This is a genomic window from Nitrospirota bacterium, assembly GCA_016214855.1.
GTDB lineage: Bacteria > Nitrospirota > Thermodesulfovibrionia > Thermodesulfovibrionales > UBA6898 > UBA6898.
This window is the reverse complement of sequence record JACRMT010000002.1, coordinates 171,805-213,825: the sequence shown is the minus strand read 5'-3', so window position 1 is coordinate 213,825 and position 42,021 is coordinate 171,805. Positions and strand designations below refer to the sequence as shown.

At 50.1% G+C, this 42,021-nt stretch carries 48 protein-coding genes, 2 tRNA genes and 1 other annotated feature; of the genes, 32 read left to right on the top strand and 18 right to left on the bottom strand.

Annotated features, from left to right (window positions below; genetic code table 11):
• Positions 1 to 13 precede the first annotated feature (13 nt).
• Positions 14 to 113, bottom strand: a sequence feature (possible 16S ribosomal RNA but 16S or 23S rRNA prediction is too short).
• A 213-nt stretch (positions 114 to 326) separates the two neighbouring features.
• Positions 327 to 1,481, top strand: coding sequence for a tRNA guanosine(34) transglycosylase Tgt (gene tgt, locus HZB62_01135; GenBank protein MBI5073768.1), 1,155 nt, complete (start codon positions 327 to 329; stop codon positions 1,479 to 1,481).
• Positions 1,482 to 1,494: 13 nt separating this feature from the next.
• On the opposite strand, the gene HZB62_01130 is transcribed toward tgt, so the two are convergent.
• Complete coding sequence (locus tag HZB62_01130) at positions 1,495 to 2,166, bottom strand: PilZ domain-containing protein (GenBank protein MBI5073767.1); 672 nt, start codon at positions 2,164 to 2,166, stop codon at positions 1,495 to 1,497.
• A gap of 82 nt (positions 2,167 to 2,248) precedes the next feature.
• Here HZB62_01130 and HZB62_01125 point away from each other — a divergent pair, with 82 nt between their 5' ends.
• Together HZB62_01125 and HZB62_01120 are read left to right on the top strand one after the other, a co-directional pair.
• Positions 2,249 to 2,563, top strand: a complete 315-nt coding sequence (locus HZB62_01125) for a cupin domain-containing protein (protein ID MBI5073766.1) — start codon at positions 2,249 to 2,251, stop codon at positions 2,561 to 2,563.
• A gap of 23 nt (positions 2,564 to 2,586) precedes the next feature.
• Positions 2,587 to 2,775 (top strand): 4Fe-4S dicluster domain-containing protein, encoded by a 189-nt coding sequence (locus tag HZB62_01120; GenBank protein ID MBI5073765.1) that lies wholly within the window; start codon positions 2,587 to 2,589, stop codon positions 2,773 to 2,775.
• A 119-nt stretch (positions 2,776 to 2,894) separates the two neighbouring features.
• Here HZB62_01120 and HZB62_01115 read toward each other — a convergent pair whose 3' ends face one another.
• The gene (locus HZB62_01115) at positions 2,895 to 3,488 is read right to left on the bottom strand and encodes a class I SAM-dependent methyltransferase (GenBank protein ID MBI5073764.1); all 594 of its coding nucleotides are present in this window, start codon (positions 3,486 to 3,488) and stop codon (positions 2,895 to 2,897) included.
• Between the two features lie 57 nt (positions 3,489 to 3,545).
• Complete coding sequence (locus tag HZB62_01110; protein MBI5073763.1) at positions 3,546 to 4,217, bottom strand: response regulator; 672 nt, start codon at positions 4,215 to 4,217, stop codon at positions 3,546 to 3,548.
• 168 nt (positions 4,218 to 4,385) lie between these two features.
• Here HZB62_01110 and HZB62_01105 point away from each other — a divergent pair, with 168 nt between their 5' ends.
• Complete coding sequence (locus HZB62_01105) at positions 4,386 to 6,545, top strand: ATP-dependent RecD-like DNA helicase (GenBank protein MBI5073762.1); 2,160 nt, start codon at positions 4,386 to 4,388, stop codon at positions 6,543 to 6,545.
• A gap of 77 nt (positions 6,546 to 6,622) precedes the next feature.
• Positions 6,623 to 7,084, top strand: coding sequence for a YhcH/YjgK/YiaL family protein (locus HZB62_01100; GenBank protein MBI5073761.1), 462 nt, complete (start codon positions 6,623 to 6,625; stop codon positions 7,082 to 7,084).
• Positions 7,085 to 7,095: 11 nt separating this feature from the next.
• Here the strand turns inward: HZB62_01100 and HZB62_01095 are convergent, their stop codons facing one another.
• Complete coding sequence (locus tag HZB62_01095; GenBank protein MBI5073760.1) at positions 7,096 to 7,656, bottom strand: hypothetical protein; 561 nt, start codon at positions 7,654 to 7,656, stop codon at positions 7,096 to 7,098.
• A 175-nt stretch (positions 7,657 to 7,831) separates the two neighbouring features.
• Between HZB62_01095 and HZB62_01090 the strand changes: the two genes are divergently transcribed.
• Entirely contained in the window at positions 7,832 to 8,110 is a 279-nt protein-coding gene (locus tag HZB62_01090) for a hypothetical protein (GenBank protein MBI5073759.1), read from the top strand.
• 76 nt (positions 8,111 to 8,186) lie between these two features.
• Here the strand turns inward: HZB62_01090 and glnA are convergent, their stop codons facing one another.
• The 4 genes from glnA to HZB62_01070 form a co-directional block, all read right to left on the bottom strand.
• The gene (glnA, locus tag HZB62_01085) at positions 8,187 to 9,599 is read right to left on the bottom strand and encodes a type I glutamate--ammonia ligase (GenBank protein ID MBI5073758.1); all 1,413 of its coding nucleotides are present in this window, start codon (positions 9,597 to 9,599) and stop codon (positions 8,187 to 8,189) included.
• Between the two features lie 97 nt (positions 9,600 to 9,696).
• Positions 9,697 to 10,035: a P-II family nitrogen regulator gene (locus HZB62_01080; protein ID MBI5073757.1), complete on the bottom strand. Its 339-nt coding sequence runs from the start codon at positions 10,033 to 10,035 to the stop codon at positions 9,697 to 9,699.
• A gap of 46 nt (positions 10,036 to 10,081) precedes the next feature.
• Positions 10,082 to 10,759: a type 1 glutamine amidotransferase gene (locus HZB62_01075; protein MBI5073756.1), complete on the bottom strand. Its 678-nt coding sequence runs from the start codon at positions 10,757 to 10,759 to the stop codon at positions 10,082 to 10,084.
• 143 nt (positions 10,760 to 10,902) lie between these two features.
• Positions 10,903 to 12,153, bottom strand: coding sequence for an Nramp family divalent metal transporter (locus HZB62_01070; protein MBI5073755.1), 1,251 nt, complete (start codon positions 12,151 to 12,153; stop codon positions 10,903 to 10,905).
• 90 nt (positions 12,154 to 12,243) lie between these two features.
• Here HZB62_01070 and nifA point away from each other — a divergent pair, with 90 nt between their 5' ends.
• From nifA to HZB62_01045, 5 genes are all read left to right on the top strand, one after another.
• The gene (nifA, locus tag HZB62_01065; protein ID MBI5073754.1) at positions 12,244 to 13,767 is read left to right on the top strand and encodes a nif-specific transcriptional activator NifA; all 1,524 of its coding nucleotides are present in this window, start codon (positions 12,244 to 12,246) and stop codon (positions 13,765 to 13,767) included.
• 662 nt (positions 13,768 to 14,429) lie between these two features.
• Entirely contained in the window at positions 14,430 to 14,969 is a 540-nt protein-coding gene (locus HZB62_01060) for a class IV adenylate cyclase (GenBank protein ID MBI5073753.1), read from the top strand.
• Positions 14,970 to 15,041: 72 nt separating this feature from the next.
• Positions 15,042 to 15,785: a tetratricopeptide repeat protein gene (locus HZB62_01055; GenBank protein MBI5073752.1), complete on the top strand. Its 744-nt coding sequence runs from the start codon at positions 15,042 to 15,044 to the stop codon at positions 15,783 to 15,785.
• Positions 15,786 to 15,858: 73 nt separating this feature from the next.
• Positions 15,859 to 15,936 (top strand) — tRNA-Pro (locus HZB62_01050).
• 158 nt (positions 15,937 to 16,094) lie between these two features.
• Positions 16,095 to 18,077, top strand: a complete 1,983-nt coding sequence (locus tag HZB62_01045) for a PAS domain S-box protein (GenBank protein MBI5073751.1) — start codon at positions 16,095 to 16,097, stop codon at positions 18,075 to 18,077.
• A gap of 39 nt (positions 18,078 to 18,116) precedes the next feature.
• Here HZB62_01045 and nusB read toward each other — a convergent pair whose 3' ends face one another.
• The 8 genes from nusB to HZB62_01005 all read right to left on the bottom strand — a co-directional run bounded on the left by nusB (position 18,117) and on the right by HZB62_01005 (position 24,808).
• The gene (nusB, locus tag HZB62_01040; GenBank protein ID MBI5073750.1) at positions 18,117 to 18,530 is read right to left on the bottom strand and encodes a transcription antitermination factor NusB; all 414 of its coding nucleotides are present in this window, start codon (positions 18,528 to 18,530) and stop codon (positions 18,117 to 18,119) included.
• Between the two features lie 127 nt (positions 18,531 to 18,657).
• A complete protein-coding gene (locus tag HZB62_01035) occupies positions 18,658 to 19,119 on the bottom strand; it encodes a 6,7-dimethyl-8-ribityllumazine synthase (GenBank protein ID MBI5073749.1) in 462 nt (153 codons plus the stop codon).
• 18 nt (positions 19,120 to 19,137) lie between these two features.
• The gene (locus HZB62_01030) at positions 19,138 to 20,352 is read right to left on the bottom strand and encodes a bifunctional 3,4-dihydroxy-2-butanone-4-phosphate synthase/GTP cyclohydrolase II (protein ID MBI5073748.1); all 1,215 of its coding nucleotides are present in this window, start codon (positions 20,350 to 20,352) and stop codon (positions 19,138 to 19,140) included.
• A 42-nt stretch (positions 20,353 to 20,394) separates the two neighbouring features.
• Positions 20,395 to 21,030, bottom strand: coding sequence for a riboflavin synthase (locus HZB62_01025; GenBank protein MBI5073747.1), 636 nt, complete (start codon positions 21,028 to 21,030; stop codon positions 20,395 to 20,397).
• Positions 21,031 to 21,378, bottom strand: a complete 348-nt coding sequence (locus tag HZB62_01020; GenBank protein ID MBI5073746.1) for a hypothetical protein — start codon at positions 21,376 to 21,378, stop codon at positions 21,031 to 21,033. It lies immediately after the preceding gene.
• A complete protein-coding gene (lepB, locus tag HZB62_01015) occupies positions 21,375 to 22,076 on the bottom strand; it encodes a signal peptidase I (protein ID MBI5073745.1) in 702 nt (233 codons plus the stop codon). Before lepB ends, HZB62_01020 begins: the two co-directional genes overlap by 4 nt.
• Positions 22,073 to 23,860, bottom strand: a complete 1,788-nt coding sequence (gene lepA / locus HZB62_01010) for an elongation factor 4 (protein ID MBI5073744.1) — start codon at positions 23,858 to 23,860, stop codon at positions 22,073 to 22,075. Before lepA ends, lepB begins: the two co-directional genes overlap by 4 nt.
• Positions 23,861 to 23,866: 6 nt before the next feature.
• The gene (locus HZB62_01005; protein MBI5073743.1) at positions 23,867 to 24,808 is read right to left on the bottom strand and encodes an ROK family protein; all 942 of its coding nucleotides are present in this window, start codon (positions 24,806 to 24,808) and stop codon (positions 23,867 to 23,869) included.
• A 133-nt stretch (positions 24,809 to 24,941) separates the two neighbouring features.
• Here HZB62_01005 and HZB62_01000 point away from each other — a divergent pair, with 133 nt between their 5' ends.
• The 18 genes from HZB62_01000 (at position 24,942) to HZB62_00915 (ending at position 39,212) form a co-directional block, all read left to right on the top strand.
• On the top strand, positions 24,942 to 25,274 hold the full coding sequence (locus HZB62_01000; protein MBI5073742.1) for a winged helix-turn-helix transcriptional regulator: 333 nt from the start codon (positions 24,942 to 24,944) through the stop codon (positions 25,272 to 25,274).
• 83 nt (positions 25,275 to 25,357) lie between these two features.
• Positions 25,358 to 25,687, top strand: a complete 330-nt coding sequence (locus tag HZB62_00995) for a winged helix-turn-helix transcriptional regulator (protein MBI5073741.1) — start codon at positions 25,358 to 25,360, stop codon at positions 25,685 to 25,687.
• Between the two features lie 735 nt (positions 25,688 to 26,422).
• Positions 26,423 to 26,653 (top strand): DsrE family protein, encoded by a 231-nt coding sequence (locus HZB62_00990; protein MBI5073740.1) that lies wholly within the window; start codon positions 26,423 to 26,425, stop codon positions 26,651 to 26,653.
• 135 nt (positions 26,654 to 26,788) lie between these two features.
• Entirely contained in the window at positions 26,789 to 27,142 is a 354-nt protein-coding gene (locus HZB62_00985) for a DsrE family protein (protein MBI5073739.1), read from the top strand.
• A 32-nt stretch (positions 27,143 to 27,174) separates the two neighbouring features.
• Complete coding sequence (locus HZB62_00980) at positions 27,175 to 27,462, top strand: hypothetical protein (protein MBI5073738.1); 288 nt, start codon at positions 27,175 to 27,177, stop codon at positions 27,460 to 27,462.
• A gap of 22 nt (positions 27,463 to 27,484) precedes the next feature.
• Positions 27,485 to 28,672, top strand: a complete 1,188-nt coding sequence (locus HZB62_00975; GenBank protein ID MBI5073737.1) for an FAD-dependent oxidoreductase — start codon at positions 27,485 to 27,487, stop codon at positions 28,670 to 28,672.
• On the top strand, positions 28,669 to 28,989 hold the full coding sequence (locus HZB62_00970) for a winged helix-turn-helix transcriptional regulator (GenBank protein ID MBI5073736.1): 321 nt from the start codon (positions 28,669 to 28,671) through the stop codon (positions 28,987 to 28,989). Before HZB62_00975 ends, HZB62_00970 begins: the two co-directional genes overlap by 4 nt.
• Positions 28,990 to 29,010: 21 nt before the next feature.
• Complete coding sequence (locus HZB62_00965) at positions 29,011 to 29,433, top strand: DsrE/DsrF/DrsH-like family protein (protein ID MBI5073735.1); 423 nt, start codon at positions 29,011 to 29,013, stop codon at positions 29,431 to 29,433.
• Between the two features lie 51 nt (positions 29,434 to 29,484).
• Positions 29,485 to 31,782, top strand: a complete 2,298-nt coding sequence (locus HZB62_00960) for an MMPL family transporter (GenBank protein ID MBI5073734.1) — start codon at positions 29,485 to 29,487, stop codon at positions 31,780 to 31,782.
• Entirely contained in the window at positions 31,779 to 32,504 is a 726-nt protein-coding gene (locus tag HZB62_00955) for a (Fe-S)-binding protein (protein ID MBI5073733.1), read from the top strand. The genes HZB62_00960 and HZB62_00955 overlap by 4 nt, the downstream gene beginning before the upstream one ends.
• A gap of 12 nt (positions 32,505 to 32,516) precedes the next feature.
• Entirely contained in the window at positions 32,517 to 32,984 is a 468-nt protein-coding gene (locus HZB62_00950) for a (Fe-S)-binding protein (GenBank protein MBI5073732.1), read from the top strand.
• A 22-nt stretch (positions 32,985 to 33,006) separates the two neighbouring features.
• Positions 33,007 to 33,795 carry an outer membrane lipoprotein-sorting protein gene (locus tag HZB62_00945; GenBank protein MBI5073731.1) on the top strand — a complete coding sequence of 263 codons (789 nt, stop codon included), beginning with the start codon at positions 33,007 to 33,009 and terminating at the stop codon, positions 33,793 to 33,795.
• On the top strand, positions 33,783 to 34,454 hold the full coding sequence (locus tag HZB62_00940) for a class I SAM-dependent methyltransferase (protein MBI5073730.1): 672 nt from the start codon (positions 33,783 to 33,785) through the stop codon (positions 34,452 to 34,454). Before HZB62_00945 ends, HZB62_00940 begins: the two co-directional genes overlap by 13 nt.
• A 12-nt stretch (positions 34,455 to 34,466) precedes the next feature.
• Positions 34,467 to 35,720: a hypothetical protein gene (locus HZB62_00935; protein MBI5073729.1), complete on the top strand. Its 1,254-nt coding sequence runs from the start codon at positions 34,467 to 34,469 to the stop codon at positions 35,718 to 35,720.
• 1 nt (position 35,721) lies between these two features.
• The gene (locus HZB62_00930) at positions 35,722 to 36,849 is read left to right on the top strand and encodes a cysteine desulfurase (GenBank protein MBI5073728.1); all 1,128 of its coding nucleotides are present in this window, start codon (positions 35,722 to 35,724) and stop codon (positions 36,847 to 36,849) included.
• Between the two features lie 156 nt (positions 36,850 to 37,005).
• A complete protein-coding gene (gene selD, locus HZB62_00925) occupies positions 37,006 to 37,986 on the top strand; it encodes a selenide, water dikinase SelD (protein ID MBI5073727.1) in 981 nt (326 codons plus the stop codon).
• A 7-nt stretch (positions 37,987 to 37,993) separates the two neighbouring features.
• Positions 37,994 to 38,776 carry a sulfite exporter TauE/SafE family protein gene (locus tag HZB62_00920; GenBank protein MBI5073726.1) on the top strand — a complete coding sequence of 261 codons (783 nt, stop codon included), beginning with the start codon at positions 37,994 to 37,996 and terminating at the stop codon, positions 38,774 to 38,776.
• 94 nt (positions 38,777 to 38,870) lie between these two features.
• Positions 38,871 to 39,212, top strand: coding sequence for a hypothetical protein (locus tag HZB62_00915; GenBank protein ID MBI5073725.1), 342 nt, complete (start codon positions 38,871 to 38,873; stop codon positions 39,210 to 39,212).
• Here HZB62_00915 and HZB62_00910 read toward each other — a convergent pair.
• Positions 39,182 to 39,580, bottom strand: coding sequence for a hypothetical protein (locus HZB62_00910; protein ID MBI5073724.1), 399 nt, complete (start codon positions 39,578 to 39,580; stop codon positions 39,182 to 39,184). The genes HZB62_00915 and HZB62_00910 overlap by 31 nt on opposite strands.
• A 9-nt stretch (positions 39,581 to 39,589) precedes the next feature.
• On the opposite strand from HZB62_00910, the gene HZB62_00905 reads away from it, so the two are divergent.
• Both HZB62_00905 and HZB62_00900 read left to right on the top strand, forming a co-directional pair.
• The gene (locus HZB62_00905; protein MBI5073723.1) at positions 39,590 to 40,267 is read left to right on the top strand and encodes a hypothetical protein; all 678 of its coding nucleotides are present in this window, start codon (positions 39,590 to 39,592) and stop codon (positions 40,265 to 40,267) included.
• 60 nt (positions 40,268 to 40,327) lie between these two features.
• Positions 40,328 to 40,846, top strand: a complete 519-nt coding sequence (locus HZB62_00900) for a DUF3617 family protein (GenBank protein ID MBI5073722.1) — start codon at positions 40,328 to 40,330, stop codon at positions 40,844 to 40,846.
• A gap of 154 nt (positions 40,847 to 41,000) precedes the next feature.
• Here the strand turns inward: HZB62_00900 and HZB62_00895 are convergent, their stop codons facing one another.
• Positions 41,001 to 41,486 carry a ferritin family protein gene (locus tag HZB62_00895; protein MBI5073721.1) on the bottom strand — a complete coding sequence of 162 codons (486 nt, stop codon included), beginning with the start codon at positions 41,484 to 41,486 and terminating at the stop codon, positions 41,001 to 41,003.
• A gap of 136 nt (positions 41,487 to 41,622) precedes the next feature.
• Between HZB62_00895 and HZB62_00890 the strand changes: the two genes are divergently transcribed.
• Positions 41,623 to 41,698, top strand: a tRNA-Ala gene (locus HZB62_00890).
• Positions 41,699 to 42,021 lie beyond the last annotated feature (323 nt).

The following is a 42,021-nucleotide window of genomic DNA, read 5'->3' as shown; positions in this document are numbered from 1 at the left end:
GGCTGATAGCTAATAGCTGACTGCTGAGTGCTGCTTGTTAACTCCGTTCGACTTGCATGTGTTAGGCACGCCGCCAGCGTTCGTTCTGAGCCAGGATCAAACTCTCATTTGATACTGGTTTCTCTTAAACTCATTTTTCAATCAACGGTACGCTACGCACCTTTTTCAGTTCTCAAAGAGCGAGTGAGTATCTTAGACAAATCATTTTAATTTTGTCAAGAGACCTGATGAGGAAATCTTAAAAGCAGTTCTTCGCTATCGTTGTTACTGCGTTTCCCGTATAATACGTGCCTATTAAAACAGATTACCGGGAGAAAAGTAAAGGCATGGAATTCAGGATCATTGCAAAGGACGGAGAAAGGCGCAGAGCTGAGGTCAGAACAGCAAGAGGGGTCATCAATACACCCTCATTTATGCCTGTCGGCACGCTCGGCACAGTAAAAGCAATGTCTTCTGATGAACTGAAGGACATAGGCGCTGAGATCATTCTCGGGAATACCTATCACCTCTATCTGAGGCCAGGCCTTGATGTAATTTCCACTCTGGGAGGCCTGCACAGGTTTATGAACTGGGACCGCCCTATCCTCACGGACAGCGGAGGCTTTCAGGTCTTCAGCCTCGCATCATTCAGGAAAATTGAAGAGCATGGAGTACAGTTCAGATCGCATCTGGACGGATCTCTCCATTTCATCGGCCCCGCTGAGGCGATGAAGATCCAGGGAGTGCTCGGCTCTGACATTGCCATGGCCTTTGACGAATGCATCCCCTATCCGGCAACGCATGACTATGCAGCAAAGTCGGTCGAGGTTACCACCAGATGGGCACAGGAATGCAAGGAAGCACATAAAGCAATATGGACAGAAAATCCCCCCATCCCCCCTTTGACAAAGGGGAGCGAGGGGGGATTTGGTCAGGCCCTTTTCGGCATCATACAGGGCGGCATGTATAAAGATCTGAGAAGAAAAAGTACTGAAGATATGATCAATATAGGATTTGACGGGTATGCAGTCGGCGGGGTCAGTGTCGGGGAACCCAAAGAAGAGATGCATGAGATCATTCATTTCAATGCCCCCCTGCTCCCGCAAGACAAACCTCGTTACCTTATGGGAATAGGCGACTTTGTTGACATGCTTGCAGCAGTCGATGCCGGCTTTGACATGTTCGACTGCATAATGCCTACGCGGAATGCCAGGAACGGAACGCTTTTTACCAGCAGGGGCAGGATTAGCATTAAGCGCCAGGAGTTCAAATTCGATCAAGGCCCCCTTGACCCGGACTGCAGCTGCTACACCTGCAGGAACTATTCAAAGGCATATCTTCGGCATCTGTTCCTTGCGCGGGAGATCCTCTCGATGCGGCTGAACACGCTTCACAATCTCTACTTTTACCAGGACTTTTTCAGGAAAATGCGGACCTCGATTGAAGCAGGCACGTTCGACCAGTTCAAAACAATATGGAACAATATCTTCTGTCGCGAATAAAGGACAGGCAGAACTAATCTTTCTTGCCCGCAATAAACCTTCGCAGTTCCTCGGCCTCCTGCTTCTGCATATCCACGAAGCGGATGCCGTACAGAAATCTGTCTGCCGATGTCGTGGGCACCTTTCTTGCCACCTCTCCCTGCAGCAAGAGCCTGATCTTTGTTCCGGGATTCACGAAGGATGTCTTGATACCCTGTCCGATCGAAAAATCAGCCCTGCTTTCAAATCCCATACCTGTTTCACTGAAATCCATCGATATGCCGGAGTACTGAAGATTGCTGGCAGAGGCCACGATCGTAATAATGATCTGGCAGATCCTGCGTTGCGAAATATTAAGACACGCTGCAATTGCGGAGAGGAATTTCTCTTTATCTACAGGCAGCGGAAACTCAGCCTCGCCTTCAATTACAGCCGCGGTCTTCCGTTTCATCGAAAGACTTATGGGTAAAACAGCTACTCTCGGAACTTTCCCATAACTGCTATTCAATGAAAGCATGCGGACATCTTTCCTATAACCCTCCTCTTCCCTTTGGGCAAGAAGAATTACCATATCAGGCATTTTGCCGGAACCAAGCGCGTCCTCAACTGAATTAAACACCCTGCAGTCAGCATTCATAGCTTCAAATAAGGTCTTCACAGTCTTGAGCCCGTTCGGGGTCGTCTCTATGAGGTGAAAATATTTCATTTGCTGAGTATATGTTCCCGTATGATATGAGTCATAGCCTTCCGGCAGATCCTGTGCAATAATACCAGAAAAGGAGGCTACCATGGAAATACTTGATCTCAAAAAACTCATTACGTTCTATCCTGACAAGATCGGCAGGGAAATGCTTTCCGACAAACCGGAAATGAGGGTTGCGCTCATGTGCCTGGAGTCAGGGCAGGAACTAAAACCGCACAAGGCTCCAATGAGGCTGCTTATGTATTGCGTTGAAGGCAAAGGAACGTTTATTATAGGAGAAGAAGAAGTTGAGGCCGACGAAAAGACCTGCCTTCTCTGTGATCCTATGGTGCAACACGGATTTAGGGCTGACAAGAACAGCAAACTTGTAGTTATGGCAGTGGTAACACCTGTCGATTAATACACTATTATGAGGAGGTTGCAATGTATTTAGTCAATGTCAACATGGATTGCTGCACCGGCTGTGGAGAATGTGTGAACATCTGTCCGGTTCAGGTTTACCAGATGGGTTCCAACGGCAAGACTGATCCCTTTCAGGCAGGAGAGTGCGTTGGCTGCATGAGCTGCGTTGAAGTCTGTCCTGACAAGTGCATCGAAATCAAAGAAATGTAATTTGTTCAACATGAGGGGGGGCATCCCCCCCTCAGATTTCCCGGGCCGTTATTCTTCTTTTATGCAAAATCCGGTATTCAGGTCCCATGCCGCACTGTCCACCCCTTGAGTCACCGAGATCATTCCCCCTGCTGCGGATCCTTATAGATGAACAGCGTAAAATCGTAGAACATTCTATCATGCCTCAGGGCAACATAAGGAGAAAGGGTCTTAACCGCAAAACTGAAAAGTTCCTCTGGTGACGTATAATGAAGTTCAAAGTCCTTGCGTGGATTCAGCGCTGATAAAGCATTAAAGGCGAGGCCCAGACGGCAATGCCTGAAGAGACTTGCTAGTGTCTTCGCAATGATCTCATCAAGCCCTGATATTTTCAGATTAAAGACACCGCAGAGAAAAATGTAGTCAAAATCTTCATCGAGAGAGTCCTTGCCTATATCAAAAACCCTGAATTTCCCAAGAGCGTACTTTTTCTGCGCAAGGGAAATGAGGTTTTCGTTAATGTCGTAGCCGGTATAATCGACATGAATACCGCAGTCCGTGAAAAACTGAAGAAGATCTCCCTTGCCGCAGCCGAAATCAAGGATCTTCCTGCCGCTAATCTGTCCGATATCGAGAAGACTTTGAAAGTGCAGCCGCTGTCCTTTAGCGTTCCATTTGACCGCTTCAGGCCTGTCCCCGTGGAGCTGAAGATTCTTGTCAAAGAATGAGATCATATATTCTTTTGAAAGCTCGTCCATACAAATTGCCAGATCAACAAACAAGGGTAACTATCATCTGCAGCTGAAGCCCGTCAGGTAAAGTCCTTCATCCGTCATCTTCGACCAACGGACATGTCCTGTTGAGCAGGAATTTGGCAGTGATGCAACAATCCTGATACGCTGTTCCCTGAGAAAGTCATGGTTCGTCTTCAGGCAAAATCCGGATGGGCTGAAGTCCACCGCAATACCGGTCATCGTCTGTTCCGATGCATTCACCTGGTAGTGAATAGCCATGGTTAAGCGCGTTCGCTTTTCTTTTCTCCTGATCCCGACAGGCAGAGAAAGATCAATGCGTCTTTCGCAATCATCAAGCCAGAGAGAAAGCTCAGATAAGCGAAATGGTTTGCTGAGATATGAGCAACCAAGCTGTTCTAAAGCCTTCTGGGACTCGTCGTCAAGGCACGCAGAGATCAGTGCCTTATTCCTGTTAGATAGTCTGCATCCACACTCCATCTGCTTCTTAAGGAGTTCAATACCGGTCATGTTCGGCATATTGAAGTCAGTAATTAGCACATCGGCGCAGGGATAATCACTGGCACAGACGGTCGAGTTGTTCTCAAAAATCGGGCAGACCACAGGCTCACTGAAGGACATGACCTCATATCCCCTTCTACTCAGAACAGCATCAAGCAGCTCAATTACAGAAGGTTCATCGTCGAAAATGATGGCCCTGCGTCTTCTCATAATGTTACCCCCCAATCAGACCGAACTTGCCTTTAGTTTCAATTAACAGACAATCTTCTAATTTAGACATGCTATACAAATTGCCGGCAAGAATCAAGTCATGTTGCCATGTGGAATATTTTGATTATCGACTTTTATGTTACATCGTATTTTTATGTAGAATAGACCATGCAGATCGAACTTCAGGGCCAGCTTGAGCGCATCACCTTCCATAGCGAAGAAAACCACTTCACCATCGCAAAGATAAAGGTCAAAGGCCAAAAGGACCTGGTCACGATCGTCGGCAGCCTCTTTTCTGTCTCTCCGGGCGAGGTCGTCAAGGTCACAGGCACATGGGACCGGCATCCGAAGTTCGGGGAGCAGTTCAAGTTCACCTCCTGCGAGGTCGTTGCCCCTGCAACCCTGCACGGCATTGAAAAATACTTAGGTTCAGGCCTGATCAAAGGCGTAGGGCCGGTCATGGCGAAACGGCTGATCGAAAAGTTCGGCATTGAAACGCTCGACATTATCGAGCACCAGCCGCAGAGGCTGAGAGAGGTCGAAGGCATAGGAGAAAAGAAGCTTGCTATGATCAGGGCAGCATGGCAGGAGCAGAGAGAGGTCCGCGATGTGATGCTCTTTCTCCAGAGCCATGATGTGAGTTCAGCATATGCATCAAAGATATACCGCCAGTACGGCAAGACCTCCATAGCAATCGTAAAGGAGAACCCTTACCGGCTTGCTACCGATATCTTTGGCATCGGCTTCAGGACGGCAGATATCATTGCGACAAAGCTGGGCATTCCGAAAGACTCGCCCATGCGCGCAGAGGCAGGCATCCTGTATGTACTCCAGCAGTTTGCGCTGAACGGTCATGTCTATTATCCTCATGACGGTCTTGTAGAAGAATGCCGTGAGATCCTGGACATCAACACGGAGATCATTAAACAGGCGCTCGCTTCCATTGCCGCAGAGAAAAGGATCGTCATCGAAGACGGGGCAGTGTATCTTGCGGAGTTCCATGTTGCTGAAAAAGGCATAGCCGCAAATCTCCTGGAACTGAACCGGACGCAGCGCAGGCTTTTCATGGCAGACCGGGACATGGCGATAGAGACCGTGCAGAAGAACCTGAATATCACGCTTGCCGAGAACCAGGCAAAGGCTATCAGCGAATCCCTTGATGCCAAGGTGATGGTGATCACCGGCGGGCCTGGCACAGGAAAGACGACGATCATCAAGGCGATCATCACATTGCATGCGCTCTCTGGCATGAGCATTCTCCTTGCAGCCCCGACCGGAAGGGCAGCCAAGAGGATGGCAGAGGCGACCGGTCATGAGGCAAAGACCATTCACCGGTTGCTTGAGTACAGCCCGAAGAACGAGGGCGGGTTCAAGAGGACCGAACAGAACCCGCTTAGTGCTGATCTGATCGTGATCGATGAGACCTCCATGGTCGACACTGTGCTGATGTATCATTTGCTGAAGGCAGTGCCGAAGGAGGCGACTCTCATCCTTGTGGGCGATATTGACCAGCTGCCGTCTGTCGGCGCGGGCAATGTACTGCGGGATATCATTGATTCAAGACAGGTGCCCTGCATCAGACTGAACCAGATCTTCAGACAGGCGCAGAAGAGTCTTATCATCGTGAACGCCCATCAGATCAATAGAGGCGACATGCCGATCACCCAGGCTGACCAGGACGCAGATCAGGACTTCTATTTCATACAGATGGAGGAGCCTGAAAAGGTGCTCGAAAAGATCCTCGAACTTTGTTCCAAAAAGGTCCCTGAGAAGTTCGGTTTTGATGCGGTCAACGACATACAGGTGCTCACGCCAATGCATCGGGGCGTTGTAGGCGCATCGAACCTGAATGCAGAGCTTCAGAAGCATCTCAATAATTCGACCGACGAGCTTCACCGCGGCGGAAGGGTCTTCAAGGTCAGGGACAAGGTGATGCAGATCCGGAACAACTATGACAAGGATGTGTTTAACGGCGATATCGGCAGGATCGCATCCATAAACAGAGAGGACCAGGAGGTCATGGTCAATTATGAGGGAAAGGCAGTGGCATATGACTTCTCTGAACTTGACGAACTCATCCTTGCATACGCCATCTCTGTGCACAAATCACAGGGCAGCGAATATCCTGTGGTGATCATGCCGGTCCTGACCCAGCACTACATGCTGCTCCAGAGGAACCTTCTCTATACTGCGGTAACCCGCGGCAAAAAACTCGTTATCCTGATCGGCACAAAAAAGGCAGTCGGCATCGCGATCAGGAACAACAGACCCTCAGAGAGATATACGAAGCTGAAAGAACGGCTGATGGAAAGGAAGAGGGGAGGATAGGAACATAGTTCCCTATCTGACTGATCTGCGGCCGGGCCTGCTGGGCATATTAATTTCAAGACAGGAGAAAATTCTTAATGATCCATGATTCTCTGATTAACTTAGGCATGTATCTTTCCCTCCATCCTCACTTTGCAGACGTTCTCGCTTTTCTGAAAAAACATGAAAACAACCTGTCTGATCTGATTCCAGGATCATATGGCATCAACAACAACGGCGCCTATGCTTCAGTCAGTGAGTATGAATCAAAGCCTGTGAGCGAGGGATTTCTAGAGTATCACAGGAAGTTCATAGATATCCAGATCATGATAGAAGGCAGGGAAAAGATCGGCATAGCCAGAAAGGAAAGGTGTAGAGATCAGGGATATGAGGAAGAAAAAGATATGGGAAAACTGGAAGGAAACTCAGATTTTATAACAATGGACAGAACCTGTTTTGCCATATTCTTTCCGCAGGATGCTCATATGCCGCAGATCTCCTGTTCTGATCAGCGGAAAAAAGTGAAAAAGGTGGTTTTCAAGGTCCCGGTATTGGATTAAAACATGCTAATTCAAGGTTTCACCTGGAATACAAAGTCATCTGCATGCATTGCGTTTCCCGTGCAACCGTACGCCTGACCTCCTGAATACTGGTCTCCCGATGACATCATCCAGGTCAGAACGCCATCCCCCTCTTTTGGCGTTGTCCATTCTATCACCCATCGCTGCCCCGCCTGCACGGAGACCTCATGCAACAGTTGAAAGGTCACGTCCAACAGCTTGCCTGTTGCAACAGGCCCAGCCACAATGGCGCTGGTTTCAGAGATGACTTTCCCCTGGGGACTCCCCTGCCGCAGCTTTACCGTGGTTGTGAATCCTTTCGTTGGAAACCGCCCCCCAGCCCTAAGCTGCAATACAATTGCTGATATACGTGGCTGCGAAGCGAGAAAGCTCTGGTACAGGCTGCCACCTCCAACGCCGCACCCCATGCTTGTACCCGTGACAACAGTATTCTGGGCCTTGCCTGATGGGTGAGTGGTAGCGCATCCGCAGAGCAATGCGACAATACAAAGAAATGCAGGGACTATTTCTTTCTGCCGGTTAAGGGATGTCGTCAATTTATATTCATTCATAAAATCCTCCGGATTATCACATGCGTCTTTTTCGTGATTATAGGTGCTAATGAGGGCATCGTCAAGGAAAAGATACCATAGCAACATCTTGGCTCTCTGTTCAGGCGTCCATCCCGGCCTCTGTTGTGGTAAATTACCAAATAAGGCCTGATGTTCTTAAATAAGGAGATATGTGATGATGCGGATATTGATTGTTGCCCTGCTGGTTATCGGTATTCCTGCGTATTCTGCAATGGCTGCTCAGACAGAAAAACCGGCAATGACTCAGGAGCAATGCCGAAATGGATCTGAATATATGATCAGCATGGGAGAGAGGGCGATACAAGATGCCAGAAATAACGAAGAGCGTCAGCGCAGGACCCAACTGGTAACCGACTGGAAGACCCGACTGAGCAGGGGAGAAGACCCCTGTGCCATATATCTGGACATCTTCAAGGCCGCCACGTCATTCTGAACCGTCTAAAACAAAAAAGAAGAGGGAAGGCAGCAATGCCTTCCCTCTTCTCGTTGGACTGTCTTCTGTATACGGCTTAGATGTCGTAGTACAGGAAAAACTCGTAGGGGTGAGGGCGAAGCCTGAGAGCATCCACTTCATTTTTCCTCTTGTAAGCGATCCAGGTATCGATAGCATCCTGGGTAAAGACATTGCCCTTAAGAAGGTATTCGTGATCTGCTTCAAGCGCATCGAGCGCCTCGTCAAGGCTGCCCGGCATGGTCGGCACTGACGCCAGCTCTTCCGGTCCAAGATCGTAGATGTCCTTATCAAGCGGCTCCCCTGGGTGGATCTTGTTCTCGATGCCGTCAAGGCCTGCCATCATCATTGCAGAGAATGCAAGGTATGTGTTGCAGGACGGATCAGGGAATCTGACCTCGACCCTCTTGGCCTTCGGGTTTGCAGAGTAGGTAGGTATTCTTATCGATGCTGAACGGTTTCTTGCAGAGTATGCAAGGTTGACCGGGGCTTCGAAGCCGGGGGTGAGTCTCTTGTATGAATTTGTGGTCGGATTGGTCAGTGCTGCAAGCGAATGTGCATGCTTCAGCACGCCGCCGATGTAATAAAGCGCCATCTCGCTCAGGCCTGCGTAACCGTTGCCTGCGAAGAGGGGCTTGCCCTTCTTCCAGATCGACTGATGACAGTGCATGCCTGAACCGTTGTCTCCGAAGAGCGGCTTCGGCATGAAAGTTGCCGTCTTGTTGTGCCTGCGTGCTACGTTCTTGATGATATATTTGAAGAGCATGTTTTTGTCAGCCATCTTCACGAGTGAGTCAAAGCGCATGTCGATCTCTGCCTGACCTGCGGTTGCAACCTCATGATGCTCACGCTCTACATAGATGCCGACCTTCTGCATCTCCATGCACATCTCTGTCCTGATATTCACCTGGCTGTCTGTCGGCGGGACCGGGAAGTAGCCCTCCTTGTGCCTTGGCTTGTACCCGAGGTTCGGACCCTCGTCGCGGCCTGAGTTCCAGATGCCTTCCATTGACTCGATGAAATAATATCCGCTGTGTGCGTTCTGATCGAACTGGATGCCGTCGAAGATGAAGAACTCTGCCTCAGGACCGAAATAGCAGGTGTCGCCAATGCCGGTCGACTTGAGGTATGCCTCTGCCTTCTGGGCTATGTAACGGGGGTCTCTGGTATACTGCTCCTTGGTGATTGGGTCAACGATATTGCAGATAAGGCTGATGGTCGGGTATTCCATGAACGGATCCATGAATGCGGTCTCTGCATCAGGAACGATCAGCATATCCGAGGTGTTGATAGCCTGCCATCCCCTGATGGATGAACCGTCAAAACCGAGGCCCTCTTCGAATACTTCTTCCTTCAGCTCTGCAATGGGCACTGCGAAGTGCTGCCATATTCCGGGAAAATCAAGAAACTTGAAGTTCGCCATTACTGCCTTGTTTTCCTGCGCTAACTTGATTACGTCTTTTGCTGTCATTGCTCCTCCTTGAAATAAAAATTAGGTTAAGGCTGAGGTTTAGGTTAGGCAAAAAATATCTTCATTCTTGGCCTTGACCTTAACCTTGACCTGGTGTTCACACTGCCGTTTCACCCTGCTCTCCTGTCCTGATCCTGATCACCTCTTCTACAGCAGAGACAAATATCTTGCCGTCGCCGATCTTGCCGGTCTTGGCCACCTTCTCTATGGTCTCAACCACCTTGACTGCAAGGCTGTCTGACGTCACGATCTCGAGCTTGATCTTGGGGATGAAATCAACGATGTACTCAGCCCCGCGATACAGCTCTGTGTGACCCTTCTGCCTGCCAAATCCTTTTACTTCGGTCACGGTCATGCCCTGAATGCCAATCTCGTTCAGGGCGTCCTTCACCTCATCCAGCTTGAAGGGTTTAATGATCGCCTCTATCTTCTTCATATCTCACCTCCTTAGTAGCTTGTAAGCTTGCAAGCCGTTCCGCTTGTCAGCCCGCAAGAAAAAATACCTTATAGAAATTCTGCGCCCGTGCAGCATAGCCAGCATAATATGCCGCAGTCTCCTGCTCGATCTTCTTCATATCAACAGGCTCATGTTTCAGCCAGTCAAATATCATCTGCTTTGACACCTCGATATGGAACTGAAATGCATAGGCACTATTGCCATACCTGAATGCCTGGTTCGGGTAAAGACCTGACATTGCAAGCCGCTCTGCCCCTTGCGGGATATCAAAGGTCTCTCCATGCCACTGAAAGACCTTGCAGTTCCTGCCATCTGTCGCAAGGTGTGCCATCCGCGGATCTGTCGATCCAGCATCCCTGAGTTCGATATCATACCAGCCGATCTCCTTCTCCGGCCCCGGATAGACCTTTGCACCGAGCGCCTTTGCCATAAGCTGCGCACCAAGGCAGATGCCGAATACTCTCTTGCCTGCCTTCATGAACTGCTCGGCAAGCTTCATTTCATCGGTCAGATAGGGATACTTGTCCTCGTCGTTCACGCTCATCGGCCCGCCGAGCATGATCAGGGTATCAAACCCGTCTCCGGAATCGACAGCATGCCGCGCGATATCCACGACAGTATAGTGCATATTGTTCTGCACAAGAAAATCCTCTATAGTGCCCGGCCCCTCAGTCGCAAAATTCTTCAGTATCAGGATCGACATACCATTATTCTTAAGGCAATATGCCTGCCATAGCATGTTTTGTTTTAAAACAACATGTTACAGCTTATCGCCGCACAATGATTGCCTGATTTTAAGGCAGGCATGCTCAAAAAAAAGGCATGGAATATGCGATGAAACCGCTGCTACAGCATCTGAATCAGGAGCATGATATTCAGGAGAGAAACGATCGCTGCCGACAGCCACAGCACGATCTTGTCGGGGCCGGAGTTCGAGAACTTGCCCATCACGTCCCGGGACGAAGTCAGGGAGATCAGAGAGAAGATGGTCCATGGAAGCTGCAGGCTTAAAGCGATCTGGCTCCAGATGATGCCCTGAAAAGGATCTTTCAGAAAAAAAACTATAGTAAGCGCGCCGGCGAAGGTGATGATAATACCGATGCGAGAATGGGAATCTGCCATATCAAAGGGCTCCCGGAATATACCGGCAAAGATGCTGCCGCCTGCCATGGCCGCGGTGATGGATGAAGAGAAGCCTGCCATCAGCAGAGCCAGCGCAAAGACCGCTCCGGCTGCATTGCCCAGAAGCGGCCTGAGTGTTGCCTCGGCCTGGGGCAGATCCGTAACCACAGTGCTGTTCGCATGAAAGACCGCTGCAGCCACCAGTATGATGGCACTGTTGATGGCCCAGCCCACAAGCATGGCAGCAAGGGTATCTATAAACTCATACTTGAGCTGCTTCTTGATCACGTCTTCGCCCTCAATGTTCCATTGTCTGGACTGAATGATCTCTGAGTGAAGAAAAATGTTATGCGGCATCACAACCGCACCCAGCACGCTCATGATCACCGGCAGTGAGCCAGCAGGCAGCGCAGGAACGACCCAGCCCTTTGCAGCGTCGGCCCAGTGTACCGGCACCAGGCTCAGTTCGAAGATAAAGGCAAGACCGATCAGAGAGACAAAACCGATGATCCATACCTCAAGCTTCTTGTAACTGTTCGTGATCAGCATGATGCAGGCCAGTACCGCTGTGATCGTTGCGCCGACCGTAAGCGGCAGTCCGAGGAGCATGTTCAGGCCGATAGCGGCGCCAAGGATCTCGGCAAGGGCGGTCGAAACTGAGGCAAGCATGGCGCTGAAGAGGAATATCCTGCTCACAGGCTTCGGAAAATGTTTTGTCGCCGACTCGGAAAGACAGAGGCCGGTGGCGATGCCGAGATGCGCTGCGTTGTGCTGAAGCAGAATGAGCATAACGGTCGAGAGCGTAACCATCCAGAGCAGAGAATACCCGTATTGCGAGCCTGCTGCCACATTGGATGCCCAGTTGCCGGGATCGATAAACCCGACGGTCACCAGAAATCCAGGGCCTATATATTTGAGGATCTCCAATGCCCCGAGTTTTGGGCTGTGTTTGCCGAATATGGTCTTCAGGCTCATAATGATTATTCTACCGCCTTTACGTGCGGAGTGTGCAGCGGTTCCTTAAATAGTGTATTATTTCTTAAACGGACTTTGCAGAATACCGACATGAAAAACGACAAGACCCTTGAACTGACAGCACTCTACGAGATCAGCAAACTTCTCGGTTCATCGCTCAATCTGAAGCAGAACCTCAGGGGCGTCATGCGCGTCCTTTCCGAATATCTTGATATGAAGCGCGGCACCGTATCGCTCAGAAATAACAACGAGGTCTCGATCCTTTCTGCGCACGGCATGTCAGAAGAGGAGATCAAACGCGGCAGGTACAAGCTTGGTGAAGGCATCATCGGCCGCGTTGCAAAGCTGGGATCTCCCATCGTTATCCCGAACATCGGCGACGAACCGCTTTTCCTGAACAAGACAGGCGCCCGTCAGATGATCAGGAAAGAGAATATCGCCTTCCTCTGCGTTCCGATCAAGTTCAAGAACGAGGTCCTCGGCGTGCTGAGCGTTGACAGGCTCTTCGGCGCAAAAGGCGTTTCCTTTGAAGAAGACCTGAGGCTCCTGAAGATCATTGCCTCGCTCGTGGCACAATCCGTCAAGCTCCATCTGGAAGTGGAGCGCGAGCGCGAGGCCATGCAGGAAGAGAAAGAGCGGCTTAAGCAGCAGCTCAAGTCACGATATAATGTTGAGAATATCATAGGCCAGTCAGACAGCATGCAGGAGGTCTTTGAAGCGGTCCACCGGGTCGCGCCCTCTAAAGCGAACGTGCTGCTGCGCGGTGAGAGCGGCACCGGCAAGGAACTCGTTGCCAAAGCGATCCATTTTATGAGCCCGCGCGCCAAAGGCCCATTCATCAAGTTCAACTGTGCATCCATCCCCGAGGGGCTGCTTGAATCAGAGCTTTTCGGCCATGAGAAGGGATCGTTCACCGGCGCTGCGGCACTGCGCAAAGGAAGGTTCGAGCTTGCTGACAGCGGCACGATCTTCCTTGATGAGATCGGCGATCTGCCTCTGACGCTCCAGCCCAAGATCCTGCGGGTGCTTCAGGAAAAAGAGTTTGAGCGAGTCGGCGGAGAAAAGACGATCAAGGTCGATGTCCGTCTCGTTGCGGCAACGAGCAGGAACCTCGAAGACCTGGTACGGGACGGCACATTCCGGGAAGACCTGTACTATCGCCTGAACGTCGTGCCTGTTTTCCTGCCTGCGCTTCGCCAGCGGAGAGAGGACATCCCTCTGCTTCAGGAATACTTCCTCAAAAAATACAACAAAGAAAATAATAAGTCCGTGCAGGTCAGCCCGGAGGTCCTGAACATTTTTATGAATTATGACTGGCCTGGCAATGTGCGGGAACTTGAGAATACGATCGAGCGGCTTGTTGTCATGTGCGGAGGCAAAGCAGCGACGAAAACTGACCTTCCGATCAATATCCGGGACCATTCCTTCAAGGCAACGTTTGCGGCAGAGATGAAGGATGCCCTGCCCTCTGCCATTGAGAATATCGAAAAGACAAGGCTCCTCGAAGTTCTCACACGCACCGGCTGGAACCAGGCAAAGGCCGCCCGCATCCTCGGCATCACTTCGCGTCAGATCGGGTACAAAGTAAAGAAATACGATCTTAAACAGTCGTGACGCTCCCCTGTCTCCTGCCGCCTCATTATCATAACCTGTCCTGAGAAAGCCGTTGATCCCGTATATTGATTACTGCTTATGCACCGGCTGCCCGGCCTGCTGAACTATATCCCCTGTCTTCGAGATGAAAGATGAAAAAGCGTGGTTCATAAATTTCGAAAAGTTCAAGGATGCAGAAGCCGGAGCGTCATGTATTCCTGCCCTTTCGCGCTATTGTCATCGAATAGTAAGAACCTGCCTGATAAACAGAAATAGATATTGACGAACAGTAAAAAGAGCGCTAAGATGAGGTCAGGGATAAGAACCAGGAAACTCTGAATCGGAGGTTGAGCGGTCGGTGAGTTAAACACGGGAGAAGATTCCGCTGTTAACGTCAAGGACGGCTCCCCCGCGGATCATGAATCAGCCTCTGGTTCGGAGCTTAATAAGTATTCTGGAGCCATAGAAGGGCTTTGGGACACTCTCAGGATGTAAGGGCTTTTGCAAAACATCAGCGGAGCAGAGGCTGTCCAAAGAAAGAAGCCCGGATATGGCTCTTTTTATGTGATTCTTCGGCATCCTCTGGCCATTTCCTAACGCTCCTTCTCCTTTTCATCTATAAAACATTATAATTATGGACTGATGAGGCAGGTGAAGAGCTGAGAGATCAGGATAGGCGGGACATGATAGAAATAGAAGTCAAAATTCTTGAAATTAATAAAGAGTCCATAGAAAAGAAGCTTATTGCTCTCGGGGCAAAGAAGATCTTTGACGACGATATTCATGCCATATATTATGATCTTCCGGATAATGAGCTGAAAAAGACCGGGAAGGCACTCAGATTGAGAAAAGAAGGAGCAAAAGTCAATCTTGCGCTTAAGATGCATAGGGAAAACGCATGGGCAAAAGAGCAGGCAGAGCACGAAGTTGAGGTCTGCGGATTTGGCGAGATGAAAATGCTTCTTGAAGGCCTCGGATACGCTCCGTGGCTCGTTATGCAGAAGCACAGAACGAGCTATGAACTCGTCGATGGCACGCACGTTGAGCTCGACCGTTATTGCGGTCCGCACGGCTACATCCCGGAATTCCTCGAAATTGAGGGCAGAGACATAGAAACCATCTGCCGCTGCGCTGAAGCTCTGGGCTTTAGCAGACATGAATGCAGGCCCTGGGATGTCACTGAACTTATTCAATATTATGAGCCCAAGAGAACACCTTCGTAAAAACAGCTGGCTCCTCCCGGCAGGCACTTTCTTCTTTACTTGCCCGCTGACATCTGATAGGGTAACGGAATCATGACTATTGCACGGCAAACAGAGCCGATGAAGCTGATCGCGCATATTTTCATTCTCTTTTTTCTCATGCTCACCGTTTCCTGCGCTACATTTTCTACTGATAGTGCCATACAGAATTCTGCCGCACGCTACAAAATAGGAGTCGGCTATTATGGTGAGGGCAAGATTCAACAGGCATTTGTAGAGTTCCAGCATGCCTACGAGCTGAACCCCCGAAACAAGGAAGCGATCTATGCCATAGGCATAATCTATCTGCTCGACTTTGACGAAAACGAAATGGCCATCGATTTCTTTCAGAGGGCGGTGAAGATAGACCCTGACTATTCAGACGCATATAATAATCTGGGGTTTGCATACGCAAAAGTTGGCAAGTTTGATGCGGCGATTCCCTTTTATAAAAAGGCCGTATCAAACCTGTTCTATGCCACACCTGAAAAGGCATTTGTCAATATGGGAAAAGCCTATTATCGACTGGGCAGATACGACGAAGCTGCTACGGCCTATAAGGAGGCAATTAAACGGTCTCCTAATTTTGATCTCCCCTATCTGGGTCTCGCGCTTTGTAATAATGCTACAGGCAAATACGGCGATGCTTCAGCCGCTCTTTCACGTGCCATAGTCCTGAATCCTCAATATAAGGGAAACGCCAAAATAGCCGCCGAAGATTTTTTGATACGAAAACTCGGAGCTTCAAATTCCGACCAGAAAGACTTCTCTGACTACCTTGAAATACTGAAATATTGATCTTTATTGTTGATGCCCGAACAAGCTGCTGCTTATTGACATTTTATTGAGCTCTCCTGTATTTTAAATAGTTCGGGGCGTAGCGCAGCCTGGCTAGCGCACCTGCCTTGGGAGCAGGGGGTCGGAGGTTCGAATCCTCTCGCCCCGACCAGCATTATCCCGGTGCCGGCCAATGCACAACCGTGTCCCAGCCTGCGTCAAAACCTTCTGCCGGAAGCGTTCTCTTCATTGCAAAGTAGACATGCCAAGTGGTAAGCTTACATCCATTATGAAGGCTATAGCACAATTCCTTTTTCCCGGTGATTGCCGGTGAGCAGCAGCGAGAAAAAACAGCCGCAACCGGCGGATGACATACCTGCGCTCCGGCGCCGGGTAGCTGAACTTGAGGCAGCCCTGCTGACCGATGAGCGCGTCCATACTTCCATGCAGAATGCAGAGGAAGAAAAAAACAGAATAGAGGCCATTCTCAATGCTATCGGTGATCCTGTCAGTGTCCAGGATACCTCCTTCAGAGTTCTCTATCAAAATGAAGCGCACAAAAAATTGGTGGGAGCCCACCCAGGAGAGCTTTGCTATCAGGCATACGTAAATCGCGACACCACATGTGACAAATGTCCCGTCGCTCTGTCATTCATGGATGGGAATACCCATACGGCTGAGAAACCGGGAGCGCCGGAAAAAGGGATCTTGAGTGTCGAGATAACAGCATCTGCACTCAAAGATGCTCAAGGCAGGATAATTGCCGGCATCGAAGTTGTTCGGGATCTTACCTCTCGCAGAAAGACGGAAGAAGCACTGCATCATGCGGAAGAGAAATTTCGGAGCCTCGTTGAACATTCCCTCGTGGGCATCTACATCTTTCAGAATGGGATATTCCCCTATGTCAATCCGAAGGCAGCAGATGTATTTGGATACACCCAGGAAGAGATTGCGTCTTTGCCCCTGTCAGGTTTGATCGTTGAGGAAGACCTCGGCACTGCAGAGCGAAATATTCAGAGCCTTCTTTCAGGAGAAGCGTCCATATCCCACGCTTTTCTCAGAGGCAAGCGGAAAGACGGCACGATAATAGAGCTTGAGACTGAAGGAACAAAAACAGAGATCGACGGCAAACCAGCTATTATCGGCACATTACTGGATGTCACAGAGCGCAGAAGAATGGAAGAAGAAATACGGAAGAGCCAAAAACTTGAGTCCCTGAGTGCTTTTGCCGGCGGTATTGCCCATGAATACAACAACATCCTGACTGCCATAATCGGCAATCTTGCGCTGGCGAAAATGTATGCCAAGCCGGGGTTTGAAGTGTATGATGTTCTGCTCGAGGCAGAAAAGGCTTCGCTGCGTGCAAAAGATCTGACATCTCAACTCCTCTCTTTTGCAACAGGAGGCATTCAGGTCAGGAAGGTCGTATCCATTCAGGAACTGCTGAGGGACCTTGTCAGGCTTTCAGCAGACGCGAGGAATATCTCCTGCGAACTCGCGCTTCCCGACGGCCTGTGGACCATTGAAGTCGATGAAGGTCAGGTGAGCCAGGCAGTTGATACGCTGCTGAGATATGCTCAGCAGGTGACGCCCCAGGACGGCAGAATAACAATATCTGCTGAGAACACGATCATAGGTCATTCATCGGCACTTCCGCTCAGGGAGGGCAGATACGTTATGATCGCAATAGAAGATCAGGGGCGCGGTATCCCTGAAGCAGAACTGCAGACTCTTTTTGATCCCTTCAGTGCGGCAGACAAAGAGGGAAGCGGCCTGGAATTTGCGAGTGCCTTTGCCATAGTCCAGAAACACCATGGTCATATTACCGCTGAGTCCCACTTTGGGGCAGGAACAACGTTCCGCCTGTTTCTGCCCGCCATGCAGGAAAAACCACAGGCTGCCGCCGAAGCATTCACGGTCCATCCGCTCCGAAAGGGAAAGATCCTGGTGATGGACGATGAGGAGATCGTTCGTGTTGTGGTTGAGAGACTTCTCCTACAGTGCGGATTCGAGGCAGAGCTGACAACGGACGGAGTCGAGATGCTGAGACACTATCGGAAAGCCAAAGAAGCCGGCATGCCGTTTGAAGCTGTGATCCTTGACCTGGTCATACAAAACGGCATGGGTGGCCAGGAAGCCATGAAGAACCTGCTCGAGTATGATCCCGAGGTGAGGGTAATAGTCTCAAGCGGCTATTCCAACGACCCCATCATGGCTAATTTCAGGGACTATGGCTTCAGCGGTTTTCTGCCCAAACCCTACAAACTTGATGAACTGAAACGCGCAATAAAAGACATAACCTCTTATAAATAAGAGCAGGGTCCCTGATCTAAACGCTCCGGCTTTCTCTTGCTATGATTTCTTTCTGCTCTCTCGGGCTATCTTGTCCAGGAGGCCGTTGATGAATGAGGCTGCTTCTGAGGAAGAGAATTTTTTTGCTATTTCAAGCGACTCATTGATCGTCACCTTGGGGGGGATGTCATTCCGGTACAGGAGTTCGAAGACCGCAAAGCGCATAATGTTTCTGTCGACCGAGGCCATGCGGTCCATCTTCCAGTGTTCTGCAGCCTGCCGGATCCTTTCGTCTATTTCGTCAAGGTGCTCAAGGGTGCCGCTGACGAGCTCTTCCGAAAATTGTTTGATATCCTTGTGTTCCTTCTTTGCCGGATCAAGGTCTTCCACTGCCCTGAAATCAGACCGGTGTCCGGTAAATTCATATTGAAAGAGCATCTGAAGGGCAAATTCCCTGGCCTTGCGACGATTCATAAGGAAGCTGTAAGCTCACAGCATTCAGCTATCAGCATGGAAAATAAAATGCAGAAAACAAGATCTGTTTATTCATCAAAAATAATCTCACTAATAGTTCATTTGCTTAAAGCTGAGTGCTGACAGCTTAGAGCTTTTTGAACACCTGCGCCATTTCAATAGCAGTGACAGCAGCATCGAATCCCTTGTTGCCGCTCTTGGTGCCTGCCCGTTCAACTGCCTGCTCAATGGTATCTGTGGTGAGTACGCCAAAGGCGATCGGCACACCCGTATCGAGCGAGGCTGATGCAACACCCTTGGAGACCTCTGCCGCAACATAGTCAAAGTGAGGCGTTGCACCCCTGATGACCGTGCCAAGACATATCACGGCGTCGTAAGAGCCCTTCGCTGCAACTTTCTTGGCTGCAAGAGGTATCTCAAAAGCTCCCGGAACTTTTACGACATCAATATCTTCGTCCCTTGCACCATGCCTCAGAAGGGCGTCCACTGCGCCATCAAGGAGCTTGCCGGTGATAAAATCATTGAACCTGCTCACGATAATCGCAAACTTCAGTCCCTTTGCCTGTAACTCACCCTGGATAACTTTCATGGTTTCCTCCTGTTGCCTTTATACATTACTCAGCATATGGCCAAGCTTTTTCTTCTTTGTCTTGAGATAAACGAGATTCCGCTCGTGCGGATTAATTTCCATCGGCACCCGCTCGACAACCTTAAGACCATATCCTTCAAGGCCGACGATCTTCTTCGGGTTATTCGTCATAAGCCGCATCTTGCGCACGCCAAGATCAACGAGGATCTGCGCGCCGATGCCGTAATCCCTCAGGTCCGGCTTGAACCCAAGTTTGAGGTTCGCCTCAACCGTATCGAGTCCCTTGTCCTGAAGCTCATAAGCCCTGAGCTTGTTCACAAGCCCGATACCGCGGCCTTCCTGCCGCATATAGAGGATCACGCCCTGGCCTTCCTTGCTGATGATCTTCATTGCCTTATGCAGCTGCTCTCCGCAGTCGCACCTCTTTGACCCGAAAACATCGCCGGTCAGACACTCAGAGTGTACTCTTACAAGGACTGCATCATTTTTGCTGATCTCACCCTTCACCAGCGCAAGATGAACATTTGCATCAACATCATTCGCATAGGCAATGACCGTGAAATCTCCGTAATCTGTCGGAAGAACGGTTGTTGTTTCGCGCCGGACAAATCTCTCGATCCTTGTCCGGTACTTGATCAGGTCCTTTATAGTCACGATCTTCATGTGATGATGCTTCGCGAACTCCATCAACTCAGGGACCCGCGACATGGTCCCGTCCTCATTCATAATCTCGCAGATCACACCGGAAGGGTTCAGTCCTGCAAGACGGGCAAGGTCAACAGAACCCTCGGTCTGACCCGCACGCTGCAGTACGCCACCGCGCTTTGCTCTCAGCGGGAAGATATGTCCCGGCCGGGCAAGATCCTCATGCGTTGATTTCGGGTTGATCGCAGCCAGGATCGTCACTGCCCGGTCTGCTGCAGATATTCCGGTTGTTACGCCCTTCTTCGCCTCAATCGAAACCGTAAATGCAGTGCCGAAGGAAGAGGTATTTGCCTCGGACATCATCGGCAGCTTCAGTTCCTCAACCCTTTCACCGGTCAGTGAAAGACAGATAAGCCCCCTGCCGTGTTTTGCCATAAAATTGATTGCTGCAGGCGTGACCTTTTCTGCTGCCATGCAGAGGTCGCCTTCGTTCTCCCGGTCCTCGTCATCGACAAGGATGACCATCTTCCCTTTTACAATGTCTTCGAGAGCTTCGTCTATGGTATTGAATTTATGTTTCTGCTGCATCTTGGCTCCTTTAATTCCGGCGTATGTCTTCGAATTCTGTTTCTACACAAATCCTGAAGTTTTGAGGGTCTGCATGAGGTCTGCATCCTTGCCCTTATTCAGATATTTTGCGACATATTTGCCCAGGATATCGACCTCAACATTCACCCGGTCACCGGGTCCCTTGAACCCGAGAGTGGTCAGTTGCGCCGTGTGGGGAATGATCACAAGCGAAAATCCGTCCCGCATCACATTCACGACCGTCAGACTGATGCCGTCAACCGCGACCGAACCTTTCTCCACAAGATATTCTGCTATCCAGGGCTCCGTCTCGATGACGATCTTGAACACTTCACCTTCAAGGCTCTTTGAACGAATTCTGCCGGGGCCGTCAATATGGCCGGTCACAAAATGACCGCCGAGCCTGTCGTTCAAACGCAGTGCAGGTTCAAGATTGACCCTGTCCCTGACCTTGAGATCTCCGAGATTCGAAGATCTCAGTGTCTCATCAGAGATATCAAAAGCCAGAGTTTTTCCCCGAACCTCGACGACCGTAAGGCAGGTGCCGTTTATGGCTATGCTGTCGCCAAGCCTTGCTTCCTTGCTGAGGGCCTCTGCCTCAAGAAAAAGCCTTGCACCCTTACCCCTTCTCTCAAGTGAAACAATATCTCCCAATGCAGCAACAAGACCGGTGAACAATCAATACTCCTCATACAGCTCAAAATCGAACGTCTTCTGATAATAACCCCAGAAGTCCACGGTATCCTTCCATGTCGCTTTCACCTTCACGACCTTGTTATCGATGGTCACCGAAAGATCAGACTCGTTCAGCTTGATCCCCAGTTCGTTCGCGTCCTTCATAACATTTTCCCGGATCTTGGCTACCTCTCCGATCTCCGTCTTCAGATAATCCCGCGTATGTGCGCCAAGTGTGTAAGAGCGGTAATAGGGTTTGCCGAGAAGGATCAGTGCCGCTATAATGGCGACAAGGAGAAGAAAGCCGAACAACGTCTTGATAAATCCCTTTTCGCCCGGATCGCGCATCATTTTACGAGCCTCCCGATTCTATTAAGATGGTTCCATTTCTTTGACGTATCCCAGGACCAGTAAATGATGACCGCCTTGCCCTTGATCTGCTTCAGGTCGACCGGACCCCAGAATCTGCTGTCATAGCTCTGATCGCGGTTGTCTCCCATGGCAAATACTTTTCCCTGGGGGACGGTAAGAGGCCCAAAGTTGTCCCTCTTGTCCATGCTTCTCGGCCTGATCATATCATCCTTGCGGACAGCAAAGGGTTCGCTGACCTGCTGGCCGTTCACATAAAGAACCTTATCCCTGGCTTCTACTACATCGCCGCCAACCGCTACGGCCCTCTTTATGAAGTCCCTTTTCGGATCCTCGGGATACTTGAAAACAATGATATCATTCCTCTGCGGTTTATAAAAACCGGGCATCCAGAAGAGGTTGATATCGGTAAAAGGGATATCAATAGGCGTACCGTAAACAATTTTATTTACGAGTATATGATCGCCGATCTGGAGTGTTTCGAGCATCGAGCCGGAGGGGATCTTAAAGGCCTGGACCGCAAACGTTCTGACCACGATGGCTATCAGAAGTGCTATCAGGATCGCTTCGATATTCTCACGGATTACCGACTTTTCCTTCTTCCCCCTATGCCCGCGCTCCGGCCTCAGGGATGCGTCTTCTGTCACTGCCGTGCCCTCATGTATTCTTCCTTCGCTCATTTCACTTTCAGGATCGCAAGAAAGGCCTCTTGCGGCAGCTCCACCCGTCCCACCTGCTTCATCCTTTTCTTGCCCTCCTTCTGTTTTTCGAGCAGCTTGCGCTTCCGCGAGATGTCGCCGCCATAACACTTGGCAATAACGTCTTTCCTCATTGCCTTGACCGTCTCGCGCGCTATGATCTTGCTGCCTATTGCTGCCTGGATCGCAACCTCATACATCTGCCTCGGGATGCTCTCCCGCAGCTTTTCCGCAAGCTGACGCCCCTTATAATAAGCCTTGTCCTTGTGAACTATCAAGGAAAGGGCGTCCACGATCTCGCCGTTCAACATAACATTGAGCTTTACCAGATCCGATTCCTTGTATCCCAGAAACTCATAGTCCATGGAAGCATATCCCTTGGAAAAAGATTTGAGCTTGTCATAAAAGTCCCAGAGAATCTCGTTCAAAGGCAGTTCATATTCGACCTTGATCCTGTCCTTGCCGACAAAATGAAAACCCTTCTGCGCACCTCTTTTCTCCTGGCAGAGATCGAGAATCGGGCCGATAAATTCCTTTGGAACAAAGATGGTCGTAAGCACGTAAGGCTCTTCAATTTTTTCGTATTGATCAGGAAGCGAAGCAGGGTTTTCGATGAATATGACGCTTCCATCTGACAACGTGACCCTGCATACAACAGTCGGCGCAGTGCTCAGGAGAGAAAGGCCGAACTCGCGCTCAAGCCTCTCCTGGATGATCTCCATATGAAGCAGCCCGAGAAATCCGCACCTGAAGCCGAAGCCAAGGGCAAGCGATGTCTCCGGCTCAAAGCTGAATGATGAATCATTGAGCCTGAGCTTGCTCAGCGCATCTCTGAGGTTCTCATACTGATGCGTTTCGGTCGGGTAAAAGCCGCAGAAGACCATCGGCTTTATGTCCTTGTACCCGGGACAGGGCTCGGTCACCGGCTTATTCGCATCCGTGATCGTGTCGCCGATCCTTGTGTCAGCCACGTTCTTTATGCTTGCGATGATGTATCCGACCTCTCCTGCCGTAAGCTCTTCAACAGAGGTCATTTTAGGGCTGAATATGCCGACCTGCAGGACATCAAACGTAGTTTCTGTAGCCATCAGAAGGATCTTCTTGCCTGCCTTTACCTTTCCGTCAAAAAGCCTCACCAGCATTATGACTCCCTGGTAATTGTCGAACCACGAATCGAATATAAGCGCCTTCAGAGGTTTATCCTCGTCGCCAGGCGGCGCGGGCACCTTCTTCACGATCGCTTCGAGTATCTCCTTGGTCCCGATGCCCTCTTTTGCGCTTGCAAGGATCGCATCAGAGCTGTCTATGCCCAGGGCATCTTCGATCTGCTCCTTCACCCTTTCGGGATCAGCGCTCGGAAGGTCGATCTTGTTTATGACCGGGATCATCTCAAGGTTATTGTCAACAGCAAGGTATGCATTGGCAAGCGTCTGGGCCTCAACACCCTGGCTTGCGTCAACGATAAGCAGTGCCCCTTCGCAGGACGCGAGGCTTCTTGAGACCTCATACGAAAAATCAACATGACCGGGCGTGTCGATAAGATTAAGGATATATTCCTTGCCGTCATCGGCCTGATAGTTAAGCCTGACCGCATGGGCCTTGATCGTGATGCCCCGCTCCCGCTCGAGGTCCATCGAATCCAGCACCTGCGCCTGCATCTCGCGCTTGGAAAGTGCGCCGGTAAACTCGAGCAGCCTGTCGGCAAGCGTGGATTTGCCATGGTCAATATGGGCGATGATAGAAAAATTGCGGATATTCTTAGACATCTGTTCCTATGAGGTCTTTCCTGAGATTTCCATAAAGACAAGGCTTGCAGCGCCGACAATGCCGGCATCGTCGCCGAGCGAGGAAGGGATGATCTTCACCGCATCAAAGAGCTCTTTGAACGCCCTCCGCGAAGCCTCCTTGATGGCCTCCTGCACATAAATGTTCCATGCGCCTACAAGACCGCCGGTGAGTATGATCGCCTCAGGGCTCATGATATTGATAATGTTCGCAATGCCTACACCAAGGAAACGGCCGGCATCCTTGAGGATCTCACGGGAGAGCGCATCCCCTTCGAGCGCTGCACGGTAAATGTCCTCAGGCGTGATCTTATAGATACTTCCCTTGCAGCATTCCTTAAGAATACTCTCATTATCCTTTTCGAGCATGATCACAGCCTTGGCTATCATGGCCCGGGCCGAGGCATAAGTCTCAAGGCAGCCGATATTGCCGCAGGGACATTTCTCTGCATCCGCATTAATGCTCATATGCCCGATCTCGGCCGATACATCAAGCAGCTTCCCTTTATGAATAATGCCGCCGCCGATGCCGGTGCCGAGGGTAAGCAGAACAAAATTATCAAAGCCTTTTCCGGCGCCTGCTGTCTTTTCGCCCAGAGCAGCTACATTGGCGTCATTTTCGATCATCACCTGAACATTGAACCTGTGCCGTATCTCCCTTACCAGGTCAATGCCTTCTATGGCATGAAGGTTGGGCGATATAAAGACCCTGCCCCGCTTTCTGTCGATCAGACCGGCAACGCCCAGCCCGATCCCCACGATCTCAGGCTGCTTTATCTCATCGATAGCAGACAAGATTGCATCAAGCACCGGTTCTGACGACGGCTTCTTGATCTTGCGAACGATCTCGCCGTCTTCGGAGACAAGTGCGACCCTGAGGTTTGTCCCCCCGAGGTCAATACCTATGGCATATTTTTTCGTTGCAGTCATAGTTGTTATGCAGTCATTATGCGGAAAATAAATGAAGTTTTAAAGTCTATCACAAAATATTCCTTTGAGTAAAGGAAGTTACAGGAAAGATTCCCTTGACCTTTTCATATCACAGTCAATAGAATACGCATATATGAAACAGGACAAGACATTATTTGAACTGCAATCAGAGGTCTGCAAGACCCTCGCAAGCCCCAAGAGACTTGAGATCCTGAATGCACTGAAAGATGGTGAAAAGACCGTCACTGACCTGGTCGAGATATTAGGCGTTCCCAAGGCCAATGTCTCGCAGCACCTTGCTGTCATGAGGCACAGAGGCATTCTCAGAACGCGCAGGGACGGTGTAAATATCTACTACAGCGTTTCCAATGCAAAGGTGATCCAGGCATGTATCCTCATGCGCGAGGTCCTGACAGAGCAGATGCAGGAGAAATCGAAGCTCATCGATATTGTCGCAAAAGGCTGAGCTCTTTTTTATTTGACAAATACATTCAAGTATGCTAATGTTTGCATGTATTTAAAAGGAGGCTTGCGGTAATGAGGTCCATAATGCATAAAGTAGAAGTCCTGAAGACCATCGCGCATCCGGTCCGCATCAGGATCCTTGAAGAACTCCTGAAGGGCGTCAAATGCGTAAGCGATTTCGAAGACTTCCTTGAGATAAGCCAGCCGAATGTTTCCCAGCATCTCTCTCTGCTCAGACGGCAGGGGCTGATAGACCACTATATGGACGGGAGGCTCAGATGTTACTTTCTGAAAGACCCGATCATCCCTGACCTGCTTGAGATCCTGAAAAAAGACTATATCGAAGAACTGCCGGCACCGGCCTGCTGTCCGGTGACAAAAAAGGGCACCTATCCGGGCGCAAGGCGCAGATAGCTACCATCATCTTTAAAATAGGAGGCCTCATATGGGACCGCAGATCATCAGCCTCTACGTCAATGACCCCATGGGCAAACGTTGACAGACTAACCTTGAAGCAGCCAGGTCGGCTGAAAAGGAATTCGGAGCAAAAATAATTATTATCAGCAAAACCTCCCGGGAGTACCAGTCAGAGAGCAAGCCTCCGGCCTGCCCGTCCATAGCAATTAATGACCTGATCATCGTAAGCGACGGCGTAAGCACTTATGAAAACCTGAAGACCGCTCTTCTCAACGCGGGATGATCATGGACATCCCTTTCCTTGTCGCTCTTCTGCTTCTTGGTCTGGGCGGAGCCATCTTTATCCCCCTGCTCCTTATACCTCAAGTCTGCGATCGCCGTGATCATAGCGATAACCGTGGCTGCGGATGGGTATCAGATAATCACAGGTCATTAGGGATGAAAGGATAACACGCTATGCTGATCACATTATATTTCAACAGTCCTCCCGGGAACCGGTGAACGAATGTCCATTCCGTGGTCATGGAACTTTCCCGAAACTATACCTTCGATGTTGAAATTATCAGTAAATCGGAGATGTCTTTCTTGAGCCGAAGAGCTTTAAATATATTTCCTTCGCTTGCGATCAACGACACTATTGTATTCAAGGGTCAGGATGTATCTATTGCGGAGCTGAAGTCCGCGATCATTCAGGAGATGGGCAGAACCCATCTGCCATAAAGGAGGAAACAAATGGGCAAAACGATGACGCTGTACCTCTCGACATCACCGTACTCTTATGAAAACACACTCACAACAGTGCGACTTGCAGACTCTGCGCTGGCAAAGGGAAACACCGTTAACCTCATCGCTTCGGCAGATGGAGTCTACTGCTTTTTGAAAGCTCAAAAGGCGAAGGGGATTACAAATGCTGAGGAAGAGTTTACGCGACTTATTCAGAAGGGACTCAAGGTCTTCCTTTGAGGCGGCTGTGTAAACTATCGCCGTGCGGCGAAAGACAATTATCTTGAAGGTGCAGAGGTCGGATCGCTCAAAGGGTTGTTTAAGACCCTGGGTGAAAGTGACGTCTGGCTTAATATCGGTGCATAGGAGGATACCATGGGACATATAGCAATGATACTCAGAAAACCGCCGTATGGCGATATTAATGCAGCAGAAGCTGTCAGACATGCGCTGGGTGCGGCGTCGGGCGACTGGAAAGTGTCGCTCATATTGGTTGACGGAGGCGTGCTCCTTGCCAAAAAGGGGCAGGACGATACAGGGACCGGTTTTACAAATCTGGAGTCCACATTGAAGGACTGTGTTGATATGGGCGTGGATGTGTATGCTGATTATCTTTCACTGGCGTTACAGTCAGTAAAAGAAGAAGAGCTTCCTGCAGGCGTGCAGGTCAAAAACGAATCAGATATAGCCTCTCTGTTAAAAGAAGCTGACCAAACAATGATCTTTTGATCGCAACTCATAGATCTGAAAGGAGAACATAAATGCTTGTAATAGTAAGAAGCGCACCAGACACAGTAGATGGGAGAAGGGGTGTTAAAATGGCCAGAGACTTGGCCGCTGACGTAGTACTCTTGCAAAACGGGGTCTATTTTATACAGCAGGAACACCTTGAAGACCTGGGTTTTTGCGGGACTGCATATGTGCTTTCAGATGATCGCAAACTCCGCGGACTGAATTCAATTGAGTCGGACCGGCGCGCAAAAGAGATTACCTATGATGGGCTTGTGGATTTGATGACGGAAAGCAATAACGTAGTTGGCATGTTCTAATAATACAAAGGGGGAGTGTGCTATGGCAAGAATAGTAATTTTAGGAGGCTCGTTCGGAGGGCTTACAGCAGCCTTTGAGATAAAAAGGCTGTTAGGCTCGCAGGCAGAGGTTACGGTTATCAGCGAAGATAACCGATTCGTATTTCTGCCTTCGCTCCCATGGCTGATCATGGGCTGGAGAGGGCCTGAGGATATCACACTGAATGTCAGTGAAATACTTAAATCAAAGGGAATCCAGTTCATCCATGAAGCCGCGATAGGGGTAGATCCTGAGACATCGAAGGTCAAGACTGCAACAAGAGAGTTCTCATACGATCACCTCGTCATCTCAACAGGGCCTCATCTTTCATTTGATGAGATACCCGGTCTTGGCCCTGACAAGGGATACACTGACTGCACCTTCACCCTCGATCACGCTGTCAGGACAGGCCAGACATGGAAGAAGATTCTCGAAGACCCTGGACCTGTTGTTGTCGGATCTTCCCAGATGGTCAGCTGCTTTGGCCCCACCTATGAGCTTGCCTTTGAGATGCATGATGAACTGAAAAGGAGGAAGATGCGGCATAAGGTGCCGATCATCTATCTCACGTCTGAACCGTATCTCGGCCATATGGGTGTCGGAGGGCTTGGAAACTCGAAGCGCTTCATGGAAGACGAGTTCGCAGACAGGGACATCAAATCAGTTGTGAGCCAGGCTATTGAAGAAGTGACGCCTGGTGAGATAAAGCTGAAAGACGGGACAAAGATACCTTTTAAACTCGCCATGATAGCCCCGCCATTCAAAGGCGTGCCTGCTGTTGCACCCTTAGGCAACCCGAGGGGCTTTATCCCTGTTGACAAGAACTACAGGCATACCAAACACAAGAATATCTTTGCCATCGGCGTGACTATGGCGATAGCGCCTCCTGAGGTTACTCCCGTACCTACCGGCGTTCCAAAGACAGGCTTCATGACCGTAAAGATGGCAAAGACAGCGGCTGCCACGATCTATTCTGATATTAAAGGCACACCGCCGCCAGCCATGGACGAATTGAGTGTTGTCTGCCTGATGGATATGGGCAACACAGCCGCGCTGATGAAGGCCTCTCCGGTACTCCCTCCGCGCCAGTCGTCATTTACAAAAAAAGGCATATGGGCAAAATGGATGAAGGTCGGGTTTGAGAAATACTTTCTCTATAAGATGAAAAACGGACTGAGCGGGCTGCCATGAAAAAAGAGGTGTTAGATTTTCATGCGGAGTTTTGCAAAACCTTTTCCAATTCGAGGAGGCTTGAGATAATTAACCTGCTCAAGACAGGAGAACTGTCTGCCGGCCATATCACGAAGGAACTCGGCATCCCAAAGGCCAATACATCGCAGCATCTGTCAGTTATGCGGAAGATGAGGATTCTTAAAACAAGAAGGGACGGTATTAATATTTATTACAGAATAGCGAACAATAATATTAGTGTGGCATGCAGTCTTATGCAGGATGCCCTGGCACAGCTTATGGAAAATTCTCCCGTGCATCAGCAGGAACATATATAACGTTATAAGAGGGGAAATGTCATGACAAAGGTAATAAAAAATGTATCAGTGATGTGCTTCCATGATGAACTCTGCCAGGTATTCAATGCCGCAATGACTGCTCTGAGCCTCTTGAGGGAGGGCTCTAATGTCACGATCTTCTTCGGTTCACGCGGGGTCATCGCGATTCACAAAGACAAGGTGAAGGATCTGAAATGCATGCCTGATCAACCTGAGGAGATCGGTGAGGCTGTGATGAAGAGAATGGAAGAGATGGAACTTCCCACGGTCGAGGAGATGCTCTTCATGCTCTATAAAGAAGGGGCAAAGATGCTTGCCTGCCCTCTTAACGTCCCTCTGTTCGGCATGTCAAAGTCTGACTTTGTGGAGGGTGTGGAACTGGCAAATCCAGCGACCTACTACAAAGAAGTTATGGTTCCGGCAGACATGAATCTGACTTTCTAAAAACGAATATCCATGCAAATATCGACATATATGAATGTATAGGAGGGCCTAATGAAAAAGTTTTCTCTTGTTGAATTTTCGGTAAATCATCCGAAACTAATTGTGGTGCTTTCAATACTCGTCACCATGGCCTTCATGACGCAGTTTCCGAAGATGAGGACCGACACGAATCCGAAGAACATGCTCCCCGCAACGTCTGATGTGAGGGTATGGAACGATGAGGTCGAAAAGACCTTCAGCCTGTACGAGGACATGATTGCCCTTGGCATTGTGAACGAAAAAGGCATTCTCAACACAGGAACACTCGGAAAGATTCAAAGGATCACGGATGAAATACTTAAGCTCAAGGGCGTTGCAGCAAGGGATGTGTCCAGTTTTACGACCATAGACAATGTCACCGTAGAAGACGCAGCGTTAAAGGTCGCTCCCTTGATGACAAAAGCTCCTGAAGATGAAAAGGGGCTCGAATATCTCAGGAAGATGCTGTATGAGAACCCTCTTTTTCTGAACCGTATCATCTCAAAGGACGGCAAGACAACAGCCATTTATGTCCCGCTCGAAAAGGGCTCAAACGGCAAGGAGATCGCAGACAACATACGGGAGATTGTCAAAAAAGAAAAGGGAGATGAACAATACTATGTTGCCGGTGATCCGGTTGCCCGCGACACCTTCGGCGCAGATATGTTCAAGCTCATGGCCCTGTTCGCACCTATTGCAGGCATGGTCATGCTTATTGTCAGATATCTGATGTTCAGGGATCTTTTCCTCTCGATCACGCTGATGATGGACGCCATGATCAGCATTGTCTGGAGTATGGGACTCCTCATCGGACTGGGCTTCCCAATCCATATCATGAGTTCCATGGCGCCGGTCTTTCTTATGGCGATCGCAACAGACAGCATGCATATCTTCAATGAATTTTACTTCCGCTACAGAGAGACAAAGGACAAGAAAAGAGCGATCATCGAGACCATGCAGGCGGTAAGCCGCCCGGTGAGGAACACCGCACTTGCAACAGCAGCAGGCTTTGGCGTGCTTCTTTTTATGAACATCATTCCAGTTAAGGTCTTTGGCGGTCTTGTTGCCTTCGGCACTATTGCCCTCAGAATTCTCAGTTTTAGCTTTATACCTGCCATGTTCACCTTTGTGAAGGACGAGAAGTTGGCGAAAATAGCCCATGCAGAAGATATCGATGCAGGCAGGGGTTCAGAATTTTTGAGAGGTCTCGCCGGATTCGGAGCGCATCATCCAAAGCAGACTGTTCTGGTCGGACTCATCCTCTTTGTAATAGCAGTCATCGGACTGTCAAAGATTGTCGTGAACAATAACCTGGTAGAGTGGTTCAAAAAAGACAGCGATGTAAGAGTCGCTGATACGGCAATTAACAAGGCCCTCGGCGGCACATCGCTCGGCTATGTAGTGGCCATTGCAAAGGAAGACGATTACATCAAGACACCTGGGGCAATGCGGTATATAGAGGGGCTCCAGCAACATCTCGAAAAGCTGCCTGTTGTCGGCAAGACAACGTCAGTTGTTGATTACGTGAAGCGGATAAACCGCGTGCTCCATGACGATAACCCTAAGTATGATGCTGTGCCGGAGACAAAAGAGATGATTGGCCAGTATATCTTCCTCTTTTCGATGTCTGCCAAACCGTCAGACCTGGACAATGTCGTTGACTATCCCTTTAAGAGCGCAAACATTTGGGTGCAGCTCAAGACATGGGATGCCAATGCCATGAGAGAGGTTATAAAGGCAGTTGAAGAATACAAGAAGAGCAATCCCACTTCCATGGAGATGAAACCAGCCGGCATCGCCTATTTCAATCTTGTCTGGAATGACGAGGTGCTTGGGGACATGGTAAAGGGGTTCATTCTTGCGCTGGTGGTTGTCTTCGGCATACTTGCCTATGATTTCCGCTCTCTGAAATGGGCAATTGTAGGGTACGCACCGCTGCTTTTCACAGTCCTGCTCCTGTACGGCGTAGTCGGCTATGTTGGGAAAGACTTTGATATGCCAATATCCGTGCTTTCCTGCCTCTCGCTTGGTATGGCCGTGGACTTTGCTATCCATTTTGTGTCCAGACTGCGGCAGAGACTGAAGGAAGTTCCAACAGAGCCTTTGTCTGATGCTCTCCTCTGGACCGCAGCGCGGCCCGGAAAAGGAATCATGCGAAATGCAATCCTTTTTGCCGCTTCCTTCGCCGTGATGATATTCGCGCCGCTCACGCCTTATATAACCGTCGGCGCGTTCATTGTGAGCATGATGCTCCTGAGCGCCGTAATGACACTTATCTATCTGCCTGCCCTCATCACGCTCATGCAGGGCTGGCTGCTTAAGTCGAGATGAAACCGAAAGACTGCTTTACGAATAGCCTCACCCCTCAGCAGCTTATCGAGCTGGATGCCTGCACACAGTGCGGACAGTGCCTGCAGTTCTGCCCGGTGCAGAACGTCAAAAGCGATCCTGCCATCTCACCGCCAGAAAAGATCCGAGTTTTCAAGGAGTTCATAAAAGCGACCGAGGGGCTCAAGGCAAAGCTGATGGGACCGGACAGGATCGACAATCGGCTCCTTGAGGATTTCACAAAGGCTGTATTTGAATGCACTACCTGCGGCGCCTGCGGACAGCACTGTGCTGTGGGCATCTTTACACAGCGTCTCTGGCCTATGCTGAGGAAAGAGATGGTCAAACGCGGCATCGGCCCTATCGGGGGCCAGGCCAAGATGCCCGAGGTGATCAAAAATACCGGAAACCCTTACAACATGCCGGCCAAAGAGAGATTCAGTCCCTGGTTCCCCGATAATGTGAAGGTCGAGAAAAATGCTGAAATCGCCTATTATGCAGGCTGCACAGGTGCATATTCAGCGCAGCCGATGGTAAAGGGTGACGTTCTCGTACTAAGTGCTATCGGCGATCGCTTCACCATGCTGGGGCCTGAGGAAGAGGTCTGCTGCGGCTTCCCTCTGTTTATTTCAGGTCAGCATGACATGCTTGAAGACCTGGTCAAAAGGCTTGTGGAAGGGTACAAGGCAAAGGGGGTAAAGCTGCTGCTCACGTCCTGTCCCTGATGCGTAAATATCATGGCCCGTGATTGGCCATCAATATACGGACAGGAGCTGCCTTTCAAGATCAGGCATATCACGCAGTTTGTCACCGAGGCATTGAAAAATGGAAAGCTGAAGCTGAAGAAAGAACTGAACGAACGTCTGATCTACCATGACCCCTGCTATTTGAGCAGAGGAGTCGGTGTGATCGAGGAGCCCAGGGCTGTGCTGAGAAGTGTGAAGGGCATAGAACTCCTCGAATTCGACAGTCACGGCCTCGACTCGCGCTGCTGTGGTGCCGGAGGAGCTGCGCGCAAGGTTTTTCAGGAGAATGCAAATGCAATGGGGAGATTGACGATTGACGAGGCCGTAGCAAAGAAAGCAGACCGGCTTATCCTCAGCTGCCCTGCCTGCTATGCGCAGGTAAACGAGGCGATGCAGGGACATGACAAGCAGATTCGGATTACGGACATAATGGAATTGATCGCAGGTCAATTGGAATAAAATAACTACATGGAGGATTGACATGAAACAATTGGTGATGCTACTAGTGGCGCTTCTGCTGCCGATGGAGGTTTTTGCCGTAACTGCCGACGAGGTAATGAAAAAGTCCCAGGCCGCATTCCTGTATCCGGGCAAGGACTTCAAGGCAAGAGTAGTAATGAAGCTTGTGAGCAAAGGTGGACAGGAAAGGGTCAGGGAGATGACCATGCTCAGAAAGAACTTTGGAGAGACCGGCGGCGATCAAAAGTATTTCATATACTTCTTTCAGCCGGCAGATGTGAAGGACATGACCTTTATGGTGTACAAATATCCGAAGAAAGATGATGACAGATGGCTGTTCGTTCCGGCTATCAGCATGGTGCGCCGAATTGCAGCTCAGGACAAGCGGTCGAGCTTTGTTGGTTCGGATTTCACCTATGAGGACGTATCCGGAAGGGATATCGAAGATGATACGCATGCAATAAGTAAAGAGGAAAAACTCGGTGCAAGGGACTGTTATGTGATAAAAAGCACCCCGAAGACTGCTGATGTTGATTACAGTTACAAGCTTGCCTGGATCGACAAGACAAACTCCCTTCCGATGAAGGAAGAGTATTATGACAAGCGCGGAGACCTGTATAAGACTTTCACCGCGGATGAAATAAAGGATGTGAAAAGCTTGCCCACCATCACAAAGCGAACAATGAAGAACCTTCAGAGTGGTCATTCCACAGAGGTTACCTATAGCAAGGTGGACTACAACATTAACATTGAGGACAGTCTCTTTACTGAGCGCTTTCTCAAGCAGCCGCCGAAAAAGTGGATAGACTGAGCAGGCACGCAACTTCAGCAGCTGAAGCCTTCTCTCTTCATGCAGAAGAGTATGATCACTGGTTTGACGATCCGGACGGCCGCATTCTTTTTGATGCTGAGGTGAAAGCGATACGACTCCTGATGAAGAATTTATCGCCACCCTTTCTTGAAATAGGAGTCGGCTCCGGAAGGTTTGCAAAGGCGCTTGGAATAGGATACGGCGTTGAGCCTTCAGAAGCATTGCTCACTATGGCCAGGGAAAGAGGCGTAAATGTTGCGCAGGCCTTTGGCGAAAAACTTCCTTACGCTGACAGCTTTTTCGGCTGCGTCTTCATTCTGTTTACCCTCTGTTTTGTGGAGGATCCACAAAAGGTTATCTCAGAGACCCGCAGGGTTCTGAAAGGAGACGGTGGCGTGGTCATCGGTCTAATAAATCGGGAGAGCCCATGGGGAAGGTCTTATATGCAGAAAGGCAGAGAAAAGGACTCTATTTACCAATACGCGAACTTTTTCAGCATTGCAGAGGTACAGGCCATGCTTATAAACGAGGGCATGAAAGCAGAGCAATACTCCTCAGCGCTCTGCCAGCCACCATCAGAAAATCTGCAAAAAGAAGAGACGTGTGAAGTCTTGATAAAAGATGCAGGCTTTGTCTGCATATTGGCGAAAAAGTCGTAGGCCGGGGAATATATGAATTTAAACTATTTAAGATCAATTTTTTTGTCATTGTTTTTTTTCTGCTGCCTGTCGCTCTCTGCCCATGCTGCTGACATCCCGCTTCACGGATTCCTGCAGGGCAATTATTCCTTCGATGCCGGGAGGTCAAATCCTGACGGAGGCAATTTCAAGCTTGCTGAGGAGCGCATACAGTTAAAGCTCGATCTGTCCAGAGAGCCGCTTCATCTTTTTATCAAGACCGAGGCCTTCTATGACCATATCGACAGAAGAGCTGATCTTGAACTGCGGGAGGGATACATCGATTACACTGCATCGAGCTGGGACATACGGGCGGGGAGGCAGATCCTGACCTGGGGCCTTGGAGACCTGATCTTCATTAATGATTTTTTCCCAAAGGACTATGAGGCATTCTTTTCAGGCAGGCCGATGGAATACCTGAAAAAAGGCGTAGACGGCATAAAGATCGGCGCATATCCCGGTTTTGCATCCTTTGAGCTTGTCATTATTCCATTTTTTGAACCGAATAAATTCCCTAATGCAAAACGGTTTTGGATGTTTGATCCCATGTCGTCTATTATTGACCGTGAAAAGAAAGAGCCTGCAACAACACTGAAAAACACGGAAGTTGCGTTTCGAGCGTATCGGGATATTGCTGGCTATGACGCTGCACTGTATTATTATCGTGGCTTTTTCAGGCAGCCGTCAGTGATGCCTGACAATTCGATGATGCCGGCAAAGCTTACCCTCTTCTATCCGAAGCTTACAGTCTATGGCGCGAGCCTTCAGGGCAAGGCACTTGATGGTGTTGTGAGCCTCGAAGCCGGGTACTACGATGCAAGAGAAGATAGAAGCGGCACTGATCCAATGATGCCGAATTCCCAGACACGGTTCCTGCTCGGTTATCAGAGACAGCTCTGGGAGGATTTTACCGTGGGTGTGCAGTATTACGCTGAGTACATGCATGATTATGCTGAATACAAGAAGAATCTTCCTCCAGGATTTCCTCAGGAAAGAAGATTGCATGAACTCGTCAGCGTGAGGCTTACGCAATTTCTGATGCATCAGACACTGCGGCTTTCCGTGTTTTCCTTCTGGAACCCTTCCGACGGCGATTACCTGCTTAATCCTGAGGTAAAGTATAATTTATCTGACCATGTCTGGGCAGCGATCGGAGCCAACATCTTCGGTGGCGGAGAACAATGGAGCCAGTTCGGGCAGTTGGATAAAAACGACAATGTCTATTTTCAGTTGCGATATGAGTTTTAATATGAACAAAAAGATCTACCTTGATTACAATGCCAGCACGCCGATTGCACCTGAAGCAATTGAGGCTATGCAGCCTTTTCTGACAGATCACTACGGCAATCCCTCCAGCTCACATTGGGCAGGAATCCCTGCCAAAAATGCAGTGGCAAAAGCTCGCGGGCAGATCGCTGATCTCATCGGCTGTACCCCTGAAGAGATTGTCTTTACCAGCGGAGGGACTGAGGCTAACAACCATGCTCTCAAAGGTGTCTTTTTTGCCGCTCAGGGGAAAGGCGATCATATTGTCACCACCGCTGTTGAACACCCCTCGATACTCAACCCATGCCGGTTTCTTGAAAAGCTCGGGGCACAGGTAACCGTGCTTCCTGTTGACCGCTTTGGCATGGTCGATCCTGACGATGTGAAACGTGCCGTCACACCCAAAACGGTTCTTATTACCGTTATGCATGCAAACAACGAGGTGGGGACAATCCAGCCGATCTCAAAGATCGCAGCCATTGCCAGGGAGACCGGTGTCCTCTTCCATACTGACGCTGCCCAGAGCATCGGAAAGATTCCCGCGGATGTAAATGAACTCGGAGTTGATCTCCTTTCGGTCGCCGGACATAAGCTCTATGCACCAAAAGGTATTGGCGCGCTTTACATCAGAAAAGGGACAAGCATGGAGCCATTTATGCATGGGGCAGGACATGAAGCAGGAAGAAGGGCAGGCACGGAAAACGTTCTTCTGGCCGTTGCCCTGGGCGCGGCCTGCAGTTCTGCACAGGAATGGGACGGTCTGCCTCAGCTGCAGGCGCTGAGAGATCGGTTCTGGGAGATGCTTCAGAAAACCTTTGGAGATAAGGTCTCCCTTAACGGCCATCCGACAGAGCGGCTTCCCAATACGTTGAACATCAATTTCATCGGAAGGATTGGCTCTGAAATCCTTGCCCAACTGCCGGAGATCGCTGCATCAACAGGCTCTGCCTGCCATTCCGGTTCGGTAACGCTCTCTCCTGTACTGGCGGCAATGGGAGTCCCGCCGGAAGAAGGCATGGGTGCAATAAGGTTCAGCCTCGGAAGATACACAACAGCAGATGAGATCGAAGAAGTCCTTGCATTGCTCCGTACCATACTCTCCAAAGCCTGAATCCGGGGCTCACTTGTCCCGTTCTATCTTTCCCATTGCAATAGAAGCACACTCTCTTTATAGTTAAAGAAAAAAGAGGAGGTGGCGCATATGGATCTCAAACTCACCAGTCTTTCCGGCTGCGCGGGTTGAGCGGCAAAATTCAGTCCTTCGGACCTGGCCCAGGTTCTGGGTCAGCTGCCAGCAATAACAGATAAAAATGTTCTGGTCGGCTCGAACAATGCAGACGATGCAGGCGTGTACAGAATCAATGACGAGGTCGCCGTTGTCCTGACAACAGACTTCTTTACGCCGATCGTTGACGACCCATACTGGTTCGGCGCGATCTCTGCAGCAAATTCACTTTCCGATGTATGGGCAATGGGCGGCAGGGCTGTGGTCAGCCTGAACCTTGCCATGTTCCCGAACCAGCCTGAATTCTTCCCGTCCCTGCATAAGGTGATGCAGGGCGGAAGCGACAAGATGACAGAGGCAGGCGTCTCGATCATCGGAGGCCATACCATCCGTGACAAGGAGCCGAAGTTCGGATACACGGTCATGGGCCTTGTCCATCCTGACAAGATCCTCGACAACACCAAGGCACGGCCCGGAGACGCCATGGTCCTCACCAAGAAGATCGGCACCGGCGTGATCTCCACAGGCGTCAAGGCAGGCCTCTGCAGCGATGCGGTGATCGAGGAGTTCACCCTCTCGATGGCTGCTCTGAATAAACGCGCAAGCGAGATCATGATCGAAATCGGCGTGAGCACTGCAACCGACATAACAGGCTTCGGCCTGATCGGCCATCTTAACGAGGTGCTCACAGCCAGCAGATGCCGGGCCACACTGCATACCGGCAATGTACCGTTTTTCGAAGAGGCAGTGAGGCTTGCCGGCATGAATAAGGTGCCGGGCGGCACCATGGCGAATTTCAAGAACTATAGCCAGCACGTCATGTATGAAAAAGCGGTCCCGGATGTTGAGAAGATACTGATCAATGACGCACAGACCTCAGGCGGTCTGCTGATCTTTGTGCCGGCAGACAAAAAGGCAGCCCTGATCTCTGCTCTCGAAAAAGAGAAGATCCTCGCCGCATATATAGGAGATCTTGCTGAAGGAGATGCGGCAGCCTCTACGCGCATCATCGTAGAGAGATAGTCATTACATGACACCGGAACTCTTCCTGTTCCTGGTAATGAGCGGCGCTGCGGTCGGCTTCTTTTCAGGATTGCTGGGCATCGGAGGGGGGATCCTCATGTTCCCCCTGCTTCACTATGGCCCCCAGGTCTTCGGGTTCGATCCGATCGGCGTCAAGAACATCACCGGCCTCACCATGGTGCAGGGGTTCTTTGCCTCGCTTTCTGCCATGCTCTTTTACCAGAAGCAGGGACTGGTGAGCAGATCCCTTGTGCTGACCCTCGGCCTTTCACTTTTCGTCTCATCCCTTATAGGCTCGCTCATCTCAAAGGCAGCGCCGGACAGCATGCTGCTCTTTATCTTCGGTGCACTGGCGCTGATTGCCTCAGGCCTGATGTTCATCCCGAGAAGCTATGGCAGAGATGAAATGACCGAGGATCAGGTTAGCTTCAATAGACCTGCAGCGATCATTATCGGTCTGATCGTCGGCTTTCTGGTCGGCCTGGTCGGGCAGGGAGGAGCCTTTATCACCATACCGCTCATGCTCTATGTCCTGAAAATACCGATGCGCGTGGCATTAGGCTCAACGCTTGCCATCGGCCTTTTTTCCGCAACAGCGGGCATGATCGGCAAGACCGCAATAGGCCAGATCCCGTTTACCATGGCGTCTGCGATCATTATCGGAGCAATCCCTGTTGCAAAAGCAGGGGCAATGCTCGGCAAAAAAACAAAAACGCAATATCTTCGCTGGCTCCTCGCAGCCCTCATTTCGGCAACAGCAGTCAAGATCTGGATGGATATCTTCAGATAACTGCTTCCCCTTTGATCCCCGGAGTTTTCATTTATCCCTGAAAAGCGGTAAAATCTGAATTACAGATCTGAATTCTGAAAGCGACCAGGGAAAAATGACAAAAGAACCGATAATGACCACCTGCCCTCATTGTGGAAAAGAGACCCCTTCAGGGGATACATGCAGGTACTGCGGAAAAGAGATTGAATTCGCCCCGGGTATGGAAGTGCATTACAAAGACTTCAAAGGCACGGAGATGCTGGACATCAAGATGACCTCTCATGCCGGTCAAAAGGATGCCCGGGCAGAAAAGGGAACAGAGAGTACAGATGATCAGCTCCTTGCAGAAAATAAACACACCAACAGAAAAGTGGTCTTCTTCTTTTTGGCTGCAGGCGTCATCATCCTTTCAGCCCTCGCCTGGTATTATCTGCTTAAATTCCTTTCGATATTCTGAGAAAGCAGTATTAACCCTGCCGTATCAGACAAAAAAGAACGGCCCGGCACCGGAACATAAAGAAAGAACCGGGCAGATGATAGGTCTTCTCCATCTGCCCGGCTCCCGTGTACCAGACCCTTGCTTTCGATGATCCTGAAACTCCGGTCTGGTTGTGTCCTCTTATTTCTCCCCTGAGCTTCGATCTCTGTGCTTTCACTGTATGAGACTTTTGGCATGATGTCAATTCCGTAATTACAATTGTCAGGCAGGATAAACCTGCCTTTTGATAGGTCAGTCATCCTGATGACGATCTCCTGCGACAGCAGAGGCTCGATACAGATAATTGTCTGCCTGTCTGTTGACAGCGGCTCTGCTGCCGGATACAATCACCTGACATGACACAAACAGTTGCCGCCACCAGATCAGCAGTTGATCATTTTAATAAGGCCCTGACCAGTTCAGAAATGCTGCTTTTGAGGCGCCTTAAGACGCCTGACTGCATACAGCTCTTTCTTGACAGCCTCGCATACGCCTCGGAAACGATCTACCGGTCCCCTCTCAGGGTACTGCATGAGCAGACCTGCCAGTGCTTTGACGGTGCCGTCTTTGCAGCTGCCATGCTGAATCGGCTCGGATACCCTGCCCTGATCCTGAACCTGCTGCCAAACAGACGCGATGATGACCATGTACTCGCGCTCTTTCAGCAGGAAGGCCACTGGGGCGCAGTTGCGAAATCGAATTTTTCAGGCCTCCGCTTTCGCGAGCCTGTGTATCGCGATCTGCGCGAACTGGTCATGTCATATTTTGAGCATTACTACAATCTGCACCGGGAAAAGACGCTCAGGGGATATACCCGGCCGCTCGATCTCAAGGCCTTTGATCACCTCTGCTGGATGACCGATGATAAGACCATGGACCGCATTGCGGAGAAACTCGACAAGAGCCCCAGGTACGGCATCCTGACGCGGGCAATGGCAGGGAGACTCTCCCTGCTCGATGATCGCTCCTGTCGGGCAGGACTGCATGGCGCCAATAAGGCCGGCCTCTCCAGACCGCCCCGCCGCAAGAACTGACACAGAGATCATGCAGCCGGGGAAACGGTTCCTCTCAAAGAGCCCCGTCCGGTATAATGAATGAACAACTATCTGAGACCGGTGGCAAAACCGGTGAAAAAGGAGAATATCATGAAGCGTACCAAGGGGTTATTTGCAGTTGTTGTTCTGGTTGCACTCGGACTGGTCATGGCAGGATGCAGCAAAAAGCCGGAGGGTTCGGCGCCGGCAGAAAAGCCTGCTGCCGCAGTAAAAGGCGTCAACATGAAAGAAGGCAAGTGGGAAATCACCTCCATGGTCGAGATGAAGGGCATGCCTGCAGGCATGATGAAACCGCAGACCTTCACCACCTGCCTCAAGCAGACAGACTATGTGCCGAAGAGCTCTGACCAGAAGGACTGCACCATGAAAGATGTCAATGTCAGCGGAAACACCGTCTCCTGGGAAGCTGTATGCAAGGACTCAAGCGGTAAGGGCACAATCACCTATGCAGGCGATACCTATGACGGGACCATGGAAATGACCATGAAAGAAGGCGGCAAGGATATGAACATGAAGATGACCATGAAGGGAAAACATATCGGCCCCTGCGATAAGTAAACAGAAAAGACGGAAGATCGAAGAGCCCGGAGACAGCTCCGGGCTCTCTGTTTCCAGATATCCGGAATGCCGCTTTCTCTTAATTTTTCATCTGCCTGAAACCATCAGGCAGCCGGCAGCAGTAACCTGATTCAGCAGAATAGCAGATCCCTCACTATCCCTCAACGATCCCTTTCTCCTCCCACATGAACCAGTTGCCTGAATCCTCAAGAAAGGTATAGGTATTCTGGAAGATATGGAAGTGCTCTTCCTCATCTCTTATGAGGCAGTCGAAGAAGTGCTTCTCTGCAGCATTCGCTGCAAGGGCCGAGGCCTTCTTATAAAAAGCGATCGACTCTTCCTCCATCTTCATCGCCACCTTCAGGGCATCCAGCTCATCGGCAGTGGAAGGCATCCTCTCCAGCATCGCCTGTTTATGCTCGTCGAAGATCTTCTTCATGTCTTCAAACGGTGTTGTTGCCGAAGGCGTAACAGACTTGTCCTCCCTCATCCGGAGGGCGCATTCAAAGTGGTACTGCTCGTCAGCGGCAATACTCAGAAACATCTTTTTCCCTACCAGGCTTGAGGTCTTCTCGGCGCACTGCCGGTAGAAGACAACTGCCTCCTGCTCCATCTTTGCGGCTATCCCAATAGTATTCATGATTCCTCCTTACGGTCGCCTCTTGTTCCATTATACGCAATGTGCAGCAGAGTTCAGAATACTTTTTGACTCAGGACTTCTCCTTTCCCGGATAGGTTGCAAATATGTCCAAATAATCGTTATATTATCTCTCCTTGGGGCTGTAGCTCAGTTGGGAGAGCGCTTGAATGGCATTCAAGAGGTCGTCGGTTCGATCCCGATCAGCTCCACCATATTTATCAATGACTTACACCAGCCGTGAGCTTCTGCTATTCCTCTGACGTGAAAGATATCTAACAATGGTCTGTCCTCAGAAAGCGCAGCAACATTCGACAGACAGATCAGAAGACCGCGTCAGGCTCAGCAGTAAAGCAGTCCCAACAGATAAACCGTTATGAACCCTATTGCATAGATAAAAGCGGACGCAGCGAACTCGACAAGAACTGGCATTGAACCTTCCATGATCAACTCTCCTTTCATACTAAAATGTCCTTCTGCGCATAGCTTATAACGGCACCTCCCCCATATCGTGTCCGGGGTCCTGCAATTGATGCCT

Excerpts from the sequence above, each read along its gene's own strand:
- HZB62_01110 (MBI5073763.1), bottom strand. The coding sequence starts at position 4,217 with ATGAGAAGACGCAGGGCCATCATTTTCGACGATGAACCTTCTGTAATT.
- HZB62_00995 (MBI5073741.1), top strand. The coding sequence starts at position 25,358 with ATGCATAAAGTAGAAGTCCTGAAGACCATCGCGCATCCGGTCCGCATC.
- lepB (MBI5073745.1), bottom strand. The coding sequence starts at position 22,076 with ATGAGCGAAGGAAGAATACATGAGGGCACGGCAGTGACAGAAGACGCA.
- tgt (MBI5073768.1), top strand. The coding sequence starts at position 327 with ATGGAATTCAGGATCATTGCAAAGGACGGAGAAAGGCGCAGAGCTGAG.
- HZB62_01005 (MBI5073743.1), bottom strand. The coding sequence starts at position 24,808 with ATGACTGCAACGAAAAAATATGCCATAGGTATTGACCTCGGGGGGACA.
- HZB62_00930 (MBI5073728.1), top strand. The coding sequence starts at position 35,722 with ATGAACAAAAAGATCTACCTTGATTACAATGCCAGCACGCCGATTGCA.
- HZB62_00990 (MBI5073740.1), top strand. The coding sequence starts at position 26,423 with ATGGGCAAAACGATGACGCTGTACCTCTCGACATCACCGTACTCTTAT.
- HZB62_01070 (MBI5073755.1), bottom strand. The coding sequence starts at position 12,153 with ATGAGCCTGAAGACCATATTCGGCAAACACAGCCCAAAACTCGGGGCA.
- HZB62_01055 (MBI5073752.1), top strand. The coding sequence starts at position 15,042 with ATGACTATTGCACGGCAAACAGAGCCGATGAAGCTGATCGCGCATATT.
- HZB62_00905 (MBI5073723.1), top strand. The coding sequence starts at position 39,590 with ATGACACAAACAGTTGCCGCCACCAGATCAGCAGTTGATCATTTTAAT.
- HZB62_00935 (MBI5073729.1), top strand. The coding sequence starts at position 34,467 with ATGAATTTAAACTATTTAAGATCAATTTTTTTGTCATTGTTTTTTTTC.
- HZB62_00965 (MBI5073735.1), top strand. The coding sequence starts at position 29,011 with ATGACAAAGGTAATAAAAAATGTATCAGTGATGTGCTTCCATGATGAA.
- HZB62_01095 (MBI5073760.1), bottom strand. The coding sequence starts at position 7,656 with ATGAATGAATATAAATTGACGACATCCCTTAACCGGCAGAAAGAAATA.
- HZB62_01080 (MBI5073757.1), bottom strand. The coding sequence starts at position 10,035 with ATGAAGAAGATAGAGGCGATCATTAAACCCTTCAAGCTGGATGAGGTG.
- HZB62_00950 (MBI5073732.1), top strand. The coding sequence starts at position 32,517 with ATGGCCCGTGATTGGCCATCAATATACGGACAGGAGCTGCCTTTCAAG.
- HZB62_00955 (MBI5073733.1), top strand. The coding sequence starts at position 31,779 with ATGAAACCGAAAGACTGCTTTACGAATAGCCTCACCCCTCAGCAGCTT.
- nusB (MBI5073750.1), bottom strand. The coding sequence starts at position 18,530 with ATGAATCGTCGCAAGGCCAGGGAATTTGCCCTTCAGATGCTCTTTCAA.
- HZB62_01105 (MBI5073762.1), top strand. The coding sequence starts at position 4,386 with ATGCAGATCGAACTTCAGGGCCAGCTTGAGCGCATCACCTTCCATAGC.
- HZB62_00900 (MBI5073722.1), top strand. The coding sequence starts at position 40,328 with ATGAACAACTATCTGAGACCGGTGGCAAAACCGGTGAAAAAGGAGAAT.
- HZB62_00970 (MBI5073736.1), top strand. The coding sequence starts at position 28,669 with ATGAAAAAAGAGGTGTTAGATTTTCATGCGGAGTTTTGCAAAACCTTT.
- HZB62_00920 (MBI5073726.1), top strand. The coding sequence starts at position 37,994 with ATGACACCGGAACTCTTCCTGTTCCTGGTAATGAGCGGCGCTGCGGTC.
- HZB62_00960 (MBI5073734.1), top strand. The coding sequence starts at position 29,485 with ATGAAAAAGTTTTCTCTTGTTGAATTTTCGGTAAATCATCCGAAACTA.
- lepA (MBI5073744.1), bottom strand. The coding sequence starts at position 23,860 with ATGTCTAAGAATATCCGCAATTTTTCTATCATCGCCCATATTGACCAT.
- HZB62_00985 (MBI5073739.1), top strand. The coding sequence starts at position 26,789 with ATGGGACATATAGCAATGATACTCAGAAAACCGCCGTATGGCGATATT.
- HZB62_01120 (MBI5073765.1), top strand. The coding sequence starts at position 2,587 with ATGTATTTAGTCAATGTCAACATGGATTGCTGCACCGGCTGTGGAGAA.
- HZB62_01115 (MBI5073764.1), bottom strand. The coding sequence starts at position 3,488 with ATGATCTCATTCTTTGACAAGAATCTTCAGCTCCACGGGGACAGGCCT.
- HZB62_01035 (MBI5073749.1), bottom strand. The coding sequence starts at position 19,119 with ATGAAAGTTATCCAGGGTGAGTTACAGGCAAAGGGACTGAAGTTTGCG.
- HZB62_01130 (MBI5073767.1), bottom strand. The coding sequence starts at position 2,166 with ATGAAATATTTTCACCTCATAGAGACGACCCCGAACGGGCTCAAGACT.
- HZB62_01100 (MBI5073761.1), top strand. The coding sequence starts at position 6,623 with ATGATCCATGATTCTCTGATTAACTTAGGCATGTATCTTTCCCTCCAT.
- HZB62_01125 (MBI5073766.1), top strand. The coding sequence starts at position 2,249 with ATGGAAATACTTGATCTCAAAAAACTCATTACGTTCTATCCTGACAAG.
- glnA (MBI5073758.1), bottom strand. The coding sequence starts at position 9,599 with ATGACAGCAAAAGACGTAATCAAGTTAGCGCAGGAAAACAAGGCAGTA.
- HZB62_00975 (MBI5073737.1), top strand. The coding sequence starts at position 27,485 with ATGGCAAGAATAGTAATTTTAGGAGGCTCGTTCGGAGGGCTTACAGCA.
- HZB62_01030 (MBI5073748.1), bottom strand. The coding sequence starts at position 20,352 with ATGCAGCAGAAACATAAATTCAATACCATAGACGAAGCTCTCGAAGAC.
- nifA (MBI5073754.1), top strand. The coding sequence starts at position 12,244 with ATGAAAAACGACAAGACCCTTGAACTGACAGCACTCTACGAGATCAGC.
- HZB62_00945 (MBI5073731.1), top strand. The coding sequence starts at position 33,007 with ATGAAACAATTGGTGATGCTACTAGTGGCGCTTCTGCTGCCGATGGAG.
- HZB62_00895 (MBI5073721.1), bottom strand. The coding sequence starts at position 41,486 with ATGAATACTATTGGGATAGCCGCAAAGATGGAGCAGGAGGCAGTTGTC.
- HZB62_00980 (MBI5073738.1), top strand. The coding sequence starts at position 27,175 with ATGCTTGTAATAGTAAGAAGCGCACCAGACACAGTAGATGGGAGAAGG.
- HZB62_01000 (MBI5073742.1), top strand. The coding sequence starts at position 24,942 with ATGAAACAGGACAAGACATTATTTGAACTGCAATCAGAGGTCTGCAAG.
- HZB62_01020 (MBI5073746.1), bottom strand. The coding sequence starts at position 21,378 with ATGATGCGCGATCCGGGCGAAAAGGGATTTATCAAGACGTTGTTCGGC.
- HZB62_01090 (MBI5073759.1), top strand. The coding sequence starts at position 7,832 with ATGATGCGGATATTGATTGTTGCCCTGCTGGTTATCGGTATTCCTGCG.
- HZB62_00915 (MBI5073725.1), top strand. The coding sequence starts at position 38,871 with ATGACAAAAGAACCGATAATGACCACCTGCCCTCATTGTGGAAAAGAG.
- HZB62_01075 (MBI5073756.1), bottom strand. The coding sequence starts at position 10,759 with ATGTCGATCCTGATACTGAAGAATTTTGCGACTGAGGGGCCGGGCACT.
- HZB62_01060 (MBI5073753.1), top strand. The coding sequence starts at position 14,430 with ATGATAGAAATAGAAGTCAAAATTCTTGAAATTAATAAAGAGTCCATA.